Raw genomic sequence first — 57,671 nt, 5'->3', positions numbered from 1 at the left:
CATGAAGGTCGGCCGGCTTTCATCGCTGTCGCAGGCCGGCTGGCCGTCCCACGGGGCGCAGGGGCTGGAGCGCTCGCCGGCGATGTCATCGAAGCGGTAGTAGGCCATCGCGCCCTTGAGCCGGTTGTGGTCGTTGAGCGCCCATTTCGCGCCCAGCTGCGCGCCGTACAGCCACTTGTTGTCACTGTCTTCCTTGTCCAGGCCGTTGCTTGTGGCGTTGTCGTCGCTGTACTGCACGGGGAATGCGCCGACGGTGCCGAACAGGCTGAGGTCGCGGCCCAGCGGCTGGTCGAACAGCGCCGCCACGCCATCGAAGTTGAGGTCGTGGGAATACAGGATGTCGGTGGACATGAACGGGTTGGCGATACGCCCGCCGGTCAGCGTCAGGCGCTCGCTGGGCGTCCAGGTGACGTAGCCCTGGTCGAGCCAGATGTCCTTCTTGCCGAAGCCGCCACCGAGGTTCTGGGTGGTCGAGACCGGGTTGTTGTTGGAGCCGGTGGCGACGCGGATGCCAGCCACCCAGTTGTCCGCCAGCTGCGCCTTGAGGCCGAAGCGCGCCCGCAGGCGCAGGAGGCTGTCGCGGTCCTCGCGGGTGTTGAGCAGCGGCGGCAGGCTCGAGCTGCTGTTGGGGTTGACGTCGTAAGGGCCCTTTTCGTTGAGCCTGGCGAAATCGACGATCTCGTTGCTGTTGCCGTCGGCATACGAGCGCGACTCGTAGCGCAGGCGCAGGTCGCCGTCGAAGCTGATGCGCGAGGCCCAGTCGGGGAAGGTGTTGGGCGCGGCCCAGTTTTCCTGCTTGGCAGTGTTCATCACCTCGGCCTTGATCTCGTCGCGGATCTGCTGGCGGACGATGGCCGGCACGTACTGCACGCGCACCTCGCCATTGGCGGCCGGGGCCTGGGCGACGATCGGCGCGGTGCTGGCGGCGACCCGCGCCTGCTGGGCCTCGCGTTCGGCCTGGGCGATCAGCGCGTCGGCCTTGTCCTGCTTGAGCACGCCCTGCTCCACCAGCAGGCGGATCAGGTTGACGGTCGCGTTCTCCGACGGCGCGGCGTGGACGACGGTCGGACCGACCGCGGTGGCGGCGGCCAGCAGGCCGAGCGCCAGGGTCAATCGGTTGACTGGGCACTTCATGGGTTTGCAACTCCTGTGGGTCAGTCGTGCTTCGTTGTTCATGGCCGGCGCCCCTGCAGGGCGATCTTCACCGGCAAGGTCAGGTTGGCGGGCGGACGCTGGTCGAGGGCGCGGGCGCCGCGCAGGGCGGCGAGCACCTGGGCGTCCACCTCTGGCTCGCCGCTGCCACGCAGCAGCTCGACACGGGTGATCTCGCCGGCGGCGCTGAGCCAGATCTCGGCCTGCAGGTTGAACACCAGGTTGCGCAGCTCGGGGTTGTCGCGCAGCAGGCGCTGGAAGGCGTAGGCCAGGTACTGGCTGTAGCTGCCACTGCCCAGCCCCCCGCCACCACCACCGGCCATGCCGCCGCCCTTGCCGGCGCCGACGTTGAAACTGTCGCCGCCCGCTTGCGCGTCGCCGTCCATCTGCATCGGCTCGGCCAGGTCCTGGGCCGGGTCGGGCGCCTCCTCGGCGGGCTTGACCTCCTCGGCCTCGGGCACCGGCTGCGGCTCGACGACCTTCTCCTCGACCGGCGGCTCGGGCTCCTTGGGCGGCTCGGGCGGGGGTGGCGGCGGAGGTGGTGGCAGCGGGATGATCGCCGGCACCTTGGGCGCCTCGCGGCGCACCCCGGCCATGTCGTTGGCCCACTGCCACAGCAGCCAGGCCAGGCCTGCGCCGGCAACGGCGAGCACGGCCCAGGTCAGCAGGCGGCGGGGGTTGGCTGTACGTTCCATGCCTGCGCTCATCCCTGGTTCGGCTTGCCGGTGACCAGCCCGACCTGGGCCAGTTCGAGACGGCGCAGCAGGTCGAGCACCTCGACCACCTTCTGGTACTGCACGCCCGCGTCGCCGCGCACGATCAGCGGGAAGTCCGGGTTGCGCGCCTTCTCGCTGCGCAGGCGGTCCTCCAGCTCCTGCAGCGTCACCGGGTAGGCGTCGAGGAACACCTGGCCGGCGTCGTTGATCGAGATCGCCTTGGTCTTGGGCTGGGCCAGCGACACCGTGGCGCTGGCCTTGGGCAACTGCACCTGGATCCCGGAGACCTGCGCGGTGGCGGTGAGGATGAACATCACCAGCACCACCATCAGCACATCCACCAACGGGGTGATGTTGATGCTGTCGACCGCGGCGTCGGCGTCGTCGTCATGGGCGTTGTTCACGGATGCCATGGCTGCGCCCTCACGCCGGAACCGACGGGTTGACGCTACGCCCGGCCGGACGCTGCGCCGCTTCACCGGCCTGGCCCTCGCCGTGCAGCTCGGCCAGGCGGGTGATGAACTCGTCGACGAACACCCGCATGTCGGCGCTGACCTCGCGGTTGCGCGTGGTCAGGCGGTTGTAGCCGAACAGCGCGGGGATGGCGACGAACAGGCCCATGGCAGTGGCCAGCAGCGCCGCGGCCATGCCCGGGGCGATAGCGTTGATGTTGACGTCGCCGGCCATGGCGGTGCCGAGGAACACCACCATGATCCCCAGCACCGTGCCCAGCAGGCCGATGTAGGGGCCGCCGGCGATGGCGTTGGACAGCGTCGACAGCCTCGACGACAACGCCTGGTTCTCGCGGGTGCGCACGCCGTCCATGGAGCAGCGGATGGCCTCGATGGTGGCAGCGGACACTGAGCTGGTGTCGGCGCCCTGGGCGCGGCGGGTGCGCAGCTCCTGCACGGCCACCAGGTACAGATGCCATAGCGAGGAGTCGGTCAGCCGCTTATGCAGGTCCTGATCGTCGGCGAACTGCTCCAGACGCGTGCCGACCGTGGCGAAGTGCTCGCGAAAGCGAGTGTTGGCGGCGGTGACGCGGTTGAGGGTGCGCTGCTTGCGCAGCATGATCACCCACGACTGCACCATCATCAGCACCAGGATGGCGATGATCACCCAGGCGTCCACCGGCACCGCCTTGAGCAGGAAGCCCAGGCCGCCGAAACCGAAGCCCGACTGTTCCTCGTCGACGCCATACGCCACCAGGCGCGACTCGGCGCCCTGGGCCAGCACGTCGGCCTGCAGGCTGGCCTGGCTGCGGGCCACGCGCGACAGGCGCAGTTCGTCCAGGGCACCGACGAACGGCGCGAAGTGACTGGCCGCCTCGCCTTCGGCCGCCGGCAGGTCGCCGCCGACGCCGATGGCACCACTGAAGGCCCCCAGGCTGGCGGCCAGGCGCGCCACCGGCTGGCCTTCGAGCAACAGGCTCAGGTTGCCGCCCTCGCCCAGCAGGGCCAGGTGTTGCCACTGGCCTGCGCTCACGGCCTGGTTGGCGCTGGCGCGCTGGCCGTCGACCTCGACGAACGGCACGCCCTGGGCCAGGCCCAGCAGCAGGCTGTGGCCGGCCTCGCGACGGGCCAGCAGCAACTGCTCGCCCACCGCCTGGTCCTGGCGCAACCAGGTGCTGAAGGTGAACGCCGCGCCTGCCGGCAGCTGCAGCGAGGCGCTGGCCGGCAGTTGCAGGCCCTGGCCGCCGAGCTGGATGGCCCGGCCGATCACTCCATCGACGCTGACCGTCGGGCCTTGCAACTGATTGCCATAGGGGCTGGCATCACGTGCGGTGGCACCGTCGAAGTGGTAGAGCGCGGTGTAGTCGGCGTCGAAGCTGGGCTGGCCAACAGGCGCCTGGGCTTTCGGGTTGCCGTAGTACATCCACAGGTCCTGGCGCTGGCCCGCCTCTATGCGAGGCACGTCCACCCAGATCAGCGCCATGCCCATCAGCGGATCGAACTGCTCGACGTGGTGGTTGAAGACGGTCTTGTCATCGGCGCCGACAAAGCGGATGTCGGCGCCGGTCTCGCTGACGCCGTCGAAGCTGAAGTTGCCGGTATGCAGGCGTACCAGCAGCGCGGTGCGGCCCAGCGCCTGGGTCAGGCCGGCGCCCTGGGGGGTGGTGTCCACGGCAATCTGCTTGCGGTACATCCAGTCGTCCTGCCACCAGGCGCTGGCGCTGCCCGGCAGGGCGAAGCCCAGGCACAGCAGCAAGGTCAATATCAGGCGTTGCATGAGAGGTCTCCAGGTCGATGCCGGTCAGTGAGTTCAGAAAGTCGCCTGCACGCTGAAGTGCACACGGGAAGCGTTCTTGTCGGTGTTGGGGCCATCCTTGAGCGGCACGGCCCAGTCGACGCTGCCGGACAGCCAGTCATTGAGCGTGGCGCGGGTGCCGACGCCGACACTGGCCAGGCTGTAGCGGTCGTCCTGCTCGGGCAGCGCGTCCTGCAGGCGCAGTTGGGCGCCTTCGGCGAACAGGTAGAAGCGCCAGTCGCTGATGTAGCTGCCGACGTAGCGGCCGATGGACGGGGTGCGCAGCTCCTGGGAGAACAGCAGGCCGTCGTCCCCGGTGCGCTCGGCGGCCAGGTAACCGCGCACCGAGGTGGCGCCACCCGCGGCGAACTGCTCGTTCGACACCAGCGGCCCCGAGGCCAGCTGGAAGGCCAGCTTCGAGGCGCTCTGCCAGGAGCCTGCGAAGTCGAAGGTGTAGCTGCCGTCGCCCTTGAGCGCGGCGAAGCTGGAATCGGCGCGATAGCGCTTGTAGTCGAACTCGGCGTCATCGCTGCCGTAGCCCAGCAGGCTGCGGGTACCGGCCACCAGGCTCAGGCCCAGGCTCAGCTGGTCCTGTTCGGTGAGGCGGTAGCCGGTGTAGCCCAGGGTGATCGGGGCGTACTTGAGCGGGACCTTGTCGCTGCTGCCGCCCAGACCGACCTGCTCGTCGAAGTCCTTGAAGTCCACGCCGATCGACAGGGCGTTGGCCCAGGCACCGACGCCCGGCAGGTTGTAGATTGCCGAAACGCCATAGGAATGGCCCTTGCCCAAAACGTTGGTGCCGCCCACCGTGGCGACGTTGCTGTCGGAGTGGTAGCCAGAGAACTGCACGGTCCAGCGCTCGTTGAGGGGCGCGGCGTAGGAACCGGACCAGACCTCGGCGTTGTCACGGTCCTGGGGCGCGGTGAACCAGGTCAGCGAGACGCTGTGGCCGGCCTGCCAGAGATTGTTGTAGCCCAGGCTGACGACGCTGCGCAGCTTCTCGGTATCGGCGCTGTGGTCGTTGTTCAGGCCCAGGCTCAGGTTCCAGGGCTGCTTGTCCTCGACCTGCAGGTCGACGTCCATGGTGCCTGGCCGCTGGCCTTCACGCACCAGCGGCATGACCTGCCGGCCCGGGGTGCGGTTGAGCGTGGCCAGTTCGTCCTGCACCTGGGCAAAGTCGGGCACCTTGCCCTCCTCCAGCGCCGGGACCTGCTCACGGATCTCCAGCGGCGAGTAATGCTTGGCACCCACCACCCGCACGCGGCCGACCTTGGTTTCGCTCACCTGCAGATAGACCACGCCGCCCTCGACCTTCTGCTCGGGCAGCTCGACGAACACCGACTGGTAGCCTCGGGCCTGGTAGCTTTTCTGCAGGGCCTCGCGGGCGCCTTCGAGGTCGGCCAGGGTCTTGTCCGGCCCCAGGTAGGGATAGACCGCCTCTTCGATGGCCTGGGCGTCGAGCACCGTATTGCCGCGCACCACGTATTCATTGATCTCGACCCGGCGCTGCGCCTCGTCCGCGACCACCTCGAGCGCCAGCAGGCACGACAGCAGCCCTGCGCCGATGGCGCATCGCTTGAAGAAAAAATGCTCCACACCGCCCCCTTGAGCGCCAGGAATTCGTTGGGTTTCTAGTGGTTTGCGTCAGGCGCGGCCTGACCTTGGTGACGTGCCAGCCAGCTGTGCAGCAGGGCCAGGTTGAGGCTGAACTCGGGCATCGCCTGCAAGCTTGCGCCGAGCACCTCGTCGACCATGCGCTGCAGCAGCGACACGGCCATGGCGCTGCCCAGCAGCACACCGAGGTCATGGCTGAACAGGCTGAAGTTCCACACCCGCGACTTCAGTTCCAGGCCGGCGAACCAGCGGAACAGCAGGTTGTAGTTGAGTTGCTCATAGAGCTGTTTCTCACTGGGTACCGAATACAGCAGCTGCAGCAGCAGCACGTGCATCAGCGTGTGCGGGGCGATGATCATGCCCTGCTGTTCGGCCAGCAGCGCCAGCGCAGGGCGGTGCTCGTCCAGCAAGGCCTCGATGCGCGGCTTCAGCTGCGCCAGCGAATGCCCGGGCGGCACACAACTGGCCACCTCGCGCAGCGCGCCCTGCCAGTCTTCCTGGGAGACGATCCAGACCCAGGGCGCGCCGTAGCGGTAGACCGAGACCGGCTGCTTGCGCGCGGCCTCGACGATCTTCGCCAAGCGCTGGTCGAGCTCCTGCATTCCCACCTTCGTGTAGCGTTCCATAGTCCCCATCGCCCCGCTCCCAGGCCGTTCCCCAAGGCTCGACCGGCCTGATGGCCAGATGCCTTGTCGGTATCCATGGCTTTGACGGGGGTGGCGCTTTGCTACCGAAGTTTTGTCATGAAAGGTTCATCAGCGGTCCAGGCTTGCGGGCGAACAGGTCGCAACATCTTCGGACCCCGTTCGCTGCTTTACACTAATTTTGCAAACCGCCATTGGTCCCCGCCCCCCCGGATGGATTAAAGTATCCACCCCCGCCCGGCCACCGCTCACAGCGCGCCAGGGCCCATCCCCAGGAACCGCCAACGATGGAACACCGTGAAGCGCTGATCGCGCTGCGCACCTTTCTCTCCTCCCAGATCCTCGGCCAGGAAAAACTGGTGGAGCGCCTGCTGATCGTGCTCCTGGCCGACGGCCACATGCTGGTCGAGGGCGCTCCGGGGCTGGCCAAGACCAAGGCCATCAAGGAGCTCGCCGAAGGCATCGAGGCGCAATTCCATCGCATCCAGTTCACCCCCGACCTGCTCCCGGCCGACATCACCGGCACCGAGATCTACCGCCCGGAAACCGGCAGCTTCGTATTCCAGCAAGGGCCGATCTTCCACAACCTGGTGCTGGCCGACGAAATCAACCGCGCCCCGGCCAAGGTGCAGTCGGCGCTGCTCGAAGCCATGGCCGAGCGCCAGGTCAGCGTCGGGCGCAGCACCTACGAGCTGTCGCCGCTGTTCCTGGTGATGGCCACGCAGAACCCGATCGAGCAGGAAGGCACCTACCCGCTGCCCGAGGCCCAGCTCGACCGGTTCCTGATGCACGTGAAGATCGGTTTCCCGGATGCCACCGTCGAGCGGCGCATTCTCCTGCAGGCCCGCGGCGAAGCCCTGGGCGGCGAAGTGAAGCCCGAGCGCCGGGTCAGCCAGCAGGCGATCTTTGCCGCGCGCAAGGAAATCCTCGGCCTGTACATGGCCGATGCGGTGGAGGAGTACCTGGTGCAGCTGGTCATGGCCACCCGCACCCCGGCCAAGTTCGACAGCGAGCTGGCCGACTGGATCGCCTACGGCGCCAGCCCCCGCGGCTCGATCGCCCTGGACCGCTGCGCGCGCGCCCACGCCTGGCTGGCCGGACGCGACTTCGTCAGCCCCGAGGATATCCAGGCGGTGCTGTTCGACGTGCTGCGCCACCGCATCATCCTCTCGTTCGAGGCCGAGGCGGCCGGGGTCGACCAGGACCGCGTGGTCCAGCGCATCCTCGACGTCGTCGCCGTCGCCTGACCCATGCCCACCACGCAGCTGGCAGAACCCGGCATCCGCATCGGCCTGGCCGACCTGATCGACATGCGCCACCGCGTGCGCGAGATCCAGCTGTTCTCCCGGCCCGGCCAGCGCAGCCCGCTGGTGGGCCTGCACCACTCCAAGCTGCGTGGCCGCGGGGTGGACTTCGACCAGGTGCGGGTCTATCAGGCCGGCGACGATGTGCGCAACATCGACTGGCGCGTCACCGCGCGCACCCAGGAACCGCACACCAAACTCTTCCACGAAGAGCGCGAGCGACCGATCTTCATCATGGTCGAGCAGAGCCAGCGGCTGTTCTTCGGCTCCGGGCTGATGTTCAAGTCGGTGCTGGCAGCGCAGGCCGCAGCCCTGTTCGGCTGGGCGGCGCTGGGCCACAACGACCGCATCGGCGGGCTGGTGTTCGGCGACAGCGAGCCCCACGAGATCAAGCCACGGCGCAGCAAGCAGAGCCTGCTGCAACTGCTCAATCGCCTGGCCAAGGTCAACCAGGCCCTGCACACCGAGGCCGTGCCGCAGCCCGACAGCCTGGGCCTGGCCCTGCGCCGGGCGCGCGAAGTGCTGCGCCCGGGCAGCCTGGCCATCGTCATCTGCGACGAGCGCGCCCTCAGTGCCGGCGTCGAGCAGCACCTGGCCATGCTCTCACGGCATTGCGACGTGCTGCTGATGCCGGTCAGCGACCCGCTCGACCATGCCCTGCCCGCCGCCGGCCTGCTGCGCTTCGCCCAGCGCGGCGCGCAACTGGAACTCGACACGCTGGATGCCAACCTGCGCCAGGCCTACCGCCAGCAGGCCGAAGCGCGCATCGAACGCTGGGAACTGCTGGCGCAGAAGCTGCGGGTGGTGTTGATGCCGCTGAGCACCCAGAGTGAGATGATCGAGCAACTGCGCGAGTACCTGAACGCGCAGCGCCCCGGGAGTGCCCGATGAATCCGCTGGACCAGCTGCAGCCGCTGATCGCGCCGCCGGCCATCGGCCTGTGGCCGCCCGCGCCCGGCTGGTGGCTGTTGCTGGCCCTGCTGCCGCTGCTCGGCTGGGGCGCCTGGCGCCTGCGTCGCTGGCGCCCGGGCAAGCGCAAGGTGGTGCGCGCCGAACTGCCGCTGGACCCGATCCGCGTCGAGGCCCTGGCCGAGCTGGCACGCCTGCCGCGCCCCTACGACGGCGCGCCGGCCGGCGCTTGGCTGCAGCAGATCAACGCCCTGCTCAAACGCCTGTGCCGCAACCAGTACCCAGGCGCCAACAGCCACACCCTCAGCGGCCGGAAATGGCTGGCGTTTCTCGACAACCGTTGCCCGGCCGCAGGCCTGACCCGCTGGATGGTGCTGGTCGAAGGCACCTACAAGCCCGAGTGCAAGCTCGACGACAAGGCCATCGCCGGGCTCGCCCAGGCGGTCGAAACCTGGATCCGCAAGCATGTTTGAACTGGCCTGGCCGTGGATCTTCCTGCTGTTGCCGCTGCCCTGGCTGGCGCGCCTGTTGCTGCCTGCCGCCGACAGCGGTGAGCCGGTGCTCAAGGTAGGCTTCCTTGATGAACTCGAAGGCCTGGCCGGGCGCCGCGCGCGGCTTAATCTGCCAACCTGGCGCCAGCAGGCGCCGTTCATCCTGATCTGGCTGCTGCTGTTGCTGGCCGCCGCCCGCCCGCAGTGGCTGGGCGATCCGCTGCCGGTGTCGGCCAGTGGCCGCGACCTGCTGGTGGCGGTGGACGTGTCGGGGTCCATGGACTTCCCCGACATGCAGTGGAAGGACGACGAGATCAGCCGCCTGGACCTGGTCAAGGCGCTGATGGGCGACTTTCTCCAGGACCGCCAGGGCGACCGCGTCGGCCTGATCCTGTTCGGCAGCCAGGCCTACCTGCAGGCCCCGCTGACCTTCGACCGGCGCACCGTGCGCACCTTCCTCGACGAGGCGCAGATCGGCATCGCCGGCAAGAACACCGCCATAGGCGACGCCATCGGCCTGGCGGTCAAGCGCCTGCGCCAGCGCCCGGCGCAGAGCCGGGTGCTGATCCTGATCACCGACGGCGCCAACAACGGCGGGCAGATCCACCCGCTGACCGCCGCACGCCTGGCCGCCCAGGAAGGCGTGCGCATCTACACCATCGGCATCGGCGCCAACCCCGAGGCCAGCGGCACGCCGGGCCTGCTCGGGCTGAACCCGAGCCTGGACCTGGACGAAGCCTCGCTCAAGGAGATCGCCGAGATCACCCACGGCACCTACTTCCGCGCCCACGACGGCGCCGAGCTGGGCGCCATCGGCGACACCCTCGACCAGCTGGAACCGGTGGCCCAGCAGCCGACCCAGGCGCGCACCGCCCACGCGTTGTACGCCTGGCCACTGGCCCTGGCGCTGCTGCTCAGCGTGCTGCTGGTGGTGGCCGTGCAGTGGCCGGACAACCTGCTGCAACGCTTGCTGCGCAAGCCACGCTTCCTGCAGCCCCACCCGGAATGGCGCCAGCGCCTCAAGCGCCTGCGCCTGAGGAGGAGGCGATGATCGAACTCTGGCCCCAATGGCTGCGCCCGCTCTGGCTGCTGGTGCTGCCCCTGCTCGGCTGGCTGCTGTTCAAGCTCTGGCACCGGCGCAAACGCGCCGGGCGCTGGCAGCTGATCCTGCCGCAGCCGTTCCATGCGGTCCTGCTCGGCGGCGGCAGCGGCAGCACCAGCAAGCTGCCGTGGATCGCCCTGGGCCTGGCCTGGCTGCTGATCGTCCTGGCCTTGCTCGGACCCAGCTGGCAGCGTCTGGAGGAAACCCGCCAACGCCCGGCCGACCCGCTGGTGATCCTGCTCGAACTGACGCCGCAGATGCTCGCCGAGGACAGCACGCCGAACCGCCTGGAACAGGCCCGGCGCAAGATCCTCGACCTGCTCGAGCACCGCCGCGACAGCCAGACCGCGCTGATCGTCTACGCAGGCTCCGCCCACACCCTGGTGCCGCTGTCCGATGACCTGGGCACCACGCGCAACCTGCTCGAGGCCGTCGACCCGTCGATCATGCCGCAGCCCGGCCAACGCGCCGACCTCGCCGTGCACAAGGGCCTGGCCCTGCTCGCCCAGAGCGGCCTCGGCCAGGGCCGGCTGCTGCTGATCGGTTCGTCATTGAGCGAGCCGGAGCGCGAAGGCATTCGCCAAGCCCTCGGGCGCCAGGGCCCGAGCCTGCTGATGCTGGGCGTCGGTAGCGGCGAAGGCGCGCCGGTGCGCCAGGCCAATGGCGAGTACCTGAAAGACGACCAGGGCGGCATCCTCCTGCCGCGCCTGGACAGCGCCTCGCTGAAGAGCTTCATCGGCTCGACCGGTGGACGCTACCGACACGCCCGCATCGACGACCTCGACCTGCGCGGCCTGGGCCTGTTCGACAACCCACGGCTGCTGCACAACGATGGCCAGACCCTGCAACTGGACAGCTGGGCCGACCAGGGCTACTGGCTGCTGCTGCCCCTGCTGCTGCTCGCCGCCTGCGCCGGCCGGCGTGGCTGGCTGTTCTGCCTGCCGCTGCTGCTGGCCTTGCCGCAACCGAGCCAGGCCTTCGAGTTCAACGACCTGTGGCTGCGCCCCGACCAGCAGGGTCAGCGCCTGCTGGAGCGGCAACGCCCGGCCGAGGCGGCACGGCACTTCGAGGACAGCCAGTGGCGCGGCATGGCCCTGTACCAGGCCGGCGATTTCGAAGGCGCCGCCGCCGCCTTCGCCCAGGCCGGCACCGCGGCCGCCCACTACAATCGGGGTAACGCCCTGGCCCGCGCCGGCGAACTGGAGGCAGCGCTGGACGCCTATGAGCAGGCCCTGGAACGCCAGCCCGACCTGAAGGCGGCACTGGACAACCAGGCCCTGGTCCAGCAACTGCTGCAACAGCGCCAGGCCAGCGCCGAGACACAACCGAACAACGCCGATGCCCAAGGCACCCCCGGCAACGAGACCGAAGGCAACAGCAGCTCGACCAGCAGCCAGGCCCAAGGCACGCCCGGCAGCGACGAACAGGCCCAAGGCCAGCAGAACGGCGACAGCCAGGGCAACACCCAGGCCCCACCCGGCGCTGCCGGCGGTGATGACGACAGCCTCACCCAGCCGCCCCAGCGGCCGCTCTCCACCAGCCTCGACGCCGAGCAGCGCCAGGCCCTGGAGCAATGGCTGCGGGAGATCCCCGACAATCCGGCGGAACTGCTGCGGCGCAAATTCTGGTACGAACAGCAATTGCATCAGGAAACCCCACGATGAGTCGCCTCGGCGTCTTTCTCCTAGGCCTGCTGTGGAGCCTCGCGGCCCAGGCCGAACCGATCCTGCAGGCCAGCGTCGACCGCACGCGCCTGGAAGCCGGCGAAACCCTGGAGCTCACCCTCGAGAGCCAGGACGTCACCCAGTTCGGCAAGCCCGACCTGCGCACTCTCGAGCCCGACTTCGAGGTGCGCGGCACGCGCCAGCTCAACAGCCTGCACACCCTGGACGGCGAGACCCGCGCCAGCACCCGCTGGATCATCACCCTGCTGCCCCGGCGCAGCGGCAGCCTGCGCATCCCCGAGCTGCAACTGGGCCAGTCGCGCAGCCAGGCCATCGAACTGCAGGTACAGCAAGCCGACAGCCAGCGCCCGGACGCGGCGGCGCAGGTGTTCGTCGAGGCCACCCTGGACAGCAGCGAGGTCTATGTCCAGGCCCAGGCCGTGCTGACCCTGCGCATCTACCATTCGGTGGCGCTGTACGACGACAGCAGCCTCAGCCCGCTGCAGCTGGAAAACGCCAAGGTCGACCCGCTGGGCGAGTCGCGCACCTTTGAGAAGGACATCAACGGCGTGCGCCACGGGGTGATCGAGACCCGTTATGCGATCTATCCGCAACAGAGCGGCAGCCTTGAAGTGCCGCCGCTGCGCTTCACCGCCACCGCCGCCGACAATGGCAAACAGCCGGCCGGCACGCCGCGGGTCGGCCACCAGGTGCAGGTCAGCTCGCTGCCGCTGCGCCTGACGGTCAAGCCGATCCCGGCCAGCTACCCGGCCGACCGCCCCTGGCTGCCGGCCCGCAGCCTGACCCTGGAAGAGCACTGGAACCCCGACCCGGAGCGTCAACCGACACAAATAGGCGACTCGCTGACGCGCAACATCACCGTGCGTGCCGAGGGCCTGTCGAGCACCCAGTTGCCACCACTGCCGGCCACCGAGGTCACCGGCCTGCGCCGCTACCCCGACCAGCCGTTGCTACGCAACGAGATCGGCGAGCGCGGCATGGTCGCCAACCGCGAGGAACGCGAGGCGCTGGTGCCGACCCACGCTGGCGACCTGGCCTTGCCGGCGCTGGAGGTGACCTGGTGGAACACCCGCGAAGACCACCTGGAGCACAGCAGCCTGCCGGCCCGCACCCTGAACGTGCAGGACAACCCGGCGCTGAGCGCCGACACGCCCGTCGGCGACGGCAACCTGAGCCCCGGCCCGCTCTGGCCCTGGCAGCTGGCCACGCTGGTCCTGGCCCTGACCACCCTGCTCGGCTTCACCCTGTGGTGGCGGGCCCGCTCGCAACCGGCGGTGCTGCGCGCGGCACAGACCGGCCCGAGCCCGCGCACGCTGCTCGACGACCTCAAGCGCGCCTGCCAGGCCAACGACCCGCAGGCCACCCGCCAGGCGCTGGACGCCTGGGCCCGGCAGCAGCCGGAAACCCTGGCCGAGATGGCGGCGCGCTTCGTGCCGTTGTCCGATGCGCTGGACGGGTTGAATGGCGCGCTGTACAGCGAGAGTGGCCAGTACTGGCACGGCGACGAGCTGTGGCGCGCGATCGGCGCGATTCCGCCGGTCGAGCAGGTGCTGGCGCCGTCGGGCGAAGCAGGTAGCCTGCCGCCGCTGTATCCCAAGTAGCCTCATCGCGGGGCCAGCCCGCTCCCACGGCCCCGCGATGAGTTACCATAGCGCCCTAATCCAAACGCCCCCTGCCGCCCACCCAACGGATCTTCCATGCGTCTGTTTCACACCTCCGACTGGCACCTGGGCCAGAGCCTGCATGGCCAGGAACGCGATTTCGAACACGCCTGCTTCATCGACTGGCTGCTCGGCCAGCTGCGCCTGCGCCAACCCGACGCGCTGCTGATCGCCGGCGACATCTTCGACACGGTCAACCCGCCGGTCAAAGCCCAGGAGCGTCTCTACGACTTCATTGTCCAGGCCCACGAGCAACAGCCCAAGCTGGATATCGTGATGATCGCCGGCAACCACGACTCAGGCTCGCGCATCGAGCTGCCGGCGCCACTGATGCGCCGCCTGCGCACCCACGCCCTGGGCCGGGTGCACTGGCTCGACGAGGGCCAGCTGGACACCGAGCGGCTGCTGATCCCGTTGACCAACGCCCGTGGCAAGGTCGGCGCCTGGTGCCTGGCCCTGCCCTTCCTGCGCCCCGCCGAAGTCACCGGTCCCGCGCTGGGCGACGACTACCTGCAGGGCATCAACCAGGTCCATGAGCAACTGATCACCGCAGCGCGCAAGAAGCGCAAGAAAGACCAGGCGCTGGTCGCCATCAGCCACGCGCACATGGCCGGCGGCAGCATCTCGGAGGACTCCGAGCGCAGCCTGATCATCGGCAACGCCGAAGCCTTGCCGGCCAAGTTGTTCGACAAGGCCATCAGCTATGTCGCCCTCGGCCACCTGCACAAGCCGCAGAAGGTCAACCGCGAAAACCGCATCCGCTACAGCGGCGCGCCGATCCCGTTGTCGTTCGCCGAGATCAACTACCCGCACCAGGTCCTGGAAGTGGAGCTGGACGGCGCCGAGCTGGTCAGCGTCGAGCCGCGCCCGGTGCCCCGCGCGGTGGCCCTGCAACGGGTCGGCCCGGCGCCACTGGGCGAATTGCTCGAACAGCTCGGGCAACTGCCGGTGATCGACCTGCTCGAAGACCCCAACCGCCAGCCCTGGCTGGAAGTGCGGGTGCGCCTGGACGAGCCGCAGCCCGACCTGCGCCAGCAGATCGAAGGCGCCCTGCAGGGCAAGGCCGTGCGCCTGGTGCGCATCAGCGCCGAATACGCCGGCAGTGGCCGTGCCGAGGACGACGAACAAGCCTTCGTCGAGCTGGCCCAGATGACCCCGCAGGACCTGTTCGGCCGCGCCTGGGAGCAGGCCTACGGCAACCCCGCCGACGACCAGGCCCTGGCCGATTTCGCCGAATTGCTGCAGGACGTCCTGCAAGAGGAGGAGCAGGCATGAAGATCCTCGCCATCCGCCTGAAGAACCTGGCCTCGCTGGCCGGCCCGATCGATATCGACTTCACCGCCGAGCCCCTGGCCAGCGCCGGCCTGTTCGCCATCACCGGGCCCACCGGCGCCGGCAAGAGCACCCTGCTCGACGCCCTCTGCCTGGCCCTGTTCGGCAGCGTGCCGCGGCTGAACGACATCGCCCGGGAAGCCAAGGTGCCGGACGCCGACGGCGAGATCCCCACCTCGGATCCGCGTAACCTGCTGCGTCGCGGCACCGGCAGCGGCTTCGCCGAGGTCGATTTCGTCGGCATCGACGGCGGCCGCTACCGCGCCCGCTGGGAAGCCAACCGCGCCCGCGAAAAGGCCACCGGCAAACTGCAGAACAGCCGCCAGAGCCTTTACGACCTGGACAGCGAGCAACTGCTGGGCAGCGGCAAGAACGAGTACAAGCAACAGGTCGAGGCCCGCCTGGGCCTGAACTTCGAGCAGTTCACCCGCGCGGTGATGCTGGCCCAGAGCGAGTTCGGCGCCTTCCTCAAGGCCGACGACCGTGAGCGCAGCGAACTGCTGGAAAAACTCACCAACACCGCGATCTACACCCGCCTGGGCCAACGCGCCTTCAGCAAGGCGCGGGAAACCGGCGAAGTTCACAACGACCTGAAGAAGCAGGCCGAGCACCTGCTGCCGATGGACACTGAGGCCCGCGCCGCCCTCGACCAGGCCCTGGAACAGGCCCAGCAACAGTTCAAGGCCGAGCAGACGCGCCAGCGCAAGCTGGAACAGCAACGCACCTGGTTTGCCGAACAACAGCGCCTGCAGGCCCAGCACAGTGAAGCCGGCACGGCCCTGCAAAACGCCGAACACGAATGGCAGCAACTGGCCGAACAGCGCGTCGACCTGCAACGCCTGGAGCGCCTGGCGCCCCAGCGCCACCAGTTCCACCGCCAGCAGCACCTGGCCGGGCAACTGGCCCCGGTGCTGGCCGATATCGACCAGCAACTGCGCCAGCAAACCGAACTGCAGCAACACACCGACGCACTGCAGCAGGCCCTGGAAACGGCCCGCCAGCACCTGGTCCAGCACCAGGCCCTGCACGGTGAAAACGCCCCGCGCCTGCGCCAGGCCTTCGCCGCCCAGGGCGACCTGGCGCGCCTGGACAAGGAGCTTGCCGAACAACGGGAAGCCTGCAACCAGGCCGAACAGGAAGTCGGTGCAGCCCAGCAGCAATTGCAGCAGCTGGAAGACAACCAGCAGCGCAGCCAGCAGCAACTGGCCCGGATCGACAGCGCCCTCGCCGAAAGCGAACCGCTCGGCAGCCTGGCCGACGCCTGGCAGGCCTACCTGCCACAACTCAAGCAGGTGATGCTGATCGGCGGCCGCCTGGCCAAGGGTCGCGAAGAGCTGCCCGGCCTGCAGGCCCAGGCCAGTCAGGCCAACGCCCAGCTGCAAGCCCAGCGCGAGCATTTCGAGTTGCTGTTCCGCGAGGCGGGGGCCGAGCCCCAGGCGCTGGCCGAACAGATCGACCTGCTCGGCGCCATGCTCCAGGACAACCGCAAGCAGCAACGCGCGGTCGAGGAGCTGTCGCGCCTGCATGGCCGCGAAATGGAACTGCGCAACGGCCTCGATGCGCAGCGCGAGCGCCAGCAACAGGCCATGCAGCAGCGCCAGCAACTGATCGGCGAAGGCACGGCGGCCAAGGCCGAACTGGAAAGCGCCGAGCAGGCGCTGACCCTGACCCGCCAGTTGCTCGAGCGCCAGCGCCTGGCGCGCAACACCAGCGTCGAGGAACTGCGCGCCCAGCTGCGCGATGGCGAGCCCTGCCCGGTGTGCGGCAGCGCCGAGCACCCGTTCCATCAACCCGAGGCGTTGCTGCACAGCCTCGGGCGCCACGACCAGGCCGAGGAAGCGGCGGCGCAGCAGCAGGTCGAACAGCTCAATACCAGGTTGGTGGAGCTGCGCACCCAGCTGGGCGTGGTCAACGCCCAGCTAAAGGACTACCAGCAGCAACAGCAGCAGTTGGGCGAGCAGTTGCAGCCCGTGCTCGAGCAGGTCCAGGCCCATGCCCTGTGGCCAGCGCTGGCGCCGCAGGACGACAGCGCCCGTGGCAAGTGGCTGGACGGCCAGCTGCGCCGCCTCGGCGACGAGATCGACCGCGACGAGAAACGCCAGGGCGCCCTGCTCGCCCTGCAAAAAGATGCCGCCCGCCTCACCCAGCAATTGCAGGCCGCCGGCGAAGCCCAGCAACAGGCCCAGCGCCACCTCGACCAGCAGCACCAGGCCCTGGCCGCCGACGAGCAGCAACTCGCGCAGGCCCTCGAAAGCCTCGAAAGCGTGCTGCCCCCGGAGATTCTCCAGGCCCTGCGCGACGACCCGGCCAATGCGTTCCTCGGCCTCGACCAGCAGATAGCCCAACGCCGTCAACAACTCGACCTGCGCAAGGACGAGCTGGAAGAGCAACAGGCTCGCCAGGTCCAACTGGACAAACTGCGCGATCAGCAACAGGCACGCCTGCACAGCCAGCAGCAGCTGCAACAGAAGCTCGCCGTGCTGGACGAACAACGCCGCCAGGCCCAGGCCACCCTGGACGAACTGCTCGGCGAACAGCCCAGCGCCGAAGCCTGGCAGCAGCACATGGACACCCAGCTGGAGCAAGCCCGCACCGCCGAGGCAGACAGCGCCCGGCAACTGCAGGCGCTGCATACCCAGGGTGTGCAGCTGGCCGGCGAGCTCAAGGCCAACCAGCAGCGCCAGCAGGCACTGGAGCAGGAACACCAGCAGTTGCAGGGCGAAATCGCCCAGTGGCGCAGCGAACACCCGGAGCTGGACGACGCCGGCCTCGACCGCCTGCTGGCGATTGACGACAGCCAGGTGAGCGAACTGCGCCAACGCCTGCAGGCCGCGGAAAAAGCCGTCGAGCAAGGCCGCGTGTTACTAGGAGAACGTGAGCAGCGACTGCAGCAACACACTGCCCAGGCCCATGGCGAGCTGCCCGTCGACGCGTTGGAAACCGCACTCGCCGAGCTGGCCGCGCAGCTGGCGGCCCAAGAGCAGCAATGCGCCGAGCTGCGCGCCCAACAGGCCGAGGACCAGCGCCGGCAACAGGCCAGCCAGGCCCTGGCCGAACAGATCGACCAGGCCTACCAGCAATGGCAACGTTGGGCACGCCTGAATGCGTTGATCGGCTCGGCCTCGGGCGATGTGTTCCGCAAGATCGCCCAGGGCTACAACCTCGACCTGCTGCTGCATCACGCCAACAGCCAGTTGCGCCAGCTGGCCCGGCGTTATCGCCTCAAGCGCGGCGGCAGTGCCCTGGGCCTGCTGGTGCTGGACACCGAGATGGGCGACGAGCTGCGTTCGGTGCATTCGCTGTCGGGTGGCGAGACCTTCCTGGTGTCGCTGGCCCTTGCCCTGGGCCTGGCATCCATGGCGTCGAGCACCCTGCGTATCGAATCGCTGTTCATCGACGAAGGCTTCGGCAGCCTCGACCCCGAGTCGCTGCAACTGGCCATGGACGCCCTCGATGGTCTGCAGGCCCAGGGCCGCAAGGTGGCGGTGATCTCCCACGTGCAGGAAATGCACGAGCGCATTCCGGTGCAGATCCAGGTGCGCCGCCAGGGCAATGGCCTGAGCGACGTGGAGGTGTGCGGGTGATCCTCTACTCGTTCCGCCGCTGTCCCTGGGCCATGCGCGCGCGCCTGGCCCTGCGCTACGCCGGCTGCGAAGTGCAGGTCCACGAGGTGAAGATGAAGGAAAAGCCGGCCGAGCTGCTGGCACTGTCGCCCAAGGGCACGGTGCCGGTGCTCGATACCGGGGATGCGGTGCTGGAGGAAAGCCTGGACATCATGCGCTGGGCGCTGGCCCGACATGACCCCGAGGACTGGCGCCTGCAGGCCGATCCCGCCGCGGCGCAGCAGGCCGAAACGCTGATCGCGCGCAACGACGGCACCTTCAAGGCGCAGGTGAACCGGTACAAGTACGCCGAGCGCTACCCCGAGCACACCCGGGCGCACTACCGCGCCCAGGCCGAGCCCTGGCTGGCCGAGTTGGAACGCCTGCTCGAAGGCAGGCCTTACCTGCTGGCCGCTCACCCAAGCCTGGCCGACGCCGCCTTGCTGCCCCTGATGCGCCAGTTTGCCGGGGTCGAACCCGAATGGTTCGCCGAGGCGGCTTATCCGCGGCTGCGGAGCTGGTTGCAGGGCTGGCTGGCATCGCCGCTGTTCAAGGCCGTGATGGCCAAGTGAGACAGCGTGTCGCTCAAAGCGCCAGGATCGGCGCGGACATCAACAACAGCACTACCGCCGTGATACGCCACATCATGCTCTGCCCCTTTGGCGAGTCAAAAAATTAGCGTCAAATTAAATCACATGGCGTTGTGCTATTACCAATGGCTTTACACACTCAATTGGCATGCTTGCTCAGGGCGGCGTGGAAATGCGCGCTCTGCTGCAGGTACTTCTGGGTGTAGCTGTGGGTGTTGGACGCCTTGGCGCTTTGCTCCAGCTGGGCGTGGGCCGGCAGTACGACGGAGGCGGAGATGGCGGATGCGGCGATAACCGGGAAGAGATTGAAGTTCATGTGGGCTGACCTCGACTTCGGTGGTTGACGTTGGCCCGTCGGGGCCTTGGGTCAAAACTTACGCCGATGGACTCGACCACTGAAATTCATTGCAGCAGTAGCGATTATCACGCCTATCGATAATTGGACACGCGCCCCCTGTAGGAGCGGCCTTGTGCCGCGAAAGGGCCGCGCAGCGGCCCCGGCGATTGATGCATTAACGCTGAAATCCTGGGGCCGCTCTGCGGCCCTTTCGCGGCACAAGGCCGCTCCTACAGGGCAAACGCAGGTTCATTCCAAAAACTTGAGATCCGAAGGCGCCTGCTGGGGCAGCTTCTGCACCGTTTCACCCAACTTGCCGCTGCGCGGATCGCGGCGCATGACCACGATCTGGTTGCTCTTCTGGTTAGCCACCAGCAGGTAGTTGCCATCCGGATCGAGGGCAAACTCCCGGGGATGGTCACCCTCCACCGAACGGCGCTGCAGCAGGGTGAGCCGGCCATCGTCCTTGCCCACGGCATACACCACGATCTCGTTGGCGGTACCACGGTTGCTGACATAGAGGAAACGCCCATCGGCCGACAGGTGCAGGCCGCCAGCTGCCTTAGCCGCAGCGTCCGTGCTTTCGGTCAGCGGCAGGCGCTGGCGCTCGGTCAGCGCACCGTCCTGCACATCGAACATCACCACCTCGGCGCTCATCTCCAGGGTCAGGTAGGCATGCCGCCCCTTGGCGTCGAACAGCAGGTGACGTGGGCCGCTGCCAGGCGGCAACTCGACCGCAGGCGGGATCGCCGGGCTCAGCGGGTGCTCGGGGCTGGCGCCGTCGTAGCGGTAGATGAACACCTTGTCGGCGCCCAGGTCGCTAGCGTACAAGTGCCGACCATCGGGCGACAGCACCAGCGAATGCACATGGGCACCAGCCTGGCGCTCGAGGTTGACCTTGCTCGGCGCATGCCGAGCCTGCTGCACCACCGGCTTGAGCTTGCCGTCCCGGGCCACCGGGAACACCACCAGGCTGCCACCGGGGTCGGGGGCAACGGCGTAGTTGGCAACGAACAGGTAGCGCTGGTCGTGGCTGAGGCTGGCGTGGGTCGGCTCATCGCCCTGGCTAGGCACCTGGTTCAACAGCTTGATCTCGCCCTGCTTGCCCAGCGAGAAACTGCTGACCTGGCCCTTGGGCGTTTCATTGACCGCGAACAACTGGCGCTGGTCGGCGGACAGCACCAGCCACGAGGGGCTGACGCTCTTGACCACCTGCCGGGGCGTGGTGTCGATCTGCCCCGTGCGGGAATTGAAGTCGTAGCGGTAGATCCCTTCGCTGCCATTGTCGGTGTAGCTGCCCACCAGCAACGTGGCGGCCTGGGCGTTGACTGAAAACGTCATGAGGCTAGCGGTCAGCAGGTGGGTCCATTTCCTGTTCATCGTCTTCTTCATCCGGGACACGAAAAGCACTCATACAGACTAGACGATGCTCGCCTTCGTCACTGGCCAGGATCCAGTCGTCGCCCGCGCCAGTGGCGGCGGCGACCTGGTCGGGGGTGAAAGACCAGCGACGCAGCTGGCGGCCGTCCATGCATTCGATGGTGAGGCCGGATGCGTCGAAGGTGAAGTCGAAGGCGTGCAGGCCGTCGATCAGGAGCATGTCGCAGGATGCGAGGGCGGTGGCGAGGGTGGTCATGGAGGCACCGATTGAGAAAAATGGCCACCATTATACGCATCGCGGGGCAAGCCCGCTCCCACGCCAGGTAGGTCGTGGGAGCGGGCTTGCCCCGCGATCAGGCCTCGATCAGTGAGCGAAGATCGAACCACCCTCCTTGCCCGCCAGTTTCTCCGGTTTGATCAGGAACCGCGCCAGCGCCGGCAGCAGCCACAGGGCGCCGAACATGTTCCACAGCAGCATGAAGGTCAGCATCAGGCCCATGTCGGCCTGGAACTTGATGGCCGAGAAGATCCAGGTGCACACGCCGATGGCCAGGCACAGGCCGGTGAACAGCACCGCCTTGCCGGTGGAGCGCAGGGTCTCGTAGTAGGCCTCCTGCAACGGCAGGCCGGCACGCAGGAAGCTCTCCAGGCGGCTGTAGATGTAGATGCCGTAGTCCACGCCGATGCCCACGCCCAGCGCCACCACCGGCAGCGTGGCGACCTTCACGCCGATGCCCATGAACGCCATCAGCGCGTTGCCCAGCACCGAGGTCAGCACCAGCGGCAGGACGATGCACAGCGTCGCGGCGAACGAGCGGAAGGTGATCATGCACATCACCGCCACGCAGATGTAGACCAGGATGAGGATGGTCAGCTCGGCCGACTTGATCACCTCGTTGGTGGCCGCCTCGATGCCGGCGTTACCCGCCGCCAGAAGGAACTGCAGGTCGTCCTTGTTGTGGCTGTCGGCAAAGGCCTTGGCCGCGGCGGTGACCCGCTCCAGGGTCTCGGCCTTGTGGTCGTTGAGGAACACCAGTACCGGCGCCAGCGAGCAGTCGGCGTTGTACAGGCCGTCGGCGCGGGCGATCGAGTTGTTGAGGATGTCCGGGTTGCGCGACAGGGTCTCCCATTTCAGGCTGCCCTCGTTCATGCCCTTGATGACCTGTTTCGACACGGTCACCAGGGAGATGGTCGACTGCACCCCCGGGGTGTTGTCCATGGTCCACATCAACTCGTCGATCGGCGCCATGGTCGAGTGGATCGAGCAGCTCTCGGCCGGGGTCTTGACCATGATCACCAGCACGTCGGAACTGGTCGAGTAGTTGCTGATGATGAAGCTGTTGTCCTGGTTGTAGCGCGAGTCCGGGCGCAGCTCCGGCGCGCCCTGGTCGAGGTCGCCGATCTTCAGGTTCTGGCTGTACCAGAGGCCGCCGGCGAAGGCCAGCAGCGCCAGCACCACCGACACCGGCGCCACCTTGGCGCTGGCGAAGTTGGACAGCAGGCGCCAGAACGGGTGCTCGCGGGTGGCGTCCTTCTTGCTGCGGGCGATGGCCTTCTGGCTGATGCCGACGTAGCTGATCGCCACCGGCAGCAGGATCAGGTTGGTGAAGACGATCACCGCCACGCCGATCGAGGCGCCGATGGCCAGCTCGCGGATCACCCCGATGTCGATGATCAGCAGGGTGATGAAGCCCACGGCATCGGCGAGGATGGCGATCATCCCCGGCAGGAACAGCTGGCGGAAGGTGCGCCGCGCCGCGGTCAGGGCGTTGTCGGCGTCGCTGGATTGCAGGGCGATGCCGTTGATCTTCTGCACCCCGTGGGAGATGCCGATGGCGAAGATCAGGAACGGCACCAGCATCGAGTACGGGTCCAGGCCGAAGCCCACCGCGTGCATCAGGCCCAGCTGCCAGACCACCGCCACCAGGGTGGTGATGAGCACGGCGATGGTGCTGCGGATACACCAGGTGAACCAGTACAGCAGCGCCCAGGTGATCACCAGCGCCACGCCGAAGAACATCGCCACCATCACCAGGCCGTCGATCAGGTCGCCGACCTTCTTGGCGAAGCCGACGATATGGATCTTGACGTTGGGGTTCTGCGCCTGGAACTTGTCGCGGATCTTCTCCTCCAGCTGGTGCGAGAACTGCTGGTAGTCGAGCTTGACCTGGCGCCCCGGGTCCTGCGGGTCGGGGTAGCTTTCCAGCAACGGGATGTCGATGATGCTGGACTTGAAGTTGTTGGCCACCAGGCGCCCGACCTGGCCGGACTTGAGCACGTTGTCGCGCAAGGTGTCGAGGCTGTCCTGGGAGCCGTTGTAGGTGTTGGGGATCACCTCGCCGCCAGAGAAGCCTTCTTCGGTGACCTCGCTCCAGCGCACGCTGGGGCTCCACAGCGACTTCAGCCCCGCGCGGTCGACGCCGGGGATGTAGAACACCTCGTCATGGATCTGGCGCAGGGTCTCCATGTAGTCCTTGTCGAAGATGTCACCCTTGGTCGACTCCACCGACACACGCACGGTGTTGCCGAGGTTGGCCAGGTCGTTGCGGTGCTCGAGCATCTGTTCGATGAACGGATGCTGCAGCGGAATCATTTTCTCGAAGCTGGTGGAGGGGCGGATCTGCGTGGCCTGCCAGAACAGGAAGATGCTCACCAGCACGCAGATGGCGATGACGATGGGACGATTGTTGAAGATCAGGCGTTCCAGCAGGGTGGCCTTGTCCTTGTGCTGCATGTCGAAACTCTCCCGGCTGGTCATGGACGCGCCTCCTGGGTACCGTCGGCCGAGGCCAGGTGCACGCCCCCCTGCCCGACCAGCAGCAGACCGCCACCGCCCAGGCCGCTGACGCCCGACAGGGCAATGCGATCGGCGCGGTTGCGCACGCTGAAGGTCTGCCCGTCATCATGGCTGCGCAGCACGCTGCCGCCGTTGCCGACCAGCACCAGGCTGCCGTCTTCGAGAAGCGTAGCGCTTGCCAGGCCGAATTCGAGCGGGCCGCGTTCGGCCTTGAGCTCGATCGGCTGCCAGCTGTCGCCGAAGTCGGTGGAACGGAACAGGTTGCCGCGCAGGCCGTAGGCCAGCAGGGTGTTGGGCTGGGCGGTGCCGATCACGCCGAACAGCGAGCCCTCGTAGGGACCCTGGACCTTGGTCCAGCTCTGGCCGGCGTCGCTGGAGCGGAACATGCCGCCCTGCTCGCCGACGATGAACAGGCCGGCGTCCTTCACCAGGGTGATGGCGTTGAGGTGCAACTGGTCGGGGTTGTCCAGGCGCTCGGCGACGTCCTGCCAATGCTGGCCGCCATCGAGGGTCTCCAGCAGGGCACCGTAGGCGCCCACGGCGAAGCCGTGCTGCGGGTCGAGGAAGCGCACATCGAGCAAGGGGGCCTCGCGGGACAGGTCTTCGAACTGCTTGCTCCAGGTCGCGCCGCCGTCGCTGCTGGCGAGGATCTGCGCGTCGTGGCCGACGGCCCAGCCGCGCTTGTCGTCGAGGAAGAACACGGCGGTGAGCAGTTGCCGGGTGGGGACCCGGGCCTGGGTCCAGGTCTTGCCCTGGTCGTCGGAGAACAGAATGTGGCCGCGGTCGCCGACCACCACCAGGCGCTGCCCGGCGTGGGTGGCGCCGATCAACAGGCTCTGGCTGGCCTTGGCCGACTCCACCGAGTATTGCTCGGCGGCCACCGCCGCCAGGACTTGCCCGGCCCCGATACTCAGCGTCAGCGCCAGCATCGCGCTGGTCGCCAGGCTGTAGCGTGCCCTTGCCCGCTCTCTCATGACTGCCCCCTGTTGTGTTCTTGTGCTGGGTCAATCTATTGCCAGGTACTGTAAAAACCCTGTTCCAGAGCCCTGGAATAGCTTCTGGCCATCGTATCGGGGTTGTTCGGCGGAACACAACGAGCGGGACGTTATGTTTTGTTAACCAGAAGAACAATCGGGGCCGCTGCGCGGCCCTTTCCCTGAAGGGCCTGTCCCGTGACAACACCTCCAAGGGACGGGCTATCCCCTCAGGTGGGCGTGTTCACTCAGGAAACAATATTCTTCAATGACAGGTGCCGCGCATACCAGGGCCGTTGCGGCACCTTGCGCAGCAGGTTCTCGATCTTGTCGTCGGCACCGAAGGTGATGCGCAAGGCAAGCTTCATGGTCTCCACGTCCATCTCTACCGACTTGCCCAGACGCATCCCCGGTTGCGTGCTGCAGCCATGGGTGTCCGGCCCCAGCCAGGGGTCGTCGACTTCTACCCACCGGCCTGGAGCGAACCACGGTACACCGTTGACCTCCAGGCGCCGCACCTGGCCGGGATGGTGACGCTCATGAGCACGGAACCAGTCGTCGATGCGGTCGTCGATCCAGCCATGGAAGCCCCAGAACACCGGGTGCACATGGGAGGAGAACGGATCGCCGAGGAAGTCGTTCTCAGGCTCGAACCAGCGCGCGGCGAAATCCGCCTGGTCGCGGGCGAATGGCACTGGCGCGCCATTGTTCGGATCACGCGGCACCGACGCCCAGCACATGTGCAGCCAGTCGTGCAGGTTCATCTCCAGTTCCGAGCCGAAGGCGCCCAGGGTCAGTTTCGACAGGTACACCGGGTCCTGGTATTGCGACTCCCACACCTGGAAGTTGCTGCAATAGGTCTCACCTGCCTTGATCGCCCCGACCCACTGCCCATAGGCTTCATCGCCCGGGGCCTGCCAGCCTGGCGGCACGCAGCAGCCGTCGTGGTTATCGAAGTAGCGGGCGAAACCTGCTCGATCGAACTCGACGCTCGGCTGCGGCAGCGGGAAGCGCTGCCAGGAAGGCAGGTCCTGCAAGGTGCGCGCATACATCAGCATGTGCCGGTGCATGAACAGGAAATCGATACCAGAGCCATTGCGGTGCTTGCGCGGGCCACGGGCATCGCGCTCACGGTCCCGTGGCCCCGGCTGCCAGCCCAGGCCACGCAGGGCATCCTGCTTTTTCTCCGGCAGCTTGTGCCACTTGTCGCGGGTGGCGTGCCAGAGCTGGTGGAACAGGCGATGTTCAGCGCTGACCACCCACTCACGCATTTCGGGAGTATAAGGCAGACGCTCACGGGCTTCGGGGAACAGACGCTTGACCGCGACAAAACGGCTGTCGGGCACCGGCAGGGTCAGTGGTCGATCCAGGCGCTGGACGCGGCCGCTCAACGTGCCGCTGCCGGCATTGGCGAACTCGGCCCAGACCTCGTCGAGACTCGCCACGCACTCATAGCTTGGCCCGCCGTGCTGGCTGAGCAGGCGCCAACGCACCTCGGTGCTGCTGGCACCGACCAGATCACCGAGCACACGATAGGCCGGCTCGGCAACGCCGCGCAGACCCTGACCGGTATCGACGAATCCGCGCAGGCCACGACCTTTGGTGGCGACATCGAGGAACATCTCGACGCCCTCCTGAGGCAGCCCGTCCAGTCCTCGTTCGGCACCGTCGAAGCGGATCTCCCACACGCCACGCAGTTGGTCCGCCAGGACCTGCCCGGCATAATCGGCCAGCTCCACGCTGGCTTCGCCGGGCGTGACGATATCGTCTTCAGGGTCGTGGGTCAGTTGCTTGTGCGCGTAATAGGCCGCCGTGCCTGTGGCGCCCGCCACAGCCAGGCCAGCGATGAATCCTCGTCGGGAAATTGTCATTGCGCCTCAATCCGTCTTCGCGTGCCGCGACTTCTATCCAAGCTAGGACGTAGGTGGGCCGAGGAAATTTAGCCTTCTAATTAACCAACCGGCATGCTCGTCTGTTGGGTATCTCCCGCTGACAGAGGCATACCCATGACCTCCCTGCTCGATCGCCTGACCCAACCGATCAAGGCCACGCCCTACCGGGTCTTCGACCTCGACCTCAAAGCCATCGAACCCCTGAGCCCGTCGCTGAGCCGCTTCGTCTTCACCGGCGAAGACGTGGCGCAGATGACCACCCTGGCCCCCGACCAGCGCGTCAAGCTGCTGTTCCCGACGCCCGCCGGAGCGCCGCCGAGCCTGCCCAAGCACGAGCAGTGGCAACAGGCGCGGCGCGAGCTGGCAGCTCAGGACATGCCACCGATGCGCACCTACACCATTCGCGCCCTGCGCCGCGATGCCCTCGAAGTGGATGTGGACTTCGTCCTGCACGGCGTCAATGGCCCGGCCTCGGCCTGGGCCACCCATGCCCGCCCGGGTGACCGCCTGCAGATGGTCGCGCCCAACCTGGCCTATGCGGACGACCCCGGCGGCTACGAGTGGAAGCCGCCGCACAGCGCCCGGCGCATCCTGCTGGTCGGTGACGAAACCGCCTTGCCAGCCATCGCCGGCATCCTCGAACAGTTGGCCGCGAGGGCACCGGAACTGCTGGCGGAGGCCTATATCGAAGTGCCGCTGGAAGCCGACTGCCTCGACCTGCGCCACAGCCCGGCCACCCGCCTGCATTGGCTGCCGCGCGATCTGCTGCGTAGCGAACATGGCCAGGGCATGCTGCACGCCGTGCGCGAGCTGGCCAGCCTGCCGGCCGTGCGTGGCGCGTCGACGGTCGAGCTGGAGGACGTGGATATCGACGAGCGCATCCTGTGGGAACAGGCCAGCGGCGAGCACGGCGACTTCCATGCCTGGATCGCCGGGGAATCGGGGACTGTGATGGATATCCGCCGATACCTGATCAAGGAGCGCGGCTTGCCGAGGGAAAGCCTGACGCTGATGGGCTACTGGCGCGCCGGGCGTACCTTCGACTGATACCTGCGCCCTGTAGAAGATCACTTACGGAACAGAAGAGTAAGCATCACCAACGTGGGAGCGGGCTTGCCCCGCGATGCGGTTTATGGCACCGGCTTTGCCGGTGATCGCGGGGCAAGCCCGCTCCCACGCCGTTCCAGTCAAGTCAGCAAGTTACGTATTGCTCCATGGGAAGGCCTTAGCCAGCCAGTACCGCCGCCGCAACCGCCTCGGCAAACCTTGCCGCCACCTCATCGACCTGCTCGGCGCTGATGATCAGCGGCGGCAAGAAGCGCACCACCGCACCGTGGCGGCCGCCCAATTCGAGGATCAGGCCCCGGCGCAGGCATTCGCGCTGCACCTTCGGCGCCAGCTTGCGGCAGGCCGGCGGGTGCCCCTGGACGTCGCGCTTGCCCGTCGGATCCACCAGCTCCACGCCCAGCATCAGGCCACGGCCACGGATGTCGCCAAGCTGCGGATAGTCCTGCTGCAAGCGTTGCAGATGCCCGCGCAGACGCTGACCCATGGCCTCGGCGTGCTCGCACAGGCGGTGCTCCACCAGGTACTTCATCACCGCGGAGCCTGCGGCCATGGCCATCTGGTTGCCACGGAAGGTGCCGGCGTGGGCGCCCGGCGACCACTGGTCGAGCCAGTCGCGATAGACCATCACCGCCAGCGGCAGGCTGCCACCAATGGCCTTGGACAGGGTGACCACGTCGGGCACGATGCCGGCGTGCTCGAAGGCAAACATCTTGCCGGTACGGGCGAAGCCGCTCTGGATCTCGTCGACGATCAGCGCCACCCCGGCCTGCTCGGTAATCCGGCGCAGCCCGCGCAGCCACTCGATGTCGGCAGGAATCACACCACCCTCGCCCTGCACCACCTCGACGATCACCGCCGCCGGCAGCGCCACGCCGGCCTCCGGATCGCACAGCAGGTTTTCCAGGTAGTGCAGGTTGGCGCGCACGCCCGCCTCGCCACCGAGGCCGAACGGGCAGCGGTAGTCATAGGGATACGGCAGGAACTGCACGCCATTGTTCAACAGTGCGCCGAGCGGCTTTTTCGGCCCCAGGCTGCCCATCAGGCTCAGCGCGCCCTGGGTCATGCCATGGTAGGCCCCCTGGAACGCCAGCACGGTGCTGCGCCCGGTGACCGTGCGCACCAGTTTGAGCGCCGCTTCGACCGCGTCGGTACCGGTCGGGCCGCAGAACTGGATCTTCGCCTCCCCGCGCAAACCTTCAGGCAGCAGGGCGAACAGGTCCTGGACGAACTGATCCTTGACCGGCGTGGTCAGGTCCAGGGTGTGCAGCGGCAGTTCGTCGGCCAGCACGCGCTGGATCGCGTCGATCACCACCGGGTGGTTGTGCCCCAGGGCCAGGGTGCCGGCGCCGGCCAGGCAGTCGATGAACTGGCGGCCCTCGACGTCCTCGACGTACAGGCCACGGGCGCGTTTGAGCGCCAGGGGGATGCGCCGCGGGTAGCTGCGGGCGTTGGACTCCTGCTGCTGCTGGCGCAACAGCAGGGGCGAATCCTCGAATTCGTACAGGGGGCGCGGCGTGGTGGCCGGCAGCACCTGGGCAAGGCTGGAAGCGGTCGACATCGGAAAATCCCTCGCAAGCAAGCGAATGTGCCCGCCACGCGCCCTGTAACCGGATGTGTGTCGGGTTCTTATCGTTTGAAAAACGCTTCAGCGAGGTGCGGATTTAGCGGTTGTCGTGGGATTTGTTGTGAATGTACGACCTGCATCGCGGGGCAAGCCCGCTCCCACAGACTCATGCGCCAAGCTGCGTGGGAGCGGGCTTGCCCCGCGATGGGTACAACGCCGAACTCAACTCCCCGAACGCGCCGGTACCTGCAGGCTTACCCGCAAACCATCGGCCCGACTGTCGAACCGCAGGTTGCCGGCGCAGCGCTGGACGATGGCCTGGACGATCGCCAGCCCCAGGCCGCAGCCACCGCTCTGGCCGTTGCGCCAGAAACGTTCGGTCAGATGTTCAAGGTCTTCCTGGGCAATCCCCGGTCCATGATCGCGCACCAGGAAGTCCACCTGCCCGTCCTGCGCCTGCACCTCAAGCTCAACGGCGGCATCGCCGCCATGGCGCAGGGCGTTGTCCAGCAGGTTGCGCAGCGCCGCCACCGCCAGCGGCGCCGGCATGCTCAGGTAGACCTTGGCCGCCGCCTCGGGCAGGCGCAGGTGGATGCGCCGGTTGTCGCCACCGCCGGCGTCCTCGATGGCCTGCCGGGCAACCTGCTCGGCGCTGCACTGCACGCCATCGTCGAAGGACAGGCTGCCCTCGACCCGCGCCAGCATCAGCAGTTGCTCCAAGGTACGGTGCATGCGATCGGTCCCCTGCTCGGCATGCTCCAGCGCTTGTTCACGCACGGTGCCATCGGTCATCCGCGCCACCTGAAGGTGGGTCTTGATGGCAGTCAGCGGGCTGCGCAGCTCATGGGCGGCGTCGTCGGTCAGGCGGCGTTCGCGTTCAATGGTCTGGGCGATGCGCAAAAACAGCTGGTTCTGGGTGTCGAGCAGCGGTTGCAGCTCGCTGGGCAGGCCGGCCACCTGCAACGGCTCGACGCTGTCGGCACGGCGCCTGCGCAAGGCATCACGCATGCGATTGAGCGGCTCCAGCCCCTTGCCAAGGCCGATCCACAACAGCCCCAGGCTGCCCAGCAATGCCATCAGCACCGGCGCCGAGGCCGCCAGCAGGATCGACTGGTTCAGCGCCTCGCGCTCCTGGTGACGATCGGCGGTGGTAATGCGCACATCGCCATGATTGTAGGTGAAGGTGCGCCAGGAAGCGCCGTCGATGGTCTGGTCACGGAAGCCGCTGCGCTCGTCGTCCATGGTGCCATCGTGCTTGTGGTTGCTGGCGAGGATTTCGCCGCGCAGCGAGCTGACCTGGCAGGCCATGCCGTCCGGCACGCTGAACTGGTCGGCGGAAAAGTGCGCGTCCTGGCCCTTGGCAGTCAACGGTTGCGGCAACTGGTCGATCAGCCCCGCGACCATGCGCGCCGACGCCACCAGGCGCTGGTCGAGGGAAAACATCATCTGCTGGCGCAGGTCGCGCAGCATCCATGCCGCCGCCAGCACCCAGATGACGATGAACACACTGCCGAGAATCAGTGAAAGGCGAACCCGCAGGCTCATGACGCGCCCTCCTCCGGCGCCTGGGCCGGCCCCAGGCGGTAGCCAAGGCCGCGCACGGTCTCGACGATGCCGTTGCCCAGTTTGCGCCGCAGGTGATGGATATGCACGTTCAGCGCGTTGCTTTCGACCTCATCGCTGAAACCGTAGACGCAGTCCTTGAGCTGTTCGCTGGACAGCACGCGCCCCGGGTTCTGCAGCAAGGCCTGAAGCAATGCCTGCTCTCGACGCGACAGGTCCACCGCCTGGCCGGCCAGGGTGGCCGCGCAACTGCTGGGGTCGTAGCGCAGCGGGCCGTGCTCGATGACATTCACCGCCCGCCCGGCCACACGACGCAGCAGGGTGTGCAGGCGCGCGGCCAGTTCGCGCAGGTCGAAGGGCTTGAGCAGGTAGTCGTCGGCGCCCGCCTGCAGGCCATCGACCCGATCGGTGACCGCGTCGCGGGCGGTGAGCACCAGCACCGGCAGGGTCTCGCCCTGCTGGCGCAGGCGGCGCAGCAGCTTGAGGCCGTCCTCGTCGGGCAGGCCCAGGTCGAGGATCATCACGTCGAACTTCGCCGTCCCGAGCATCTGCCGGGCCTGCGAGGCGCTGGCCACCCGGTCCACGGTCAGGCCCTGGGCCGAAAGGCCGGCGCAGATGCCGCTGGCGATCAGGTCGTCGTCCTCGCAGAGCAGAACGTGCATGAGGGGGTCTCTCCTGGGTGGGGAAGCTGGCATTGCACAGGGTGGCGATTAAGGGGGGATTATGAACGGGTTTGGAGGATTTCGTCGGGCTGATAGCATCGGGACAGACAAGGCTGCCGCCGGTCCTAGGACCAACTTAACCTTCAGTTAATAACCCCAGGCCAGCATGGCCCTCTTCAAAGCTCTGCCAAGGCGCCGACATGCGTGTTCTCCTGCTCTTCCTGACATTCCTGCTCGCCGGCCCCCTCCAGGCCAACCCCTTTGCGGTAAAGCCGGACTTCCTGCCGGTCAACGAGGCCTTCGTCCTGACTCACGATCGCCTGGAAAACGGCCAGATGCGCCTGCATTTCCTGATCAAGGATGGCTACTACCTCTACCAGAAGCGCCTGAAATTCGACGGCCTACCCGCCGAGCAGCACCCCGCGCTGCCCCAGGCCGAAAACCACCACGACGAGTTCTTCGGCGACAGTGCGGTATACCGCACCGAACTGGAGCTGCTGCTGCCGGCTAACACCAGCGGTGAGCTGCGCCTAGGCTGGCAAGGCTGCGCCGACGCCGGCCTGTGCTACCCACCGCAGACCACGCCAATAGCCCTGGGCGGCAGCACCGCGCCAGCCGCCGCTACCGACCAGGCCAGCGACCAGGCCCTGGCCGGCACCCTGCAACAGGACAGCCTGGCCTGGAGCCTGCTGGCGTTCTTCGGCCTGGGCCTGCTGCTGGCCTTCACCCCGTGTTCGCTGCCGATGCTGCCGATCCTCGCCGGACTGGTCCTGGGCAACGGTGCCAACGCCCGCCGCGGCTGGTGGCTGGCCGGCGTCTACGTACTGAGCATGGCACTGGTCTACGCCGCCCTCGGCGTGATCGCCGCGCTGCTGGGCGCCAGCCTGCAGGCCTGGCTGCAACAGCCCTGGCTGCTGGGCAGCCTGGCCGGCCTGTTCATACTGCTGGCCCTGCCGATGTTCGGCGCCTTCGAACTGCAATTGCCGACCGCCCTGCGCGACCGCCTGGACCGCGCCGGGCAAGGCACCCGTGGCGGCAACCTGTACGGCGCGGCGTTGCTGGGCGCCCTTTCGGGCCTGCTGCTGGGCCCGTGCATGACCGCGCCGCTGGCCGGCGCGCTCTTGTTCATCGCCCAGAGCGGTGACGTGCTGCAAGGGGCGCTGGTGCTGTTCACCCTCGGGCTGGGTATGGGCGTTCCCCTGCTGTTGCTGGTCACCCTGGGCAACCGCTACCTGCCACGCCCGGGCGCCTGGATGAACCTGGTCAAGGGCTTGTTCGGCTTCGTGTTCCTGGCCATGGCCCTGTACACGGTGCGTGGCCTGCTGGCGGAAACCCTGGTGCTGGCCCTGGCCGGCGCCTGGCTGATCGCCCTGGGCTGGGCCGCCTGGCCGGCCCTGCAGCGCCTGCCCGCCTTGCGCGCCATTCCCCTGCTCGGCGCCTTGTGGGGGGGCCTGCTGCTGGTGGGCGCCGCAGCCGGGGGCAACGACCTGTGGCAACCCCTGCAGCCCTTCGCCGGCAAGGGCACCGCGCAAGCTCCGGCCAACGCCCACGACGCCTTCGTCACCGTGAACGCGCCGGCCGACCTGCAGCGTGAGCTCGACGCCGCCAAGGCACGTGGCCAGTGGGTGCTGGTGGACTACTATGCCGACTGGTGCGTGTCGTGCAAGGTCATGGAAAAGCAGGTGTTCGGCCGTGGCGATGTCCAGGCCAGCCTGGCCGGCGTGCACCTGCTGCGCCTGGACGTGACCGCCGACTCCCCGGCCAGCCGCGAACTGCTGCAGCGTTACCAGGTGCCAGGCCCGCCCAGCCTGATCTGGATCGGCCCGGAAGGCGACGAGCGCCGCGCTCGCCGCATCACCGGGGAGATCGACGCCGCCGGGTTCCTGCAACACTGGGCCCAGACCAGGAGCCAAGGCTGATGCTGACCGTCACCCTCGGGCCACTGACCATGGCCCTGAACCACCTGCTGCTGCTCGCGGCGCTGGGCATCGCCAGCCTGGTCGGCTGGCGGGTGGCCAGGCGCGGCGGTGAAAACCCGGAATCTGCGCTGTTCAATCTGTTCCTGCTGGGCCTGCTGTTCGCCCGCCTGGGCTTCGTCCTGGCCTACTGGCCGATGTACCGCGACGACCCGCTGCAGGTCATCGACATCCGCGACGGCGGCTTCCTGCTCTGGGGCGGCCTGCTGGGCATCGTCCTCGGCACCCTGTGGCAGGGCTGGCGGCGCCCCGGCCTGCGCCGCCCCCTGGGCTGGGCGTTGTTCAGCGGCGCGCTGTTCTGGGGCCTCGGCAGCCTGGCCAGCCACCTCTACAGCAAGGGTACCGAACTGCCGGACATGAGCCTGCGCGACAACCGTGGCCAGGCGGTGGCCCTGCACAGCTACCGCGGGCGGCCGCTGGTGATCAACATCTGGGCCACCTGGTGCCCGCCCTGCCGGCGCGAAATGCCAGTGTTGCAACAGGCCGAGGACGACTACCCCCACGTGACCTTCCTGTTCGTCAACCAGGGAGAAACCCCGGAGAACGTCAGCACCTTCATGGCCACCACCGGCCTGACCCTGTCCCACGTGCTGTTCGACGGCACCGGCGAGCTGGCCCGCAAGGTCGGCTCCATGGCCCTGCCCACCACCCTGTTCTACAACGCCGAAGGGCGGCTGGTCGGCAGCCACCTGGGCGAACTGTCGCGCGCCAGCCTGCGCCACGCCCTGGAACCCTTCGAACGCGCCGATGCGCCCGCCCCACAAGGAAACTGACATGCGATTGAATGCGCTGCTGCCGCTGACCCTCACCTTGCTCGCCGCCCCGCTGTTGCACGCTGAAGAGCTCCCCAAGGCGATCCAGCAACTGCAGGCCAAGGGCGCCGTGATCAAGGGCAGCTTCGACGCCCCCAACGGCCTGCGCGGCTATGCCGCCGAGTACCACAACAACGGCATCGCCCTGTACCTGACGCCCGACGGCAAGCACGTGCTGGTGGGCAGCCTGTTCGACGAGCAAGGCAAGGATCTCAGCGCCGAACCACTGGAAAAACTGGTGTACGCACCGATGAGCAAGGCTGTCTGGGCGAAGATGGAAAAATCCGCCTGGATCCAGGACGGCAAGGTGGACGCCCCACGCACCGTGTACCTGTTCAGCGACCCCAACTGCCCCTACTGCAACATGTTCTGGCAGCAGGCCCGGCCCTGGGTCGAGTCGGGCAAGGTGCAGCTGCGTCACATCATGGTCGGCATCATCCGCGAGGACAGCCCGGGCAAGTCCGCCGCGCTGCTCGCCGCCAAAGACCCGGCCAAGGCCTTGCAAGAACATGAGAAGGCCGGCAAGGCCAGCACGCTCAAGGCGCTGGACAAGGTGCCGGAGGCGGTTCAGAAGAAGCTCGAGGCGAATCTGGCGCTGATGGAAGAACTGGGCCTGGCCGCAACCCCGGCGATCTTCTATCAGGATGAAAAGGGGCAGTTGCAGAGCCAGCAAGGGGCGCCGCGGCCGGAGATGCTGGGGAAGATACTCGGCAAGCGTTAAACCGCAGTCTATCTGAAGGTACAACGATAGCCTTTGGCGAATACCTCGACATGGCTGTCGTACCAACCAGCAGATAGCGCTTCAAGCCCAGCGATCCTGATGGGTCACAGGGCGCTTTGCGTTCGCTTAGGCACTGTACGCAAAGCCATGTCGTAGACAAGGAGATACGGTCGCCAGACCGGAGCCGTCCTTTTCAGGCTCATTGATACGCCCGCCTCACCCTCGACCTTGATCGTGGCTCAAGCCATCAAGGTCTCGGAAAACATAGTGTGTATACGCCGGCAGAAATCTGATTCATCGACACTGTCCGGCAACACCAATACATAGTAAAAAATTCGATTGAAGCGCAAATTGATATCGTACGGTTCGAAATCCGAATCACCTTCAAACTCGAATAGCGTAGCAATCCCGTTCAACGCTGCTGGCTTTGCCTCAACGCCAAAGCACCCCTCGCCCGTCGCCCCCAGGTTGTAACCTTGCTCAAGGTGGGCCTTCAGCATCCCCTCATCTTTATAGAAAAGAATAAACTCCTCTCCCCGAATGCACTCCTGCTGCGACTGAAACCCCAGACGTGCTGCTTTTTCCGTCAATGCCGCGAGCACCCGTTCCAGCGACATGTCGGTATAAAAGCCATACATGACACCCGACCAATCAGCCATCCCACTGTCTCCTATAGCTTGCATCCGGAAGCGCCGTGACTGACATCAGCACGAAGTCTTCTATTAGCGTCCCTGAGCTGAATATCTTCTTGTATATAGAGCCTTAGATAAGCATTCTGCCGATCCACTTTTTTAACTTTCCCGCTATCAACTTCAAATGAAACAAAATGGGTACTTTTCTCTTTGGTCAGCCCCATTTTACCTCTTACATTGGTGCTCTCCATTTCCTCAGGCGTTAGTGTCGTCACGTAGACACCTTTGGGCTTGCCTTGAATAGCGCCTCGCCCCCTGGCGCCGGGGTCACTTTGATTAATCACGCCTGTCCCCATGATTCCCTTATAACCTTCCTTGCTCGTGTAATGATAAACACGCACCACCTCCAAGCCTAACGGATCGATCCATGACAGTGGATTGGGCGCATATTGATAGAGGTTGATCCCGCCCCTCAAGCCTAGCGGGTCTTGCTGGGTAAACCGCCCGATATCCGGGTCATAGAATCTGAATGTGTTGTAGTGCAGCCCAGTTTCCCGATCCAGATACTGCCCCTGAAAACGCACATTCTGCCGACTGACCTGCTCCGGCGCATGCCATTCCTCGCAGTTGTTGCCCCATACCTGGTGCTGCCCTTGCCAGGCAGTTATCCCCTGTTCGTCGGTCAGTTGCTCTACCAGGCCGACCAGATTCGTATGGAAGTGGAAAACCTGCTCATGCCCAGGCACCCCATCTACCCTGGCCAGCGGCTCATGGCCCGCCGCGTCTGCGTACAGATAGAGACTCGGTTTGCCGTCCTGAACTTCTCGCAACAGACGCAGGCCTTGCCACTGAAACTCGGTTCGACTGACCGGCGCGTCCAGGTCGTCACGGTAGACTCGTTTGTCGATGCGCCTGCCCAAGGGGTCGTAAGCAAACTCGATCCGTTCGCGAAGCGGCCCGCGCCGCTGACGGATACAGACCAGCCGATGCTCTGCATCGTATTCAAAGCGCTGGAGCAGACGATTGCCGGAGCGCTTCTCCTCGAGCCGACCAAAGCGGTCGTAGCGATAGCGTCTATCTTGGAACACCTTGACCCGGTTGTGCCGTACCCGACCGTTGACCTGATATCCCTCCAGCAGGTTGCCGGCAAGGTCGTAGCCAAAGTGCTCGACCATCGGCTGTTGCTGAGGCAACTGGCGTGACGCGCCATGGATTCGCTCGGTGGGCCCGTAGTCATAACCAATGCGCCCCTGGTAGCTGCCACGCCCACCGGCACCGGCCTGGAAACGACCGACCAGATGCTCAAGCTCCACCCCCAGCCCGCTACCAGCGCGCTGGGTCTGGGTCAGTACCTCGCCGACAAGGTTGTCCGCCGCATCGTACTCATAGTCCTTCTGCAGCAAGGGCATGCGGGTGCGCTCGCCATCCTGATATTCCACAGCCTTGCGCAGCAGGCGCCGCGTACTGTCATAACGGGTTCTGGTAAGCAATGCACCCTGGCTGCGCAAGACCTCGTCGTGTAACGCATCGCGCTCGAAGTCGCTGATCACCCGCCCGTCGAGATTGATCTGGTGCAGATGTCCGCTGCCATAGCACAGGTAGTTGATCCGGCGGGAGTCAGGCAGCGTCAAGGTCTGCAGGTTACCTAGGGGATCATAGGTGTAACCGAGTTGCCCTGGACCCTGGCTTTCGCTCAGCAATCGCCCCATGGCGTCGTAGGTGAAGTCCAACTGCTGGACCTGCCCACTACGGTGAGTGAAATGGATCGCCAGCAGATTGTCAGCAGCATCGTAGCGGTAGGTCGTCTCGCCATCGTCGGTCCGCTTGCACAGCAGACGACCGACCGCATCGTGTTCATGGTGGTGGACCTGTGCAAACACTTCGGGCTCATCCGGGCTGCCCGGCAACACGGGCTCCGCTTCGCGGCATGGATGCACGGTGCGTTGGGTGATCGCATCCAGGGCATCATAAAGCAGGCTGAAACCGCCACCATCGAGGTTACGCTGACCAACCAACCGGTCTAGCGCATCCCACTGGAAGCGATAGTGCTCGCCGTTCTCGTTTTCCAACTGCTGCAAGCGGCCGTAGGCATCCCAGTGCAACCGCACAGTGTGCCCCAGTGCATCAGTACGCTGCAGCAGTCGACCGCTGCCGTCATATTGCCATTGGGTCATGCGCTGCGCTGGGTCGACATGGCGGGCCAACTGACCGGCAGCATCGATCTGATAGTGCTCGACCCGGCCATCGGCCAATTCGCGCTGCTGCAGATGGCCACGCACATTGAAACGATAGCGCGTGGCGCCGCCCTCGGCATTGTGCACCTCGCTCAGGTGCCCACGCAGGTCGTAACGATAGTGAGTCTGTTGCCCCGAGCAATCGCGTGAGGCAGTCAGCTGGCCACGCCCGTTCCACTTGAACGAACGTTCCTTGCCTAGGGCATCGACACTACGCACCATACGTCCCTGACGATCGTGGTCGTAACGTGTCAGTTGCCCGAGTGGATCGACCTCGGACAACAGGTTGCCCCGAGCATCATAGGTATAACGACGCTCATGCCCTGCTCCGTCGACGATACGGGTGGGCAAGGCCCAATGTTCGGTGTAACCGATGCTTTCACGACGCCCCAACGGGTCGGCAGTGGCAACCACGCGCCCGAGCGCATCGTAGCTATAGGACCACTCGCCACCTTGTGGATCGAGGGTGCGCCGCAACAGGCCATCGACATAGTCGTGCCGCCAGCAATATCCCAGCGCATCGATGTAGGTGTGGACCTCGTTCAGCGCGCCCCAGTGATAGTGCTCCTCACGCCCCAGGCCATCGATGACCTGGGTATGGCCATGCTCCAGGTCATAGATGAAGCGATAGTCCTCGCCGTCGCTGCCCCAGTGCCGAACCACGCGCCATTCATGCTCGGGCTGTAGCTCCAACAGCGCGGGCATGGCGTAAGGCGTGCCATCCAGACTGCACGGTTGGCGCGCCGGCGGTGGTGTGAAGCGGGCCCACTCGTAGTACCGCGTAGCCCCCATGGGCAGCGTATGGCTGGCCAGCAACCCTTGGTCGGTGTAGGTAAACTGCCTCAGCAATTGCCCTTCGGCATCGGCGACAACCTCCAATTGCCCTGCCGAGGTGTAGCGATACTGCACCAGGCATTCGCGCTGCTCGACGGCAAAGGCCTGACCGGCCCGCAAGTACAGTCTGTGGATCTCGGCTACCCGGCGCGGTTGCCCGTCGGCATAGCGCAGTTCGATGAAGGTCCGGGCCGAGCTGTCGCCGAGGAACTGCAATCGGCCTTGTTCGTCGTAGAACAGCTCCAGGCAATTGAGGTTGCGATCACCGACCTTGACCAGGCGCGACCGCCGACTGTCCAATGGATCGGTATGGAACACCTGGTACAACCCGCTGTTGATGTCCTCGACGATGGTGAAGCCGTTGTCCTGATGAAAAAACGCCAGGCCATCGAGAATGCTGACGAAGGCACTGCCGACCTGCAGACGCCCGAGCTCCAGCCTGGCGCCCTCATCATCGACGTAGATCCACAACTCGCCCCCCTCAGGGTGCGCGACACGCTCCAGGCGCACTTCATAGGGCACACTCCAACCCATGCCGAACAGGCCATCGCTACGCCGGTCGTTGCTGTCATAGCGCCGCGCCCAAGTGATCGGGACCAGCGCCGCGAGTGTGAAATCCACATCCTCGGGGCCATCCTGGAATTTGCTGCCCATGGCTGGAGCCACCGGGTTGCCCACCCCGCAGCGGCGACCCTTGAGCATGCCCCGGCGACTGATGAGCATCCCGGCAATCAGGCCAATGATCTTCGCCGCAGCGCTCTTGCCGTCGTGGATGTCGCGCACGGTGGTGGTGCCGCCACCGATGCGCACATTGGGCGAATAGGTCATGCCGATCGGCCCGTCGCAGGTGGTCTTGTCTCCGACCCGCGCTGCCGGCTGGCCATTGATGAACACCTTGTCCGAGCCTTGGGCAACGAACTGTTCGGGCATTGGCGGGTGCTTGCTGCAGACCGCCTTGTCCTCGGGCTTGGGAATCGATCCGGGCGCGGCCGGCGTGGTCACCGGCGGGTTGAAGATGCTGTTGATCTCCTGCGCCAAGCCGATCACCGGCAATACCATCGAGGCGCCGACCATGGCGTAGGCCCCGATGTTTTCGAGGATCGACGGTTCATCGGCTGGGCCCGGCGCCTCGACCGGGCCACCACTCACCCCGGCGGCGCGCGCCGCGAGGATGCCGTTGATGCGGGTATTATGCGAGCCACTGCTGATCGAGCCGTACGGCTCGGGCGGAAACAGCGAATTGCCGACCCAGTTGCTGAAGTCGCTGATATGCTCGCCAATGCTCTTGTCTTCACCGGCCGGCAGCATGGCGGCAGCACTGACCATGACCCCGGCGATCAACGGCGTGAGCACGGCGGCGGCACCGCCGGTACCGACCACCGCGACCACCGCGCCACCAATGGCGGCACCGACCGCGGCGACCGCCGCCGCATAGACGGCGGCCTCGACCAGGCCACTGACCAGCTCGGCCATCAGCGGGGGATGAAGAATGAGATCGCCCATGCGGGCGGCATGCAGGCTATCGTCCATGAAACCCGTGAAATCCTTGCGCACTGTGTGCAGCGTAGCACCGGCAAGGGTGAGGATTACAGGGTGGCCATACGCCATATCGGCGCGGCAGCGCGGGGCCTGCCTGATCCTCTGGGAACAGGCAGGCCCCGCGATGAAGGCAATGCAGTTACAACGCCTCCAGCTCCGCCATCAGGTCGCTCAACCGATCGACCTTGGCGTCATCCAGCGCGCTGTCCTGCAGCCCGCGCACGTACTCGGCCAACTCTTCCACCGTGCTGCACTCGAACATCGCCCGCAACGGCACGTTCAACTGCAGGGCCTTCTGCACCCGCGAGGCGATCTGCGTCGCCAGCAGCGAATGCCCGCCCAGCTCGAAGAAGTTGTCGCGCACGCCCACCCGTTCGGCCTTGAGCACATCGGCCCAGATGCCGGCGAGGGCCTGCTCCAGCTCGTCGCGCGGCGCCAGGTAGGCCTGGCTGTGCTGGCCGCCGATCTCGATGGCCGGCAGCGCCTTGCGGTCGAGCTTGCCGTTGGCGTTGTGCGGCAGGCTGTCGAACCAGCCCCAGTGTAGCGGCACCATGTACTCCGGCAGCTCGGCGCGCAGGCGCTGCTTGAGCTGGTCGAGCAGCGCGGCGTCGGCGGCGACGCCCTGGTGCGCCACCAGGTAGCCGACCAGGTGCTTGCCGTTGACGCCTTCCTGCACGCCCACCGCGGCATCGCGCAGCTCGGCTTGCTCGTGCAGGCGTGCCTCGATCTCGCCCAGCTCGATGCGATAGCCGCGGATCTTCACCTGGTGGTCGATACGCCCGACATACTCCAGCACGCCATCGGGACGGCGCCGGGCCAGGTCGCCGGTGCGGTACAGCCGCTCGCCCGGTGCACCGTACGGATGCGGGATGAACGCCTGGGCGGTGCGCAGCGGATCGCCGACATAGCCACGACCAACACCGGTGCCGGCGACGCACAGCTCACCCACCGCGCCCAGCGGCACCAGGGCCTGGTCCTCGCCGAGCAGGTACAGGCGGTTGTTGTCGGTCGGCGTGCCGATCGGCAGGTAGCTGCCCTGGGTCGAGGCGGCATCGACGCGGAAGAACGCCACGTCATCCGAACACTCCGCCGGGCCATAGGCGTTGACCAGGCCGATGGCCGGGTAGCGCTCCAGCCACTGGGCGGCCAGCTCGGGCGGCATGGCCTCGCCGGTCGGCAGCATCCAGCGCAGGCCGTCGAGGGCCTGGTGGTCGTTGGCCAGCATGCCCTGGATCAGCGACGGCACGCTCTCCAGCACGGTGATGCCGGTGGCCTGCACATGGCTCAGCAGGCCCTGCGGGTCGTGGGCGATGGCGTTCGGCACGATCTGCACCTTGGCCCCGAACAGCGGCGCGGCGAGGAACTGCCACACCGAGATGTCGAAGCTCTGCGAGGCGGTCTGGGCGATCACGTCCTGCTCGTCCAGGGCCAGGTACGGCACCTTGCTCAGCTGGTTGTTGAGCATGCCGCGCTGCTCGACCATCACGCCCTTGGGCAGGCCGGTGGAGCCGGAGGTGTAGATCACGTAGGCGAGGTTGTCCGGCGCGCTGTGGATGCCGGGGTTGTGACTGGCCACGTTGCTCGCCTGCACCTCTTCCCAGACCAGCAGCTTCGGCCGTGCCGCGCCCGCCACTTCGTCGAGCAGCTGGCGCGCCTGCTCGACGCAGGCCGCGCTGCACACCAGTACCGGCGTGCGGCTGAGCTCGACGATGCGTTGCAGGCGCGCCGACGGCAGGCCCGGATCCAGCGGCAGGTAACCGGCGCCGGCCTTGAAACTGCCGACGATCATGCCCAGCAGCGCCAGGCCGCGCTCGGCCAGCAGCGCCACCGGTTGGTCGATGGCCACGCCGGCCGCGACCAGGGCATGGCCGAGGCGGTTGGCCGCCACGTTCAAACCGGCATAGTCGTAGGCGGCATCCAGGCAACGGGCGACAGTGCGCTGCGGGTGCGCGGCGACCCGCGCCTCGAACAGCTCGACGTAGCTCTGCTCCAGGGCGTAGCTGTGCTCGGTGCGGTTGCAGTCGTCGAGCAGGAAGCGCTGCTCGTCGGCGCCCAGCAATGCCAGCTCATCCACCTCGCCGTCGAAGCCTTCGACCAGCGCCAGCAGCAGGCGCTTGAACTCGGCGAGCAGGCGCTCGACGGTCGGGTAGTCGAAGTAGCGCTGGTCGAACGACAGGTGCAGGCCCAGGTCGTCGCCCGGGTAGCATACCGCGGTCAGCGGGAAGTTGGTGTGGGTGCGGCCCGAGTCGGAGCTGGCATCCAGGTGCTGGGCGTGGTCGAGCACGGCGGTTTCCACCGGGGCGTTCTCGAACACGAACAGGCTGTCGAACAGCGGCTGGCCCTTGGGCAGTTCGCTGCATTCCTGGATCGCCACCAGCGGCAGGTACTCGTACTCGCGCAACTGCATGTTGCGGTCGAGCAGACCTTGCAGCCAGTCACGCACGCTGCGCCGCTCGCCGGGCTGCGGCATCTGCACGCGCAGGGCGATGCTGTTGATGAACAGGCCGACCGTGCGCTGCATCTGCGGCAGGCTCACCGGGCGCCCGGCCACGGTGACGCCGAACACCACGTCGCGGTCGCCGCTGTAACGGGCCAGGGTCAGGGCCCAGGCCGCCTGGGCGAAGGTGTTGACCGTCAGCTGGTGAGCCTGGGCCAGTTCGCGCAAGCGCGCGCCCTCGCTCAGCTCGAGGCGGGTGTAGCAATCGCCCACTACCATGCCGTCACCAGCGTGATCGTGGCGCAGCGGCCGATCGCTGGGGATCGCCGTGGCCCGTTCGAAGCCGGCCAGGTTGGCCTGCCACCACTGGCGCGCCTCGTCGAGGTCCTGGCGCTGCAGCCAGCCGATGTAGTCGCGGTAGCGCGGCGGCACCGGCAACTGGGCCTGGCGTCCCTCGCCCAGGGCCTGGTAGATCTCGAAGAAGTCGTTCATCAGCAGCGAGCGGCACCAGGCATCGATGAGGATGTGGTGGTTGCTCATCATGAACCAGTAGCGTGCGTCGTCGACGCGCACCAGGCGCAGGTGGAACGGCGCTTCGCGCAGCAGTTCGAAGCCGGCCTCGCGCTCCTGCTTGTGCAGGGCCTGCAGGCGCGCTTCCTGGGCGTGCTCGTCGAGGCCGCGCCAGTCCTGGTAGTCCACCGGCGTCTTGCCAGGCTTGTGGATGATCTGCAGCATCGCTTCGCCGGCGTTCCAGCTGAACGATGCGCGTAATGCCTCGTGGCGCGCCACCACGGCCTGCCAGGCCTGGGCGAAACGCTCGGGGTCGAGGGCGCTGTTGATGCGGTAGCGGTCCTGCATGTAGTAGATGCCGGTGCCCGGCTCGAGCAGGGTGTGTAGCAGCAGGCCTTCCTGCATCGGCGTCAGCGGGTAGACATCCTCGATCTCGGCGGCCGGGATCGGCAGCGCGTCGATCTGCTCCTGGGTCAGTTGCGCCAGCGGGAAGTCCGACGGCGTGAAGCTGCCGTTGCCGTCCGCCAGGCAGTGGCCGACCAGGGCCAGCAGCTCCTGGCGGTAGGCTTCGGCCAGGCGGGCAATGGTCGCTTCGTCGTAGCGCTCGGCGCTGAAGCTCCAGCGCAGTTGCAGCGCGCCGCCGTACACCTGGCCATCGACGCTCAGCCAGTTCGGCAGCGGCGCGTCGAGGTCATGGGCCAGGCCTGCGGGAGCGTCGAGCGGCTGGAACAACGCCGCCTGGTCGAACTGCTGGTCGAACTGGCCCAGGTAGTTGAAGGTGATGCGCGCCTGGGGCAGCGCGGCCATGCGTTCGCGCCCGGCCTCATCGGCCAGGTAACGCAGCACGCCATAACCCAACCCCTTGTGCGGCACCTGGCGCAGTTGCTCCTTGATGCGCTTGATCGAGCCGGCACGGGCCGATTCGCCCTCGCCCATCTCCGGGCTCAGGCTCAACGGGTAGGCATTGGTGAACCAGCCGACGCTGCGGGTCAGGTCCATGTCCTCGAACAAGCCGTCGCGGCCATGGCCTTCCAATTGCACCAGCACCTGTTGATCGCCGCTCCACTGGCACAGGGTGCGCGCCAGGGCGGTCAGCAGCAGGTCATTGACCTGGGTGTGGTAGGCCGCCGGCGCCTGTTGCAGCAGCTGGCGGGTCTGCTCGACGTCCAGCTCGATGGCGATGCTGCGGGCATGGCAGTGCAGGTTGCCGCCCTGGGGATGGTCACAGGGCAGTTCGCGACGGGCGTTGCCCAGTTGCGCTTCCCACCAGCCCAGCTCGTCGCGCAGTGAATCGCTGCCGGCATAGCTGGCCAGGCGCGCCGCCCAATCGCCCATGGCATGGGTCTTGGCGGCCAGCGTTTCACCGCGGTACAGCGCCTGCAGGTCTTCCAGCAGGACACGCCAGGACACGCCATCGACCACCAGGTGATGGATCGCCAGCAGCAGGCGCTGGGCGCCCTGCTCGTCGCTGACCAGCAAGGCGCGCAGCAACGGCCCCTCGGCAAGGTCGAGGCTGCGCTGCACATCGGTATAGAGCGCCTGGCAGTCCTCGAAATCGCTCACGGTCGCGGTCCACAGCAACGGCTGGCTGCTCGGCTGGGCGTACTCGGCCTGCCAGCGACCGCTGGCCTGGCCGAAGCGCAGGCGCAGGCTGTCGTGGTGTTCGACCAGCGCGGCCAGGGCCCGCTCCAGCGCCTCGGCCTGCAGCGGCTGGCGCACCTGCAGCAGCACCGCCTGGTTCCAGTGCTGTGGTTGCGGCACTTCGCTGTCGAAGAACCAGTGCTGGATCGGCGTCAGGCCGCTGCGGCCCTCGCGCGGCCCTTGTTCAATGCTGCTCGGCGCTTCGCTGCGGGTTACCACCGCCGCCAGGGTCTGGATGGTCTGGTGCTGGAACAGGTCGCGCGGGGTGAACTGCAGCCCCAGCTGGCGGGCACGGCTGACCACCTGGATCGACAGGATCGAATCGCCACCCAGTTCGAAGAAGTTGTCCTGCACGCCAATGCGCGACAGGTTGAGCACTTCGCGCCAGACCTGCGCCAGCTGGCTTTCCAGCTCGTTGGCCGGAGCCTGGTAGTGCTGGCGCGCCTGTTCCAGGTCCGGCGCCGGCAGCGCGCGGCGGTCGAGCTTGCCGTTGCCCATCAGTGGCAGGCTGTCGAGCAGCACCAGGTGCGCCGGTACCATGTAGTCCGGCAGGTGCTGGCGGGCATCGGCCTTGACCGCCTCGCGCAGCAGGGCCTGGGCCTCGCCGTCGGCGCTGGACTGCGGGCACACCAGGTAGCCCACCAGTTGCTTGCCCCCCGGCAGGTCGAGGGCCAGGACCACCGCCTCCTCGACGTCGGCGTGCTCCTGCAGGCGGCTCTCGATCTCGCCCAGCTCGATACGGAAACCGCGAATTTTCACCTGCTGGTCGGCACGCCCGACATATTCCACCAGGCCATCGGCGCGCAGGCGCACCAGGTCGCCGGTGCGGTACAGACGGCCACCGTCATGGCTGAACGGGTCGGCGACGAAGCGCTCGGCGCTCAGGCCCGGACGGTCGTGGTAGCCCTGGGCCAGGCCCGCGCCACCCACGTACAGCTCACCGATGCCGCCCTGTGGCAGCAGGGCCAGGTCGTCGTCGAGGATGTAGGCCGTGCGGGCGCCGATCACCCGGCCGATCGGCACGCTGCCGGCATCGACGGGCAGCGTGTCCGGCGCCAGGCACGCCAGCGGCATGACCACGGTCTCGGTCGGGCCGTAGGCGTTGAAGAACTGTTGCGGGGCAAAGGCCTGACGGATGCGCTGCAGGTGTTCGCCGGTCAGCGCCTCGCCACCGGTGATCACCAGGCGCACCGGCAACTGCTCGCCTTGCCCGGCCAGGTACTGGGCCAACTGGCTGCCGTAGCTCGGGGTGAAGCCGAGCACGCTGACCTGCTGCTCACGCACCAGCTGGCAGATTTCCTCTGCGCCCCACTGCCCCTGGGCACGCAGCACCACGCGGGCGCCGCACAGCAGCGGCACCAGCAGGCGTTCGCTGGCGGCGTCGAAGTTGATCGAATAGAAATGCAGCTCGCAGTCGTCGCTGCGCATGCCGAACTCGGCGATCACCGCCTTGCAGTGCATGGCGATTTCACCGTGGCTGACCACCACGCCCTTGGGCTTGCCGGTGGAGCCGGAGGTGTAGATCAGATAAGCCTGGTGCTGCGCCAGGTTGAGGTTGTCCAGGGCGGCGTCGCTGTAGGCGGACAGGCTCGCGGCATCGTCCTCCAGGCTCCAGCGCGCGACGCCCGGCGGCAGTTCGCCCAGGGTGTCGAGCAGGTCGCGCTGGCCGATCAGCAGGCCGAGGCGGCTGTCCTCGATCATGTAGCGCAGGCGGTCGAGGGGATACTCCGGGTCCAGCGGCACATAGGCACCCCCGGCCTTGAGAATGGCCAGCAGGCCCACCACCATCTCCAGCGAGCGCTCCAGCGCCAAACCCACCCGCACCTGCGGGCCGACGCCACGTTCGCGCAGGGCGCGGGCCAGGCGATTGGCCTGCTGGTCGAGCTCGGCATAGCTCAAGTGCTTGCCGGCAAAGGTCAGGGCCAGGGCCTGCGGGGTGCGCTCGGCCTGGGCGGCGAACAGCCCGTGCAGCGTCTGGTTCAGCTCGAAGTCCTGCTCGCCCTGGAGCTGGCCGATCAGCACCTGCTGCTCGGCTTCGGCGAGCATCGGCAGTTCGCACAGGCGCTGCTGCGGGTCATCGATCAGCGCCACCAGCAGCAGCTGCCAGTGCTCGGCCATGCGGGCGATGCGCGGTTCGTCGAACAGGTCGCGGCTGTAGGTGAAGCAGCAGCCCATGCGGCCGTCGAGGTCGGTGACCTCCAGGTACAGGTCGAACTTGGTGGCGCTGGCATCGTTGACCAGGTAGTCCACCTGCATGCCCACCAGCTCACGGCTCTGCTGGAAGGCCCAGCGCTGCACGTTGCACATCACCTGGAACAGGGGGTTGTAGGCGCTCGAGCGCGGCGGCTGCAGGGCCTCGACCAGTTGCTCGAACGGCAGGTCCTGGTGCGACTGGCCATCGATGATGGTCTGGCGCACCTGGTCGAGCAGCGCGCCGGCGCTCATCTGCCCGTCCAGCTCGCAGCGCAGCACCTGGGTGTTGAGGAAGGCGCCGATCAGCCCCTCGCTTTCCGGGCGGATGCGGTTGGCCACCGGCGCGCCGATGCGCAGGTCGCGCTGGCCGCTGTAGCGATGCAGCAGCGCGGCCAGGGTGGCGGTCATGGTCATGAACAGGGTCAGGCCGCGCTGGCTGTTGAAGGCATGCACGCGCTTGACCAGCGCCGGATCCAGATCGAAGCGGTAGAGCTCACCCTGGTGGCTCTGCACCGCCGGGCGCGGGCGGTCGGCCGGCAGCGCCAGCACCGGGTGCTCGTCGCCCAGGCGGTCTTTCCAGTAGGCCAGCTGACGGGCGCCCTCGCCGCTTTCCAGCCACTGGCGCTGCCACACGCTGTAGTCGAGGTACTGCACCGGCAGCGGCGCCAGCGGCGACTCGCGCTCGTCGACGAAGGCCTCGTACAGCTCGCCCAGCTCACGGGCGAAGATGTCCATGGCCCAGCCTTCGGTGACGATGTGGTGCAGGGTCAGGACGAAGTAGTGCTCGCGCTCGCCGGCCTTGACCAGGCAGGCGCGCAGCAGCGGGCCACGCTCCAGGTCGAACGGCTGGTGCGCCTGGTCATCGGCCAGTTGCTGCAGGCGTTGCTGGCGGGCCTCGTCGGCCAGGGTGCTGAAGTCGTGCCAGTGCAGTTGCAGGTGGCTGTCATCGGCCACGCACTGGTAGGGCTTGCCGTCGATGCTGGGGAAGGTGGTGCGCAGGGTTTCATGGCGCACGATCAGCGCCTGCAGGGCGCGCTCGAAGGCGTCCACATGCAGCGGTCCCTGGAAGCGGGCCATGCCGCCGACGTTGTAGGCGGGGCTGTGCGGGTCCATCTGCCAGAGGAACCACATGCGCTGCTGCGAGTACGACAGCGGCACGGCCTGGCGGCGGTCGACACGGGCGATGGCGCCTTGGCGGTTGCGCTCGCCGCTGCCCTGCAGGCGGGCGATTTCGGCGCAGAACGCGCCCAGCTCGCTGGCGTCGAACAGGGCCTTGAGTGGCAGCTCGACATCCAGCGCCTGGCGGGTGCGCGAGACGATCTGGGTGGCCAGCAGCGAGTGGCCGCCGAGGGCGAAGAAGTCGTCCTGCAGACCGACCTGCGGCAGGTTCAGCACCTCGCGCCAGATCGCCGCGACCTGCTGCTGCAGCGCGCTCTGCGGCTCGACATGTTCACGTTGCTGCCAGACCGGCGCCGGCAGCGCCTTGCGCTCGACCTTGCCGCTCGGCCCCAGGGGCATCTGCGCCAGGTGGATGAGCTGCGCCGGCACCATGTAGGCCGGCAGGCGCTCGGCCAGCGCGGCCAGCAGCGCGTCGCTCTGCTCGATGCCGCTGTAGTAGCCCACCAGCTGGGCACCGACGGCGTCCTGGTGGATCAGCACCAACGCCTGGGCGACACCCGGCTGGGCCAGCAGCACCGCCTGCACTTCCTCGGGCTCGACGCGGAAGCCGCGCACCTTCACCTGCTGGTCGAGGCGGCCCAGGTACTCCAGGGCCTGGCTCTGCACCTGCCAGCGGGCGCGGTCGCCACTGCGGTACAGGCGCGCGCCGTCGCCATCGGGCTGGGGCACGAAGCGTTCGGCGGTCAACCCCGGACGGCCGAGGTAACCACGGGCCAGGCCCGCGCCTCCCAGGCACAGCTCGCCGGGTACGCCCGGCGCGCTCAGCTCGAATTCGTCGTCCAGCACCCGGCACAGCACGTTGCCCAGCGGGCGGCCAATGGGTGAGCGCGCACCGTCATCCGACTGGCAGTGCCAGTGGGTAACGTTGATGGCGGTTTCGGTCGGGCCGTAGCGGTTGTGCAGTTGCACTTGCGGCAGCAGTTGCAGCACGCGGTCGCGTAGGGCCGCGGACAGCGCCTCGCCACCGGAGAACAACCGGCGCAGGCTGGTGCAGCCGGCGGCCAGCGGCTCCTGGACAAACACCTGCAGCAGCGGCGGCACGAAGTGCAGCGTGGTCACCCCGTGTTGCTGGATCAGCTGGGCGATGCGCTGCGGGTCACGGTGCTCGCCGGGGCCGGCCAGCACCAGCCGGCAACCGGTGACCAACGGCCAGAAACACTCCCACACCGACACGTCGAAGCTGATCGGCGCTTTCTGCATCAGCACGTCGCTGTCGTCCAGCGCGTAGGTTTGCTGCATCCACTGCAAGCGTTCGGCCAGGGCCGCGTGGGTGTTGCCCACGCCCTTGGGCTGGCCGGTGGAGCCGGAGGTGTAGATCACGTAGGCAAGGTTGTCGCCGTGCAGGTGCAGACCGGGAGCCTGGCTCGGCCAGCTGTCCAGGTGCAGCTGGTCGAGTGCAATGGCGCTGACGCCGTCCACCTGCGGCAGCTTGTCGAGCAGGCTGGCGTGGCTGAGCAGCAGGCCGGCCTTGCAGTCGGCCAACATGTAGGCCAGGCGCTCGGCCGGGTAGTCGGTGTCCAGCGGCACATAGGCGCCGCCGGCCTTGAGGATGGCCAGCAGGCCGACCAGCAGCAGTGGCGAACGCTCCAGGGCGATGGCCACGCAGGTGTCCGGGCCGACGCCCTTGTCACGCAGGTAGTGGGCCAGGCGGTTGGCCTGCTGGTGCAGCTCGGCATAGCTGAGCTGGCCGCCCTCCCACACCAGCGCGGTGCGTTCGGGAGTCAGGCGAGCCTGTTCATTGAGTTGCTCGACCAGCAGCCGCGGCGCGCTCGTCATCGGCGCCTGCCCCCAGCCGAGCAGTTGCGCGCGGCCCTGCTCGTCGAGCAGGCGCACTTCGCCAAGGGCCAGCTGCGGTTCGGCGCAGACCTGCTCGAGCAAGGCCAGCAGATGGCTGGCCAGGCGCTTGACGGTGGCCGCCTCGAACAACCCGGCGGCGTAGTCGAAGGCCAGCGTCAGGCGGCCCTGGTGGTCTTCCTCGCTGTGCAGCTGCAGGTCGAACTTGGCCTCGCGGCTGTGCCACGGCAGCTCTTCGGCCAGCAGCCCGGGCAGGCGACGCAGGGCCGACAGGTCGCGCTGCTGGTGGTTGAACATCACCTGGAACAGGCCCTGCTCACGGGCCTGCGGCAGCGCCTCGAGCAACTGCTCGAACGGCAGGTCCTGATGGGCCTGGGCCTCCAGGGTGGCCTGGCGCGCCTGGACCAGCAGCCCGGCGAACGGCAGGCGGCCATCGAGTTCGGCGCGCAGCACCTGGGTGTTGATGAAGAAGCCGACCATGCCCTGGGTTTCCAGGCGCGGACGGTTGGCGTTGGGCACGCCGACGCGGATGTCGCCCTGGCCGCTGTAGCGGTGCAGCAGGGCCTGCCAGCCGGCCAGCAGGACCATGAACAGGCTGGCCTGCTGGTCGCGGGCCAGGTCCTTGAGGGCGCTGGTCAGCGTCGCCGGCACCTTGAGGCTGTGGCGCGCGGCGCGGGTGTGCTGCTGGCTGGCGCGAGGCTGGTCGGTGCACAGGTCGAGCACCGGCAGTTGATCACCCAGCGTATTCTTCCAGTAGTCGAGCTGACGGGCGCTCTCGCCGTCGGCCAGCCACTGGCGCTGCCACTGGCCGTAGTCGGCGTAGCCCAGTGTCAGTTCAGGCAGTTGTACGGCCTGGCCCTGGGCGGCGTACAGGCGGGCGAACTCATCCAGCAGGATGTTCAGCGACCAGCCGTCAGCAACGATGTGGTGCAGGGTCACCCACAGCTGGTGCTCTTCATCGTCCAGGCGGGCCAGGGTCACCCGCAGCAGCGGGCCCTGACGCAGGTCGAACGGCTGCTGCGCCTCGTCCTCGCGGCGCGCGGCCACCTCGGCGGGCGACAGCCCTTCGAGATCCAGATGACGCAGGCTGAACGACTGGCTCGGCAGGATGCGCTGCACGGCCTGGCCGTCGACCTCGTCGAACAGCGTGCGCAAGGATTCATGGCGGGCGACCAGTGCCTGGAAGCTCGCCTGCAGCGCCGCCTCGTCAAGCTCGCCGCGCAGGTGCAGACCGGCGGGGATGTTGTAGGCGGCGGACTGCGGCTCCAGTTGCCACAACAGCCACAGGCGATTTTGTGCCAGTGACTGCGGCAACGCCTGGTCGCGGTCCTGGTTGCGGATCACGCCCGCTGCGGTGCCGCCTTCGGCGACAATGGCCGCCACGGCGGCGCTGTAGTCGGCCAGGGTCGGCGCTTCGAACAGGGTGCGCAGGCTCAGTTGCAGGCCCAGCTCGTCGCCCAGGCGCGCGGTCACCTGGGTGGCGGCGATGGAGTTGCCGCCCAGCAGCAGGAAGTGATCGTCCGCCGCCACCGCCTCGACCTTGAGCAGTTCACGCCAGATACCGGCGATCCGTGCCTGCAGGTCGTCACCCGCCACGCCATTAACCTGCTCCGTTTGCGCCGTCGGGAACCGCGCATAGATATCCAGGCTGCCGTCGTTCATGCGCAGGCGGCAGGCCGAGCGCTGCAGCTTGCCGCTGGAGGTCTTGGGCAGCGCGCCGGGGTTGAGCAGCAGGACCACGGCCGGGGCCTGGCGGCAGGCGTCGGCGATGACCCGACGCAGGGTGTTGATCAGCGCCTCGGGCGTGTGCGCCTTCTGCACATTGCGGCTGATCTCCACCGCCACGCCGATGCCCTCCTCGCCCTGGTCGTCGACGGCGAATACCGCCACCCGGCCCTTGCGCAGCACCTCGACCTCACGCTCCAGGGTCTTTTCCAGGTCCTGCGGGTAGATGTTCTGGCCTCGGACGATGAGCATGTCCTTCAGGCGCCCGGTGACGAACACCTCGCCATCGCGCATGAAACCCAGGTCGCCGGTGCGCAGCCAGGTCTGGCCGTCCATCTCGACGAACGTACGGGCGCTGGCCTCGGGGTTGCGCCAGTAGCCCAGGGCGATGCTCGGGCCGCCGGCCCAGATCTCGCCCACCTGGTTGTCAGCCAGCACCTGCAGCTGCTGCGGCTCGACGATGCGCACCGCGTGGTCCGGCTGCGGATAGCCGCAACTCATCAGCACGCTGCCCTTGCCCGGCTCGGCACGGTTGGCGGCGAAGGCCTCGGCATCCAGTTCCAGGGCGCCGATGCCCTGGCCACGGCGGCTGCCGCTGACGAACAGGGTGGCCTCGGCCAGGCCGTAGCTGGCGAAGAAGCTGCTGGTGTCGAAGCCACAGGCGGCAAATTTTTCGGCGAAGGTGTCCAGGCTGTCCTGGCGTATCGGCTCGGAACCGGAATAGGCCACGCGCCAGCGGCTCAGGTCCAGGCCGGCGAGCGCGGCCTCGCTGACCCGCTCGCTGCACAGCCTATAGGCGAAGTCTGGACCGCCGCTGATGGTGCCGCCGTATTCGCTGATCGCCTGCAGCCAACGCAGCGGCCGAGCGAGGAAATAGCCCGGCGACATCAGCACGCAAGGCACGCCGCTGAAGATCGGCTGCAGCAGGCCACCGATCAGGCCCATGTCGTGGTACAGCGGCAGCCAGCTGACGATCACGTCGTCCGGGTTCAGGTCGATGCCGAAACCCTGGCGGATCAGTTGCTCGTTGGCCACCAGGTTGCCGTGGCTGACCTGCACGCCCTTGGGCAGCGCGGTGGAGCCGGAGGTGTACTGCAGGAAGGCGATGTCATTGCCCGCGAGCTCGGGCTCGCGCCACTGCCCGGCCAACTGCGGGTCCAGACGATCCACGGCCAGCAGGCCCGGAGCGCTGGCGCCAGCCAGGGCTTCGAGACCCTGCAAACTGTCACACAGCGCTTCTACCGTCAGCAGCAGCCGCGGCTCGGCGTCGTCGATGATCGATAGCAAGCGCTCCTGATGATGCTGGCGCGAAGACTCCGGCGGATAGGCCGGCACGGCGATCACCCCGGCATACAGGCAGCCGAAGAAGGCCGCGACATAGTCCGGGCCGCTGGGGAACAGCAGCACGGCACGCTCGCCGAATCCGGCCCGGGCCTGCAACGCTGCGGCGATGGTCCGCGCGCGTTGGTCGAGGTCCCGGTAGCTGAGCACCGCCTGCTCGCCGGGCGCATCGGCCAGGAAGCGCAAGGCGATGCGCTCTGGGGTCTGGGCGGCGCGCTGCGCCAGGGCCTGGACCAGCGAGTGCGGGAGTTCGAAGGCGTCCGTCATGGATTGTTCCTGCCAGTGTCTGGGTGAGTCGCGCCTGACTGACCCGCGCACGACAGGCGGGCAGTGTTCGGCAGCCGAGATGTACACAGGGGAACGGATGGGCCGGGGAAGAAATTAGGCCTGTCGGACGGCCCGGGAAGGCCGGGCGCAGAGGGATGGAGTGAAGCAGTTCACAGCCTGGAGCTTAGAACCAAAATGGATCAAAACTCATTAACTTTCGTATTTGACAATCATTATCATTACGCATAGTTTGTCGCACGTCGTAGGAAGCCTCCCCCAGGGGTGCGCTCCCACTCCTCTTCGAGACAAGGTGATTTCCATGGCGGAACAACTATCCACAAGTAAGTGCGATTCACCATTACTCCAGGCATTCGTCGACAACCGCAGCATCCTGGTAAAGATCGCCGCGCGCATCACCGGTTGCCGCTCCCGCGCCGAGGATGTGGTGCAGGACGCCTTCTTCAGGCTCAGCGCCGCCCCGCAGATCACCTCTTCCTTCAAGGCCCAGCTCAGCTACCTGTTCCAGATCGTGCGCAACCTGGCCATCGATCACTACCGCAAGCAGGCCATGGAGCTGAAATACACCGGCAGCGAAGAGGAAGGGATGAATGTGGTCATCCAGAATGCCTCGCCCGAAGCCACCCACATCAATCTCGCCACCCTGGAACACATCGCCGACGCCCTCGACGAGCTGCCCAAGCGCACCCGCTACGCCTTCGAGATGTACCGCCTGCACGGCGTGCCGCAGAAGGACATCGCCAAGGAGCTGGGCGTATCGCCGACGCTGGTCAACTTCATGATCCGCGATGCGCTGATCCATTGCCGCAAGAGCAGCCGCCTGCGCTGAGCTGCTCTCCATTGATTCAGCTTGGCCCTGTGGGAGCGGGTTTACCCGCGAAGAATCCAACGCCGTGCCTGGCACCGGCTGCGCCGGTGTTCGCGGCTAAAGCCGCTCCCACAGTGGCACGCGTTTGCCTAGGGCACTGCAGAATCCTGCACGCTCATTACTGAATACGCAGCAACTTCGCCGAACTTTAGTCGTGCGGCGCTTCGACGGTGATCTTGTAGGGTTGGAAGATGCGCAGCAGCTCGCCATTCTCCCGCAACTGGCGCAACAGGCTGGCGAAAGCCTCGGGGCTGATGGCCGCACCCGGGCGCAGCAGCGCGTAGTGATGATAGACCTGGTCGACCCGTTGCGAGGCCAGCAACTGGCCGGCGCTGTCCGGGTTGCGCTGGAGGAAGTCGCTCAGGTACGAGCGGGTGACCAGGGCGATGTCGGCACGCCCACGCTCGACCATGTTCAAGTTGCTGTCGTGGGAATAAGTCAGCGTCGCACGGTAGCGCTTCTTCAACCAGGCCGGGTCCGAGTTGAAATCGGCAAAGGCGTAGTGATAGCCATTGAACAGCGCCAGGCGCTTGCCCTCGAGGTCGTCGAAGTAATGCTGGTCACGCCCGGCCTGCTGGCGACTGACGAAGATCTCGGCATCCTCCAGCCCCATGTCCACCGCCTTGTGCTCGATCTCCTGCCAGCCCCACTGCGGATTCTCGAAGATCGCCATGTCGGTGCGGCCCTGCTGGAAATCGCCGAAGCGCCGGGGAATCGAGGTGGGTACCAGGACGAAACGGTACAAGGACTGCGAGCGGTTCAGCGACTCCACCAGTTGCGGCAGCAGACCGGTATCGGCCCCCTGCTCCGGACGCACGGTGTAGGGTGGGAAATGCGCCGCTCCGATCTTCACTTCCCGCACCACCTCGGCCTGCGCCCCGGCACTCAGCAAAACCGTCGCGAGCAGCAACAGGGAGGACGACAGCTTGGCATTGGGCAGTGGAATCAAGTCGGGGCACTCATCACGGGTAAAGGCCTGAATGCACCTAAGCTAGGCGTTTTCCCGCACAGGCACAACCGCCGAATATGCCAAAGTGCCAGGGGATGTCGTGGGCCTCGAGTTTGGCTACGCTCTACTGGCCTGCGCACGCGCCGCGGCGAGCGCGCAGGCTTTTTTGCATTGATAGGGAGCCTGGCATGGGCCACTGGTTGGTGATCGACCTGGAAGCCACCACCGACGACGGCGGCTGGCCGGTCACGGAGATGGAAATCATTGAAATCGGCGCAAGCCTGGTCACCCGCGACGGGCGCGAGGTCGACCACTTCCAGCGCTTCGTGCGGCCTCGGCGGCGGCCGCAGCTGACCCCCTTCTGTCGCGAGCTGACCCACATCGGCCAGGCCGAGGTCGATGCCGCCGCGCCCTTCCCCGAGGTCTGGGCCGCGTTCGAACGCTGGCTGGGCCATCACCAGGCGCAGTTGCAGGCCTGGGTCAGCTGGGGCGACTACGACCGCAAGCAACTGCTGCAGGAGTGGCAGGCACATCATGTGCGTAGCCTGCTGGAGCAACTGCCGCACATCAACCTCAAGCAGCGCTTCGCCAAGGCCCGCCACCTGCAGCGCCCGGCGGGCCTGAACAGTGCCCTGCAACTGGCCGGCCTGCAGTTTACCGGGCAACAGCACCGGGCCCTGGAAGACGCCCGCAACACCGCGCGCCTGCTGCCCCTGAGCCTGCCGCCGGGCAGCACCTGAAACAGATGACGCAAGGGCGGGCCTTGGGCATACTGGCCAGCCCTTTTTTCAGTCCTTTTTCAGGAGTCGCCCGATGTTCAAGGTCAATGAATACTTCGATGGCACCGTCAAGTCGATCGCCTTCGAAGGCAAGGAAGGTCCGGCTACCGTGGGCGTGATGGCCCCGGGCGAATACGAGTTCGGCACCGCCAAGCGCGAGATCATGCACGTGGTCTCCGGCGCCCTGAGCGTCAAGCTGCCGGGCAGCGACAACTGGGAGAAGTTCGACGCCGGCAGCCAGTTCAACGTGCCGGCCGACAGCAAGTTCCAGCTGAAGGTCGCCGTGGATACCGCCTATCTGTGCGAGTATCGCGACTGAGCGCCGGCCTGCACCGGCCTCTTCGCGGGTAAACCCGCTCCCACAGGGTTCAAGGATTGCACCGTCCCTGTGGGAGCGGGTTTACCCGCGAAGAAACCTGCATCAATCTTTCAGGAAAGCCGCCACCCGCTCCGCCGCCGCCTGCATGTGCTGCTCATGACTGAACCCCGACGCCTTCAACGGCTTGAGGTCATGATCCGCCGCCACCAGCCAGCTCACCTCGATCGCCGGCGATAGCGCATACCCCGCCACCGCCTCACGATTGCCCAGGGCATCCCGCTCGCCCTGCACGATCAGCGTGCGCGTGCGCAGCCCGGCCAGGTGCTCCACCCGTGGCTTCTCAGGCTTGCCCACCGCATAGAACGGATACCCCAGGCACACCAGCGCATCGGCGCCCAGTTCGTCCGCCAGCAGGCTGGCCATGCGCCCGCCCATGGACTTGCCGCCAACGGCCAACCGACCTGCGACCAATGGTCGCAGCTGGTCGTATACAGTCCGCCAGCATTCGAGCAACACCTTCTGCGGATTGGGCGGCCGCTTGCCGCCGTTCAGGCGCCGCTCGGCCATGTACGGGAACTCGAAGCGCACCACCCCTACCCCTTGCCCCGCCAGCCTTTGCGCCATGTCCTCCATGAACCCGCTGTCCATTGGCGCACCGGCGCCATGGGCCAGGATCAGGCAGCTGGAAATGCCGCGATCCTCCGCCATTTTCGAAGGATCGCAGCGCAAGCCTGGGACATTTGCGATCTTCGCCCATTGATCCCCGTCAATACCGGCACTTTGCCCATTAATCATGCTTGCCTCGCTGTTTAGCCTGCCTATAACCGTGGATGGGAACCCATACATGAACACAACCAGCAGTACCGCCTACAACTATCAGGTGGTCCGCCAATTCGCCATCATGACGGTGGTGTGGGGCATCGTCGGGATGGGGCTCGGCGTCTTCATTGCCGCCCAGCTCGCCTGGCCCGCCTTCAACCTCGACCTGCCGTGGACCAGCTTCGGCCGCCTGCGACCCTTGCACACCAACGCGGTGATCTTCGCCTTCGGCGGCTGTGCCCTGTTCGCCACCTCCTATTATTCGGTGCAACGCACCTGCCAGACCACCCTGTTCGCGCCACGCCTGGCCGCGTTCACCTTCTGGGGCTGGCAACTGGTGATCCTGCTGGCGGCGATCAGCCTGCCGCTGGGCTACACCAGCACCAAGGAATACGCCGAACTGGAATGGCCGATCGACATCCTGATCACCATCGTCTGGGTGGCCTATGCCGTGGTGTTCTTCGGCACGCTGATGAAGCGCAATACCAAGCACATCTACGTGGGCAACTGGTTCTTCGGCGCCTTCATCCTCACCGTGGCGATCCTGCACATCGTCAACAACCTGGAAGTTCCGGTCAGCCTGACCAAGTCCTACTCGCTGTACGCCGGTGCGACCGATGCCATGGTGCAGTGGTGGTACGGCCACAACGCCGTGGGCTTCTTCCTCACCGCCGGCTTCCTGGGGATGATGTACTACTACGTGCCCAAGCAGGCCGAGCGCCCGGTGTATTCGTATCGCCTGTCGATCGTCCACTTCTGGGCACTGATCACCCTGTACATCTGGGCCGGCCCGCACCA

General features: G+C 67.0%; 36 protein-coding genes and 1 pseudogene (2 of these 37 only partly in view). 17 read left to right on the top strand and 20 right to left on the bottom strand.

The window, feature by feature from the left end:
• The 6 genes and pseudogenes from K2O50_RS08570 to K2O50_RS26875 form a co-directional block, all read right to left on the bottom strand.
• Positions 1-1,134 carry the 5' portion of a putative porin gene (locus tag K2O50_RS08570; RefSeq protein WP_050705812.1) on the bottom strand. Its footprint begins 567 nt before the window's first position, so 1,134 of the gene's 1,701 nt are visible here — the first part of the coding sequence; it begins with the start codon at positions 1,132-1,134; its stop codon lies beyond the left edge, outside the window.
• Positions 1,135-1,172: 38 nt separating this feature from the next.
• Positions 1,173-1,847 (bottom strand): energy transducer TonB, encoded by a 675-nt coding sequence (locus K2O50_RS08565; protein ID WP_259470170.1) that lies wholly within the window; start codon positions 1,845-1,847, stop codon positions 1,173-1,175.
• 8 nt (positions 1,848-1,855) lie between these two features.
• The gene (locus tag K2O50_RS08560) at positions 1,856-2,281 is read right to left on the bottom strand and encodes a biopolymer transporter ExbD (protein WP_050707632.1); all 426 of its coding nucleotides are present in this window, start codon (positions 2,279-2,281) and stop codon (positions 1,856-1,858) included.
• 10 nt (positions 2,282-2,291) lie between these two features.
• Positions 2,292-4,097, bottom strand: coding sequence for a DUF2341 domain-containing protein (locus tag K2O50_RS08555; protein WP_050707631.1), 1,806 nt, complete (start codon positions 4,095-4,097; stop codon positions 2,292-2,294).
• Between the two features lie 33 nt (positions 4,098-4,130).
• Complete coding sequence (locus tag K2O50_RS08550) at positions 4,131-5,669, bottom strand: ShlB/FhaC/HecB family hemolysin secretion/activation protein (RefSeq protein WP_276554494.1); 1,539 nt, start codon at positions 5,667-5,669, stop codon at positions 4,131-4,133.
• Between the two features lie 292 nt (positions 5,670-5,961).
• A pseudogene (locus K2O50_RS26875) lies at positions 5,962-6,061 on the bottom strand (transposase); the annotation flags it as partial.
• Positions 6,062-6,660: 599 nt separating this feature from the next.
• Between K2O50_RS26875 and K2O50_RS08540 the strand changes: the two are divergent.
• From K2O50_RS08540 to K2O50_RS08500, 9 genes are all read left to right on the top strand, one after another.
• The gene (locus K2O50_RS08540) at positions 6,661-7,620 is read left to right on the top strand and encodes a MoxR family ATPase (protein ID WP_050706542.1); all 960 of its coding nucleotides are present in this window, start codon (positions 6,661-6,663) and stop codon (positions 7,618-7,620) included.
• A 3-nt stretch (positions 7,621-7,623) separates the two neighbouring features.
• Entirely contained in the window at positions 7,624-8,568 is a 945-nt protein-coding gene (locus tag K2O50_RS08535) for a DUF58 domain-containing protein (protein ID WP_050706543.1), read from the top strand.
• Positions 8,565-9,059: a DUF4381 domain-containing protein gene (locus K2O50_RS08530; RefSeq protein WP_050706544.1), complete on the top strand. Its 495-nt coding sequence runs from the start codon at positions 8,565-8,567 to the stop codon at positions 9,057-9,059. Before K2O50_RS08535 ends, K2O50_RS08530 begins: the two co-directional genes overlap by 4 nt.
• Positions 9,052-10,128, top strand: coding sequence for a VWA domain-containing protein (locus tag K2O50_RS08525; protein ID WP_050706545.1), 1,077 nt, complete (start codon positions 9,052-9,054; stop codon positions 10,126-10,128). Before K2O50_RS08530 ends, K2O50_RS08525 begins: the two co-directional genes overlap by 8 nt.
• Entirely contained in the window at positions 10,125-11,843 is a 1,719-nt protein-coding gene (locus K2O50_RS08520) for a tetratricopeptide repeat protein (RefSeq protein ID WP_050706546.1), read from the top strand. Before K2O50_RS08525 ends, K2O50_RS08520 begins: the two co-directional genes overlap by 4 nt.
• Complete coding sequence (locus K2O50_RS08515; RefSeq protein ID WP_220689990.1) at positions 11,840-13,465, top strand: BatD family protein; 1,626 nt, start codon at positions 11,840-11,842, stop codon at positions 13,463-13,465. The genes K2O50_RS08520 and K2O50_RS08515 overlap by 4 nt, the downstream gene beginning before the upstream one ends.
• 96 nt (positions 13,466-13,561) lie before the next feature.
• The gene (locus tag K2O50_RS08510; protein WP_050706548.1) at positions 13,562-14,800 is read left to right on the top strand and encodes an exonuclease SbcCD subunit D C-terminal domain-containing protein; all 1,239 of its coding nucleotides are present in this window, start codon (positions 13,562-13,564) and stop codon (positions 14,798-14,800) included.
• Positions 14,797-18,441 (top strand): AAA family ATPase, encoded by a 3,645-nt coding sequence (locus K2O50_RS08505; protein WP_050706549.1) that lies wholly within the window; start codon positions 14,797-14,799, stop codon positions 18,439-18,441. The genes K2O50_RS08510 and K2O50_RS08505 overlap by 4 nt, the downstream gene beginning before the upstream one ends.
• Positions 18,438-19,031, top strand: a complete 594-nt coding sequence (locus K2O50_RS08500; RefSeq protein ID WP_050706550.1) for a glutathione S-transferase — start codon at positions 18,438-18,440, stop codon at positions 19,029-19,031. Before K2O50_RS08505 ends, K2O50_RS08500 begins: the two co-directional genes overlap by 4 nt.
• A 157-nt stretch (positions 19,032-19,188) precedes the next feature.
• On the opposite strand, the gene K2O50_RS08495 is transcribed toward K2O50_RS08500, so the two are convergent.
• From K2O50_RS08495 to K2O50_RS08470, 6 genes are all read right to left on the bottom strand, one after another.
• On the bottom strand, positions 19,189-19,365 hold the full coding sequence (locus K2O50_RS08495) for a hypothetical protein (protein ID WP_167388412.1): 177 nt from the start codon (positions 19,363-19,365) through the stop codon (positions 19,189-19,191).
• Between the two features lie 270 nt (positions 19,366-19,635).
• Complete coding sequence (locus K2O50_RS08490; RefSeq protein WP_220689989.1) at positions 19,636-20,766, bottom strand: lactonase family protein; 1,131 nt, start codon at positions 20,764-20,766, stop codon at positions 19,636-19,638.
• Positions 20,732-21,022, bottom strand: a complete 291-nt coding sequence (locus K2O50_RS08485; protein WP_050706552.1) for a DUF5629 family protein — start codon at positions 21,020-21,022, stop codon at positions 20,732-20,734. The genes K2O50_RS08490 and K2O50_RS08485 overlap by 35 nt, the downstream gene beginning before the upstream one ends.
• A 108-nt stretch (positions 21,023-21,130) precedes the next feature.
• Positions 21,131-23,524, bottom strand: coding sequence for an RND family transporter (locus K2O50_RS08480; protein ID WP_050706553.1), 2,394 nt, complete (start codon positions 23,522-23,524; stop codon positions 21,131-21,133).
• Positions 23,521-24,537, bottom strand: a complete 1,017-nt coding sequence (locus K2O50_RS08475) for a YCF48-related protein (protein WP_050706554.1) — start codon at positions 24,535-24,537, stop codon at positions 23,521-23,523. Before K2O50_RS08475 ends, K2O50_RS08480 begins: the two co-directional genes overlap by 4 nt.
• Positions 24,538-24,785: 248 nt before the next feature.
• Positions 24,786-26,408 carry a twin-arginine translocation signal domain-containing protein gene (locus K2O50_RS08470; RefSeq protein WP_050706555.1) on the bottom strand — a complete coding sequence of 541 codons (1,623 nt, stop codon included), beginning with the start codon at positions 26,406-26,408 and terminating at the stop codon, positions 24,786-24,788.
• A gap of 135 nt (positions 26,409-26,543) precedes the next feature.
• On the opposite strand from K2O50_RS08470, the gene K2O50_RS08465 reads away from it, so the two are divergent.
• Positions 26,544-27,476: a siderophore-interacting protein gene (locus K2O50_RS08465; RefSeq protein WP_050706556.1), complete on the top strand. Its 933-nt coding sequence runs from the start codon at positions 26,544-26,546 to the stop codon at positions 27,474-27,476.
• Between the two features lie 178 nt (positions 27,477-27,654).
• Here K2O50_RS08465 and K2O50_RS08460 read toward each other — a convergent pair whose 3' ends face one another.
• The 3 genes from K2O50_RS08460 to K2O50_RS08450 all read right to left on the bottom strand — a co-directional run bounded on the left by K2O50_RS08460 (position 27,655) and on the right by K2O50_RS08450 (position 31,286).
• Positions 27,655-29,055: an aspartate aminotransferase family protein gene (locus tag K2O50_RS08460; RefSeq protein WP_050706557.1), complete on the bottom strand. Its 1,401-nt coding sequence runs from the start codon at positions 29,053-29,055 to the stop codon at positions 27,655-27,657.
• Between the two features lie 228 nt (positions 29,056-29,283).
• On the bottom strand, positions 29,284-30,606 hold the full coding sequence (locus K2O50_RS08455; RefSeq protein WP_050706558.1) for an ATP-binding protein: 1,323 nt from the start codon (positions 30,604-30,606) through the stop codon (positions 29,284-29,286).
• Complete coding sequence (locus K2O50_RS08450) at positions 30,603-31,286, bottom strand: response regulator transcription factor (protein ID WP_050706559.1); 684 nt, start codon at positions 31,284-31,286, stop codon at positions 30,603-30,605. The genes K2O50_RS08455 and K2O50_RS08450 overlap by 4 nt, the downstream gene beginning before the upstream one ends.
• 200 nt (positions 31,287-31,486) lie before the next feature.
• On the opposite strand from K2O50_RS08450, the gene dsbD reads away from it, so the two are divergent.
• Genes dsbD through dsbG form a run of 3 tightly spaced genes read left to right on the top strand, consistent with a single transcriptional unit; the run spans position 31,487 to position 34,795 of the window.
• Positions 31,487-33,205, top strand: a complete 1,719-nt coding sequence (gene dsbD / locus K2O50_RS08445; RefSeq protein WP_050706560.1) for a protein-disulfide reductase DsbD — start codon at positions 31,487-31,489, stop codon at positions 33,203-33,205.
• Complete coding sequence (locus K2O50_RS08440; protein WP_050706561.1) at positions 33,205-34,035, top strand: TlpA disulfide reductase family protein; 831 nt, start codon at positions 33,205-33,207, stop codon at positions 34,033-34,035. The genes dsbD and K2O50_RS08440 overlap by 1 nt, the downstream gene beginning before the upstream one ends.
• A gap of 1 nt (position 34,036) precedes the next feature.
• Positions 34,037-34,795: a thiol:disulfide interchange protein DsbG gene (gene dsbG / locus K2O50_RS08435; protein ID WP_050706562.1), complete on the top strand. Its 759-nt coding sequence runs from the start codon at positions 34,037-34,039 to the stop codon at positions 34,793-34,795.
• 239 nt (positions 34,796-35,034) lie between these two features.
• Here the strand turns inward: dsbG and K2O50_RS08430 are convergent, their stop codons facing one another.
• From K2O50_RS08430 to K2O50_RS08420, 3 genes are all read right to left on the bottom strand, one after another.
• Positions 35,035-35,454: a hypothetical protein gene (locus K2O50_RS08430; RefSeq protein ID WP_050706563.1), complete on the bottom strand. Its 420-nt coding sequence runs from the start codon at positions 35,452-35,454 to the stop codon at positions 35,035-35,037.
• A gap of 11 nt (positions 35,455-35,465) precedes the next feature.
• Complete coding sequence (locus tag K2O50_RS08425) at positions 35,466-40,025, bottom strand: RHS repeat-associated core domain-containing protein (protein ID WP_052896057.1); 4,560 nt, start codon at positions 40,023-40,025, stop codon at positions 35,466-35,468.
• A gap of 148 nt (positions 40,026-40,173) precedes the next feature.
• Positions 40,174-53,121 (bottom strand): non-ribosomal peptide synthetase, encoded by a 12,948-nt coding sequence (locus tag K2O50_RS08420; RefSeq protein ID WP_050706564.1) that lies wholly within the window; start codon positions 53,119-53,121, stop codon positions 40,174-40,176.
• A 319-nt stretch (positions 53,122-53,440) separates the two neighbouring features.
• Here K2O50_RS08420 and K2O50_RS08415 point away from each other — a divergent pair, with 319 nt between their 5' ends.
• A complete protein-coding gene (locus K2O50_RS08415) occupies positions 53,441-53,968 on the top strand; it encodes an RNA polymerase factor sigma-70 (RefSeq protein ID WP_050706565.1) in 528 nt (175 codons plus the stop codon).
• 187 nt (positions 53,969-54,155) lie between these two features.
• On the opposite strand, the gene K2O50_RS08410 is transcribed toward K2O50_RS08415, so the two are convergent.
• Positions 54,156-54,956, bottom strand: a complete 801-nt coding sequence (locus K2O50_RS08410; RefSeq protein WP_050706566.1) for an ABC transporter substrate-binding protein — start codon at positions 54,954-54,956, stop codon at positions 54,156-54,158.
• 188 nt (positions 54,957-55,144) lie between these two features.
• Between K2O50_RS08410 and K2O50_RS08405 the strand changes: the two genes are divergently transcribed.
• Together K2O50_RS08405 and K2O50_RS08400 are read left to right on the top strand one after the other, a co-directional pair.
• Entirely contained in the window at positions 55,145-55,696 is a 552-nt protein-coding gene (locus K2O50_RS08405) for an exonuclease domain-containing protein (protein WP_050706567.1), read from the top strand.
• 73 nt (positions 55,697-55,769) lie between these two features.
• A complete protein-coding gene (locus K2O50_RS08400) occupies positions 55,770-56,054 on the top strand; it encodes a pyrimidine/purine nucleoside phosphorylase (protein WP_050706568.1) in 285 nt (94 codons plus the stop codon).
• A 102-nt stretch (positions 56,055-56,156) separates the two neighbouring features.
• Here K2O50_RS08400 and K2O50_RS08395 read toward each other — a convergent pair whose 3' ends face one another.
• Positions 56,157-56,849 carry an alpha/beta family hydrolase gene (locus K2O50_RS08395; protein ID WP_331832701.1) on the bottom strand — a complete coding sequence of 231 codons (693 nt, stop codon included), beginning with the start codon at positions 56,847-56,849 and terminating at the stop codon, positions 56,157-56,159.
• A 49-nt stretch (positions 56,850-56,898) separates the two neighbouring features.
• On the opposite strand from K2O50_RS08395, the gene ccoN reads away from it, so the two are divergent.
• A protein-coding gene (gene ccoN, locus K2O50_RS08390) for a cytochrome-c oxidase, cbb3-type subunit I (RefSeq protein ID WP_050706570.1) crosses the window boundary here: on the top strand, positions 56,899-57,671 show its 5' portion. It continues 652 nt past the right edge of the window; 773 of the gene's 1,425 nt are visible here — the first part of the coding sequence; the start codon lies at positions 56,899-56,901; the stop codon falls past the right edge of the window.

This window comes from Pseudomonas sp. 2hn, from assembly GCF_019646095.1.
Taxonomy (GTDB): domain Bacteria; phylum Pseudomonadota; class Gammaproteobacteria; order Pseudomonadales; family Pseudomonadaceae; genus Aquipseudomonas; species Aquipseudomonas peradeniyensis.
Note: the sequence above shows the minus strand (reverse complement) of the source record. Positions and strands in the feature narration are given on the sequence as shown.

Coding starts and splice junctions, on each gene's coding strand:
- K2O50_RS08565 (WP_259470170.1), bottom strand. CDS start 1,847: ATGGAACGTACAGCCAACCCCCGCCGCCTGCTGACCTGGGCCGTGCTC.
- K2O50_RS08560 (WP_050707632.1), bottom strand. CDS start 2,281: ATGGCATCCGTGAACAACGCCCATGACGACGACGCCGACGCCGCGGTC.
- K2O50_RS08555 (WP_050707631.1), bottom strand. CDS start 4,097: ATGCAACGCCTGATATTGACCTTGCTGCTGTGCCTGGGCTTCGCCCTG.
- K2O50_RS08540 (WP_050706542.1), top strand. CDS start 6,661: ATGGAACACCGTGAAGCGCTGATCGCGCTGCGCACCTTTCTCTCCTCC.
- K2O50_RS08535 (WP_050706543.1), top strand. CDS start 7,624: ATGCCCACCACGCAGCTGGCAGAACCCGGCATCCGCATCGGCCTGGCC.
- K2O50_RS08530 (WP_050706544.1), top strand. CDS start 8,565: ATGAATCCGCTGGACCAGCTGCAGCCGCTGATCGCGCCGCCGGCCATC.
- K2O50_RS08525 (WP_050706545.1), top strand. CDS start 9,052: ATGTTTGAACTGGCCTGGCCGTGGATCTTCCTGCTGTTGCCGCTGCCC.
- K2O50_RS08520 (WP_050706546.1), top strand. CDS start 10,125: ATGATCGAACTCTGGCCCCAATGGCTGCGCCCGCTCTGGCTGCTGGTG.
- K2O50_RS08515 (WP_220689990.1), top strand. CDS start 11,840: ATGAGTCGCCTCGGCGTCTTTCTCCTAGGCCTGCTGTGGAGCCTCGCG.
- K2O50_RS08510 (WP_050706548.1), top strand. CDS start 13,562: ATGCGTCTGTTTCACACCTCCGACTGGCACCTGGGCCAGAGCCTGCAT.
- K2O50_RS08505 (WP_050706549.1), top strand. CDS start 14,797: ATGAAGATCCTCGCCATCCGCCTGAAGAACCTGGCCTCGCTGGCCGGC.
- K2O50_RS08495 (WP_167388412.1), bottom strand. CDS start 19,365: ATGAACTTCAATCTCTTCCCGGTTATCGCCGCATCCGCCATCTCCGCC.
- K2O50_RS08490 (WP_220689989.1), bottom strand. CDS start 20,766: ATGAACAGGAAATGGACCCACCTGCTGACCGCTAGCCTCATGACGTTT.
- K2O50_RS08485 (WP_050706552.1), bottom strand. CDS start 21,022: ATGACCACCCTCGCCACCGCCCTCGCATCCTGCGACATGCTCCTGATC.
- K2O50_RS08480 (WP_050706553.1), bottom strand. CDS start 23,524: ATGACCAGCCGGGAGAGTTTCGACATGCAGCACAAGGACAAGGCCACC.
- K2O50_RS08475 (WP_050706554.1), bottom strand. CDS start 24,537: ATGAGAGAGCGGGCAAGGGCACGCTACAGCCTGGCGACCAGCGCGATG.
- K2O50_RS08470 (WP_050706555.1), bottom strand. CDS start 26,408: ATGACAATTTCCCGACGAGGATTCATCGCTGGCCTGGCTGTGGCGGGC.
- K2O50_RS08465 (WP_050706556.1), top strand. CDS start 26,544: ATGACCTCCCTGCTCGATCGCCTGACCCAACCGATCAAGGCCACGCCC.
- K2O50_RS08460 (WP_050706557.1), bottom strand. CDS start 29,055: ATGTCGACCGCTTCCAGCCTTGCCCAGGTGCTGCCGGCCACCACGCCG.
- K2O50_RS08455 (WP_050706558.1), bottom strand. CDS start 30,606: ATGAGCCTGCGGGTTCGCCTTTCACTGATTCTCGGCAGTGTGTTCATC.
- K2O50_RS08450 (WP_050706559.1), bottom strand. CDS start 31,286: ATGCACGTTCTGCTCTGCGAGGACGACGACCTGATCGCCAGCGGCATC.
- dsbD (WP_050706560.1), top strand. CDS start 31,487: ATGCGTGTTCTCCTGCTCTTCCTGACATTCCTGCTCGCCGGCCCCCTC.
- K2O50_RS08440 (WP_050706561.1), top strand. CDS start 33,205: ATGCTGACCGTCACCCTCGGGCCACTGACCATGGCCCTGAACCACCTG.
- dsbG (WP_050706562.1), top strand. CDS start 34,037: ATGCGATTGAATGCGCTGCTGCCGCTGACCCTCACCTTGCTCGCCGCC.
- K2O50_RS08430 (WP_050706563.1), bottom strand. CDS start 35,454: ATGGCTGATTGGTCGGGTGTCATGTATGGCTTTTATACCGACATGTCG.
- K2O50_RS08425 (WP_052896057.1), bottom strand. CDS start 40,025: ATGGACGATAGCCTGCATGCCGCCCGCATGGGCGATCTCATTCTTCAT.
- K2O50_RS08420 (WP_050706564.1), bottom strand. CDS start 53,121: ATGACGGACGCCTTCGAACTCCCGCACTCGCTGGTCCAGGCCCTGGCG.
- K2O50_RS08415 (WP_050706565.1), top strand. CDS start 53,441: ATGGCGGAACAACTATCCACAAGTAAGTGCGATTCACCATTACTCCAG.
- K2O50_RS08405 (WP_050706567.1), top strand. CDS start 55,145: ATGGGCCACTGGTTGGTGATCGACCTGGAAGCCACCACCGACGACGGC.
- K2O50_RS08400 (WP_050706568.1), top strand. CDS start 55,770: ATGTTCAAGGTCAATGAATACTTCGATGGCACCGTCAAGTCGATCGCC.
- K2O50_RS08395 (WP_331832701.1), bottom strand. CDS start 56,849: ATGATTAATGGGCAAAGTGCCGGTATTGACGGGGATCAATGGGCGAAG.